This window comes from Propioniciclava sp. (assembly GCF_036744435.1).
Classification (GTDB): domain Bacteria; phylum Actinomycetota; class Actinomycetes; order Propionibacteriales; family Propionibacteriaceae; genus Propioniciclava.
The window spans coordinates 1-53,227 of record NZ_DAIOIA010000006.1; the positions used below are offsets into that span (position 1 = coordinate 1).

Annotated in this window: 48 protein-coding genes; 29 read left to right on the plus strand and 19 right to left on the minus strand. The window is 69.7% G+C overall.

The features are described 5' to 3' along the window. Window positions 1–555: 555 nt before the first annotated feature. From V7E09_RS01495 to V7E09_RS01510, 4 genes are all read left to right on the plus strand, one after another. Window positions 556–1,626 carry a YeeE/YedE family protein gene (locus V7E09_RS01495; RefSeq protein WP_324511051.1) on the plus strand — a complete coding sequence of 357 codons (1,071 nt, stop codon included), beginning with the start codon at window positions 556–558 and terminating at the stop codon, window positions 1,624–1,626. Window positions 1,627–1,695: 69 nt separating this feature from the next. Next, the gene (locus tag V7E09_RS01500; protein WP_324511052.1) at window positions 1,696–2,019 is read left to right on the plus strand and encodes a sulfurtransferase TusA family protein; all 324 of its coding nucleotides are present in this window, start codon (window positions 1,696–1,698) and stop codon (window positions 2,017–2,019) included. Between the two features lie 116 nt (window positions 2,020–2,135). Beyond that, the gene (locus V7E09_RS01505; RefSeq protein WP_324511053.1) at window positions 2,136–2,822 is read left to right on the plus strand and encodes an AzlC family ABC transporter permease; all 687 of its coding nucleotides are present in this window, start codon (window positions 2,136–2,138) and stop codon (window positions 2,820–2,822) included. A 55-nt stretch (window positions 2,823–2,877) separates the two neighbouring features. Further along, a complete protein-coding gene (locus V7E09_RS01510; RefSeq protein ID WP_324511054.1) occupies window positions 2,878–3,189 on the plus strand; it encodes an AzlD domain-containing protein in 312 nt (103 codons plus the stop codon). Between the two features lie 198 nt (window positions 3,190–3,387). Here the strand turns inward: V7E09_RS01510 and V7E09_RS01515 are convergent, their stop codons facing one another. The 3 genes from V7E09_RS01515 to V7E09_RS01525 form a co-directional block, all read right to left on the minus strand. Next, window positions 3,388–4,572 (minus strand): hypothetical protein, encoded by a 1,185-nt coding sequence (locus V7E09_RS01515; protein WP_324511055.1) that lies wholly within the window; start codon window positions 4,570–4,572, stop codon window positions 3,388–3,390. Window positions 4,573–4,582: 10 nt separating this feature from the next. Further along, entirely contained in the window at window positions 4,583–6,313 is a 1,731-nt protein-coding gene (locus V7E09_RS01520; protein WP_324511056.1) for an outer membrane protein assembly factor BamB family protein, read from the minus strand. 357 nt (window positions 6,314–6,670) lie between these two features. Next, window positions 6,671–10,063, minus strand: a complete 3,393-nt coding sequence (locus tag V7E09_RS01525) for a hypothetical protein (RefSeq protein ID WP_324522933.1) — start codon at window positions 10,061–10,063, stop codon at window positions 6,671–6,673. 127 nt (window positions 10,064–10,190) lie between these two features. On the opposite strand from V7E09_RS01525, the gene V7E09_RS01530 reads away from it, so the two are divergent. Beyond that, window positions 10,191–10,472 (plus strand): cell division protein SepF, encoded by a 282-nt coding sequence (locus tag V7E09_RS01530; RefSeq protein WP_324511058.1) that lies wholly within the window; start codon window positions 10,191–10,193, stop codon window positions 10,470–10,472. 45 nt (window positions 10,473–10,517) lie between these two features. Here the strand turns inward: V7E09_RS01530 and V7E09_RS01535 are convergent, their stop codons facing one another. From V7E09_RS01535 to V7E09_RS01565, 7 genes are all read right to left on the minus strand, one after another. Further along, complete coding sequence (locus V7E09_RS01535) at window positions 10,518–11,093, minus strand: FMN-binding protein (RefSeq protein ID WP_324511059.1); 576 nt, start codon at window positions 11,091–11,093, stop codon at window positions 10,518–10,520. Then, window positions 11,090–11,827, minus strand: a complete 738-nt coding sequence (locus tag V7E09_RS01540) for an ABC transporter ATP-binding protein (protein WP_324511060.1) — start codon at window positions 11,825–11,827, stop codon at window positions 11,090–11,092. The genes V7E09_RS01535 and V7E09_RS01540 overlap by 4 nt, the downstream gene beginning before the upstream one ends. 2 nt (window positions 11,828–11,829) lie before the next feature. Further along, complete coding sequence (locus V7E09_RS01545) at window positions 11,830–12,999, minus strand: ABC transporter permease (RefSeq protein ID WP_324511061.1); 1,170 nt, start codon at window positions 12,997–12,999, stop codon at window positions 11,830–11,832. Between the two features lie 7 nt (window positions 13,000–13,006). After that, window positions 13,007–14,308, minus strand: coding sequence for an ABC transporter permease (locus V7E09_RS01550; RefSeq protein WP_324511062.1), 1,302 nt, complete (start codon window positions 14,306–14,308; stop codon window positions 13,007–13,009). A gap of 49 nt (window positions 14,309–14,357) precedes the next feature. Continuing rightward, complete coding sequence (locus V7E09_RS01555) at window positions 14,358–15,671, minus strand: DUF2318 domain-containing protein (RefSeq protein WP_324511063.1); 1,314 nt, start codon at window positions 15,669–15,671, stop codon at window positions 14,358–14,360. Window positions 15,672–15,771: 100 nt separating this feature from the next. Further along, window positions 15,772–16,398, minus strand: a complete 627-nt coding sequence (locus V7E09_RS01560; RefSeq protein ID WP_324511064.1) for an iron transporter — start codon at window positions 16,396–16,398, stop codon at window positions 15,772–15,774. A gap of 75 nt (window positions 16,399–16,473) precedes the next feature. Continuing rightward, window positions 16,474–18,282, minus strand: a complete 1,809-nt coding sequence (locus tag V7E09_RS01565) for an FTR1 family iron permease (protein ID WP_324511065.1) — start codon at window positions 18,280–18,282, stop codon at window positions 16,474–16,476. Window positions 18,283–18,437: 155 nt separating this feature from the next. Between V7E09_RS01565 and V7E09_RS01570 the strand changes: the two genes are divergently transcribed. The 3 genes from V7E09_RS01570 to V7E09_RS01580 all read left to right on the plus strand — a co-directional run bounded on the left by V7E09_RS01570 (window position 18,438) and on the right by V7E09_RS01580 (window position 20,848). Next, window positions 18,438–19,322, plus strand: coding sequence for an FAD:protein FMN transferase (locus V7E09_RS01570; RefSeq protein WP_324522934.1), 885 nt, complete (start codon window positions 18,438–18,440; stop codon window positions 19,320–19,322). Window positions 19,323–19,520: 198 nt separating this feature from the next. Beyond that, window positions 19,521–20,201 (plus strand): transglycosylase family protein, encoded by a 681-nt coding sequence (locus V7E09_RS01575; protein WP_324522935.1) that lies wholly within the window; start codon window positions 19,521–19,523, stop codon window positions 20,199–20,201. An 89-nt stretch (window positions 20,202–20,290) separates the two neighbouring features. Beyond that, window positions 20,291–20,848, plus strand: a complete 558-nt coding sequence (locus tag V7E09_RS01580; RefSeq protein WP_324511068.1) for a DUF4870 domain-containing protein — start codon at window positions 20,291–20,293, stop codon at window positions 20,846–20,848. Window positions 20,849–21,352: 504 nt separating this feature from the next. Here V7E09_RS01580 and V7E09_RS01585 read toward each other — a convergent pair. Together V7E09_RS01585 and V7E09_RS01590 are read right to left on the minus strand one after the other, a co-directional pair. After that, complete coding sequence (locus V7E09_RS01585; RefSeq protein ID WP_324511069.1) at window positions 21,353–22,258, minus strand: DNA-3-methyladenine glycosylase family protein; 906 nt, start codon at window positions 22,256–22,258, stop codon at window positions 21,353–21,355. Between the two features lie 61 nt (window positions 22,259–22,319). After that, window positions 22,320–23,123 carry a sulfite exporter TauE/SafE family protein gene (locus V7E09_RS01590; protein ID WP_324511070.1) on the minus strand — a complete coding sequence of 268 codons (804 nt, stop codon included), beginning with the start codon at window positions 23,121–23,123 and terminating at the stop codon, window positions 22,320–22,322. Window positions 23,124–23,183: 60 nt separating this feature from the next. Between V7E09_RS01590 and V7E09_RS01595 the strand changes: the two genes are divergently transcribed. From V7E09_RS01595 to V7E09_RS01620, 6 genes are all read left to right on the plus strand, one after another. Continuing rightward, window positions 23,184–23,750: a hypothetical protein gene (locus V7E09_RS01595; protein ID WP_324511071.1), complete on the plus strand. Its 567-nt coding sequence runs from the start codon at window positions 23,184–23,186 to the stop codon at window positions 23,748–23,750. A gap of 34 nt (window positions 23,751–23,784) precedes the next feature. Then, a complete protein-coding gene (locus V7E09_RS01600; protein ID WP_324522936.1) occupies window positions 23,785–24,645 on the plus strand; it encodes a sensor histidine kinase in 861 nt (286 codons plus the stop codon). Then, window positions 24,642–25,352: a response regulator transcription factor gene (locus V7E09_RS01605; RefSeq protein ID WP_324511073.1), complete on the plus strand. Its 711-nt coding sequence runs from the start codon at window positions 24,642–24,644 to the stop codon at window positions 25,350–25,352. The genes V7E09_RS01600 and V7E09_RS01605 overlap by 4 nt, the downstream gene beginning before the upstream one ends. A gap of 123 nt (window positions 25,353–25,475) precedes the next feature. Next, window positions 25,476–26,546 carry an ABC transporter substrate-binding protein gene (locus tag V7E09_RS01610; protein WP_324511074.1) on the plus strand — a complete coding sequence of 357 codons (1,071 nt, stop codon included), beginning with the start codon at window positions 25,476–25,478 and terminating at the stop codon, window positions 26,544–26,546. A 4-nt stretch (window positions 26,547–26,550) separates the two neighbouring features. Further along, on the plus strand, window positions 26,551–28,314 hold the full coding sequence (locus tag V7E09_RS01615; protein ID WP_324511075.1) for an ABC transporter permease: 1,764 nt from the start codon (window positions 26,551–26,553) through the stop codon (window positions 28,312–28,314). Then, entirely contained in the window at window positions 28,311–29,432 is a 1,122-nt protein-coding gene (locus V7E09_RS01620) for an ABC transporter ATP-binding protein (RefSeq protein ID WP_324511076.1), read from the plus strand. Before V7E09_RS01615 ends, V7E09_RS01620 begins: the two co-directional genes overlap by 4 nt. Window positions 29,433–29,517: 85 nt before the next feature. Here the strand turns inward: V7E09_RS01620 and V7E09_RS01625 are convergent, their stop codons facing one another. Beyond that, window positions 29,518–30,297, minus strand: coding sequence for a PadR family transcriptional regulator (locus V7E09_RS01625; RefSeq protein WP_324511077.1), 780 nt, complete (start codon window positions 30,295–30,297; stop codon window positions 29,518–29,520). A gap of 194 nt (window positions 30,298–30,491) precedes the next feature. On the opposite strand from V7E09_RS01625, the gene V7E09_RS01630 reads away from it, so the two are divergent. The 3 genes from V7E09_RS01630 (at window position 30,492) to V7E09_RS01640 (ending at window position 34,377) form a co-directional block, all read left to right on the plus strand. Further along, the gene (locus V7E09_RS01630) at window positions 30,492–31,157 is read left to right on the plus strand and encodes a pentapeptide repeat-containing protein (RefSeq protein ID WP_324511078.1); all 666 of its coding nucleotides are present in this window, start codon (window positions 30,492–30,494) and stop codon (window positions 31,155–31,157) included. A 157-nt stretch (window positions 31,158–31,314) separates the two neighbouring features. Next, the gene (locus tag V7E09_RS01635) at window positions 31,315–33,321 is read left to right on the plus strand and encodes a PTS mannitol transporter subunit IICBA (protein ID WP_324511079.1); all 2,007 of its coding nucleotides are present in this window, start codon (window positions 31,315–31,317) and stop codon (window positions 33,319–33,321) included. A 9-nt stretch (window positions 33,322–33,330) separates the two neighbouring features. Beyond that, complete coding sequence (locus V7E09_RS01640) at window positions 33,331–34,377, plus strand: zinc-dependent dehydrogenase (protein WP_324511080.1); 1,047 nt, start codon at window positions 33,331–33,333, stop codon at window positions 34,375–34,377. Between the two features lie 170 nt (window positions 34,378–34,547). On the opposite strand, the gene ptsP is transcribed toward V7E09_RS01640, so the two are convergent. Then, window positions 34,548–36,212, minus strand: a complete 1,665-nt coding sequence (ptsP, locus tag V7E09_RS01645; RefSeq protein WP_324511081.1) for a phosphoenolpyruvate--protein phosphotransferase — start codon at window positions 36,210–36,212, stop codon at window positions 34,548–34,550. 142 nt (window positions 36,213–36,354) lie between these two features. Between ptsP and V7E09_RS01650 the strand changes: the two genes are divergently transcribed. From V7E09_RS01650 to V7E09_RS01665, 4 genes are all read left to right on the plus strand, one after another. After that, the gene (locus V7E09_RS01650) at window positions 36,355–37,122 is read left to right on the plus strand and encodes a DeoR/GlpR family DNA-binding transcription regulator (RefSeq protein ID WP_324511082.1); all 768 of its coding nucleotides are present in this window, start codon (window positions 36,355–36,357) and stop codon (window positions 37,120–37,122) included. A gap of 114 nt (window positions 37,123–37,236) precedes the next feature. Beyond that, window positions 37,237–38,259: a 1-phosphofructokinase family hexose kinase gene (locus V7E09_RS01655; protein ID WP_324511083.1), complete on the plus strand. Its 1,023-nt coding sequence runs from the start codon at window positions 37,237–37,239 to the stop codon at window positions 38,257–38,259. A gap of 103 nt (window positions 38,260–38,362) precedes the next feature. Then, window positions 38,363–40,405: a PTS fructose transporter subunit IIABC gene (locus V7E09_RS01660; protein WP_324511084.1), complete on the plus strand. Its 2,043-nt coding sequence runs from the start codon at window positions 38,363–38,365 to the stop codon at window positions 40,403–40,405. 44 nt (window positions 40,406–40,449) lie between these two features. After that, window positions 40,450–40,716, plus strand: a complete 267-nt coding sequence (locus V7E09_RS01665; RefSeq protein WP_324511085.1) for an HPr family phosphocarrier protein — start codon at window positions 40,450–40,452, stop codon at window positions 40,714–40,716. Window positions 40,717–40,831: 115 nt separating this feature from the next. Here the strand turns inward: V7E09_RS01665 and V7E09_RS01670 are convergent, their stop codons facing one another. From V7E09_RS01670 to V7E09_RS01680, 3 genes are read right to left on the minus strand one after another with little or no spacing between them, the layout of a single operon-like run. Next, complete coding sequence (locus tag V7E09_RS01670; RefSeq protein ID WP_324522937.1) at window positions 40,832–41,719, minus strand: sugar phosphate isomerase/epimerase family protein; 888 nt, start codon at window positions 41,717–41,719, stop codon at window positions 40,832–40,834. 17 nt (window positions 41,720–41,736) lie between these two features. Next, the gene (locus tag V7E09_RS01675) at window positions 41,737–42,855 is read right to left on the minus strand and encodes a Gfo/Idh/MocA family protein (protein WP_324522938.1); all 1,119 of its coding nucleotides are present in this window, start codon (window positions 42,853–42,855) and stop codon (window positions 41,737–41,739) included. After that, on the minus strand, window positions 42,852–43,661 hold the full coding sequence (locus V7E09_RS01680; protein ID WP_324511088.1) for a sugar phosphate isomerase/epimerase family protein: 810 nt from the start codon (window positions 43,659–43,661) through the stop codon (window positions 42,852–42,854). Before V7E09_RS01680 ends, V7E09_RS01675 begins: the two co-directional genes overlap by 4 nt. Window positions 43,662–43,779: 118 nt before the next feature. Between V7E09_RS01680 and V7E09_RS01685 the strand changes: the two genes are divergently transcribed. Continuing rightward, window positions 43,780–44,373: a TetR/AcrR family transcriptional regulator gene (locus tag V7E09_RS01685; protein WP_324511089.1), complete on the plus strand. Its 594-nt coding sequence runs from the start codon at window positions 43,780–43,782 to the stop codon at window positions 44,371–44,373. Window positions 44,374–44,592: 219 nt separating this feature from the next. Then, on the plus strand, window positions 44,593–45,048 hold the full coding sequence (locus V7E09_RS01690; protein ID WP_324511090.1) for a DUF6176 family protein: 456 nt from the start codon (window positions 44,593–44,595) through the stop codon (window positions 45,046–45,048). A gap of 142 nt (window positions 45,049–45,190) precedes the next feature. Here the strand turns inward: V7E09_RS01690 and V7E09_RS01695 are convergent, their stop codons facing one another. Both V7E09_RS01695 and V7E09_RS01700 read right to left on the minus strand, forming a co-directional pair. Beyond that, on the minus strand, window positions 45,191–45,583 hold the full coding sequence (locus tag V7E09_RS01695; protein ID WP_324522939.1) for a DivIVA domain-containing protein: 393 nt from the start codon (window positions 45,581–45,583) through the stop codon (window positions 45,191–45,193). Between the two features lie 41 nt (window positions 45,584–45,624). Next, window positions 45,625–46,617: a LacI family DNA-binding transcriptional regulator gene (locus tag V7E09_RS01700; protein ID WP_324522940.1), complete on the minus strand. Its 993-nt coding sequence runs from the start codon at window positions 46,615–46,617 to the stop codon at window positions 45,625–45,627. A gap of 197 nt (window positions 46,618–46,814) precedes the next feature. Between V7E09_RS01700 and V7E09_RS01705 the strand changes: the two genes are divergently transcribed. The 6 genes from V7E09_RS01705 to V7E09_RS01730 all read left to right on the plus strand — a co-directional run. Then, window positions 46,815–48,698, plus strand: coding sequence for a glycoside hydrolase family 2 protein (locus V7E09_RS01705; RefSeq protein ID WP_324511908.1), 1,884 nt, complete (start codon window positions 46,815–46,817; stop codon window positions 48,696–48,698). Between the two features lie 82 nt (window positions 48,699–48,780). After that, window positions 48,781–50,088, plus strand: coding sequence for an ABC transporter substrate-binding protein (locus tag V7E09_RS01710; RefSeq protein ID WP_324511909.1), 1,308 nt, complete (start codon window positions 48,781–48,783; stop codon window positions 50,086–50,088). 59 nt (window positions 50,089–50,147) lie between these two features. Next, window positions 50,148–51,089, plus strand: coding sequence for a carbohydrate ABC transporter permease (locus tag V7E09_RS01715; RefSeq protein ID WP_324511910.1), 942 nt, complete (start codon window positions 50,148–50,150; stop codon window positions 51,087–51,089). Then, on the plus strand, window positions 51,086–52,012 hold the full coding sequence (locus V7E09_RS01720) for a carbohydrate ABC transporter permease (RefSeq protein ID WP_324511911.1): 927 nt from the start codon (window positions 51,086–51,088) through the stop codon (window positions 52,010–52,012). The genes V7E09_RS01715 and V7E09_RS01720 overlap by 4 nt, the downstream gene beginning before the upstream one ends. Beyond that, window positions 52,009–52,662 (plus strand): hypothetical protein, encoded by a 654-nt coding sequence (locus tag V7E09_RS01725; protein ID WP_324511912.1) that lies wholly within the window; start codon window positions 52,009–52,011, stop codon window positions 52,660–52,662. Before V7E09_RS01720 ends, V7E09_RS01725 begins: the two co-directional genes overlap by 4 nt. 214 nt (window positions 52,663–52,876) lie before the next feature. Then, on the plus strand, window positions 52,877–53,227 hold a 351-nt coding region (locus V7E09_RS01730), incomplete at its 3' end, for an NAD-dependent epimerase/dehydratase family protein (RefSeq protein ID WP_324522941.1).

A 53,227-nucleotide genomic window follows, 5' to 3' on the forward strand; every position in this document is an offset into this window, starting at 1 on the left:
GAGGTCTTCACGTTCGTAGGCCGCAGTCATTCAACCAACCTGCCCGGTCAGTACAACTAGCGCCGCGACCGGGTCGCCTCCCGCGGCGCACCTGCCCCCGCCGGCTGGGCAGGCGTGGTGGAGACCGCGAGCGTTCTGCGCCGAGGGCGACCCGACACGCGGCCTCGGAAAGATCCGGAAGAATCTCCTCGGCCGGGCAGTGGCCAAATCGGCGTCAAGCGTTTATGGTTGAACCCATCGTCCGGTGAAACACCGGCCCCCAAGCGAAGGATTCGCCGTCATGAGCCACATCATGGACGCCCGCCAGCCCCACGCCACCACCGGCGTGAGCATGGCCATGTGTCCTTGTTGTCTGGCCTGACCAGCACTTCTGCGCGACCACCGCGTCGCGTGACGGCGCCCCGGCACACCCCATCACCCGCAATCGGTTCACGGCTGCACCCCGCAACGCCTGATCCGCACCCCAGAGGCACCCCGCTTCTTTTCTGCGCGCCCGCATTCTTTCCTGACCCTGCGCCGCGCATTCCTGAATATTCCTGCCCCTCGAGGAGACCCATGTTGTTTACTGGATTGGCGCTCGGCGTCGCGCTGGGATTCGTGTTCCAGCGCGGCCGCTTCTGTGTGACGGGCGCCTTCCGCGACGTCTGGCTCAGCCGTTCCACCCGGTGGCTCACCGCCTTTGGTTTGGCGATCGCTGTGCAGGCCGTCCTCGTCCAATCGCTGCTCGCCGCAGGGCTCATCAAGGCGGGCGTCCCGCAGATCGCGTGGGTTGGCGTCATCGGCGGCTCGTTCCTCTTCGGCATCGGCATCGTGCTCGCCGGAGGATGCGCCACCGGCACCTACTACCGCTCCGGCGAGGGGCTCATCGGCTCCTGGACCGCGCTCATCTTCTACGCGCTGCTGGCCAGCACCATGAAGTACGGCGCCCTGAAGCCGTTCAACGACGCGGTGCTGGCACAGAAGTCCGAACTCACCACGATCCAGGGTTCGCTGGGGATCAGCGTCTGGTTCCTGGTGGCGGCCTTGGTCGCCGTCGTGGCGTGGGCGCTGGCGCGGCAGCGGAACCGGCACGTCGCCGTCATCGCCCCGACCTCGGACCGGACCGGGCTGGCCCGGTTGCTGTTCGACCGGCCGTGGAGCCCCAACGCCACCGCGGTCGTCGTCGGCGTCCTCGCGGCGGTCGCCTACCCGCTGTCGAACGCCACCGGACGCAACGCCGGGCTCGGCATCACCACCCCGTCGGCGAACATCGTCCAGTTCCTCACCACCGGCGACGCCGCGTCCATCGACTGGGGTGTGCTCTTCGTGCTCGGGCTCATCCCCGGCTCCTACCTCGCGGCCAAGCTGTCGGGGGAGTTCCGGTTGCGCGCACCCGACGCCCGCACCGCCGTCCGTGCCGTGACCGGCGGCACCCTCATGGGCGTCGGTGCGGCCCTGGCAGGCGGCTGCACCATCGGCAACTCGCTCGTCCAGACGGCCCTGTTCAGCTACCAGGGCTGGGTGGCCTTCGCGTTCACTCTCCTGGGGGTCGGGGCGGGCGCCCGGTTCTTCGTCACGACCCATCGGCGAGCGGGTGCCCAGCCGGTCCTGCTGACCCGCGACGACGACCTGGTCGGCGCCCGCTGAGTTGCACCCCTCGCCCGACTCTGCCGGAGCGTCCGCTCCCGCACCGCGCATCACTGCAGAAGGAGAACCATGTCCGTGTTCGACCGTTTCATCAAGCCGCTGATCGACCGCCCCGACCTGCCCAAGCCGCAGGCCTCCGCTCCCGCGGCGGTGGCCACCGCTGAGCCACGCCGCTACCGCCTCGACACCCTGGGGCAGGTCTGCCCGTTCCCGCTGGTGGAGGCCAAGCAGGCCATCACCCAGATCGAGTCGGGCGACGAACTCGTCATCGACTTCGACTGCACCCAGGCCACCGACTCGATCCCGAACTGGGCGGCGGCTGCCGGGCACCAGGTCACGGAGTTCGTCGCCACCGGCGACGCTGCCTGGAGCATCACGGTCCGCAAGGCCTGAGAGACCGGGTCGGGTTCCGAGTGCCTCGGGCCATCGCCGGACGTGACCCAGCGTTCCTCGAGGCCGCCCCCCGGACCCCGTCACGTGTCATCGCGTCCAGCCCCTAGCATCCAGGGGTGCCCACCGTGAACCCACCTGCCTGGTGGACGCCCGCGGTCAAGATGGGGCTGTCGATCGCCGTCGCCGTCGGGCTGTATGGCGTCTCGTTCGGCGCTCTGGCGGTGGCCGCCGGGTTGAGCGTGTGGCAGGCGTGCGCGTTGAGCGTGCTGATGTTCACCGGCGGTTCCCAGTTCGCGTTCATCGGGGTGGTCTCCGGGGGCGGGACGCTGGGCGCGGCCACCATGGCGGCCAGCCTGCTCGGCGTCCGCAACGCTGTCTACGGGGTCCAGCTCAAGGCGCTGCTGCGTCCGCGTCGGGCTGTTCGACCGGTCATGGCCCACCTGACCATCGACGAGTCCACCGCGACCGCCGTCGCCCAGCAGGAGCCCGACGAGCAGGCGCGCGGGTTCTGGACGGCCGGGGTCGGGGTGTGGCTGTTGTGGAACGCGTTCACATTCGTGGGCGCCTCCTTGGGGGAGCGGATCGGCGATCCCGCCGCGTGGGGCCTCGACGGCGCCGCGGTCGCCGCCTTCCTGGGGCTGCTCTGGCCCCGGCTCATCGGGCGGGACGCGCGCGTGATCGCGGTGGCATCCGCTTTTGTGACGCTCATTGCCGTGCCGTTCGTGCCGGCGGGCGTCCCGATCATCGTCGCCGCCGCCGTCTCGGGCGGGTTGGCCATCGTGCAGCACCGGAGGTCGCGATGACCGTCGGCGTCGGAGCGCGACCGGGGCGTGGCCGCCAGGATCGAGGGGTGGTCCGATGACGGCGATGTGGCTCTGGGTGCTGGGCGCCTGCGCCATCGCCTACCTGACGAAGCTGTCCGGCTTCCTGGTCCCGGACTCGCTGCTGGAACGCCCGTGGGTGACGACCGTGAGCGCGGGCATGACCGTGGGCCTGCTGACGTCGCTGGTGCTGGCGAACACCGTGGTGACGGGCACGTCGCTCGTCCTGGACGCCCGCCTGGTCGCCCTGGCCGCGGCAGCGATCGCCCTGTGGCTGAAGGCCCCCTACCTGGTGGTCGTCGTGGTGGGCGCCGCCGCAGCGGCCCTCACCCGCCTGGCTGGCTTCTAGCGCCGAGGACTGAGGCGAGCCCCGCCGAGGACTGAGGTTACGCCCGCCGAGGACTGAGGGTAGACCCGCCGAGGACTGAGGGTAGACCCGCCGAGGACTGAGGGTAGACCCGTCGAGGACTGAGGCTGCGTTCGCCGAGGACTGAGGTTGGGCCCGTCGACGACCTGCATAGTGCGGACGCGTCACGGAGGAGCCCGCTCAGGGAAGCCGAGGCCCGACCCGGACGCCGTCGGCGCCAGGCGCCCGGGACCACACGCCCGCCAAGCCCGCCCAGACGGCCGCCAGCGCGATCAACGGGACGGCCACGGCGACCACCCGCGCGTCCTCCACCCGGGTGAGGAACGCACTCCCCAAGCCGACCGCCGATAGCCCGCACAACCACGCGATCGTCTCCGCGCGACTGAGACCGAGCAAGGCGTGCTGCAGCAGCAGCCAACCGGCGGCCAGGATCCCCATCGCGAGCGCGGCGGGCACCCACGGGACGGCCAACCGCCACGTCACCCACGCCACGACGACCACCGCGACCGTCGCCCCCAGCAGCCAGCCGGACGCCGTCACGCCCGATGTCCGCGACACCACCCGCTGCGCCACCAGGTCGTCGGCGGGCTCGCCCCACGCGTCCACGCCGCGCCACCAACCCCCCGCCGAGGACAGCCGTGCCCGTCCCGACACGGTGACGAGCCGACGGGTCAGCGTCCAGATGACGTCGAGACCGACCACTGCCACCGGCGCCCACACCATCGCCGGGGACGCGTTCGCGATCCACGCGTATACGCCCAGCGCCACCGCGACCGCCCCCAACGCGGGCCCCAGCACCACCTCGTCCCAGGCGCGAGGCGGCCACAGCACCAGCGGCACGATCGCGGCGATCGCCACCACCGACAGGGACGCTAGCCCTGGCGTCGGCAACCCTGCCGCCACCACGAGCAGCCAGACGGCACCCAGCAACCCCAGCGCGGACGGCGTCCGTGGTGCCCCCGACCGCTGCGCGGCCGACGTAGCGAACACGATGACGGCGAACGCCGCCACCGAGGCGGCCGCCGCCAGGACCGCGCCCGACGCGAACAGGTCGCCGCGGCGCCACTCGGCCACCATGGCCGCGCCCAGCACCAGACTGCTCCCGGCCAGCCGCCAGCATCGGTGCAATCCCAGCGCCGCGCCGAGCGCCTCGACCACGCAGGCCACCAGGGTGGCCGCGGGGAGCAGAAGAGCCAGATTGGTCGCCGAACCGGACGCCCACAGCGTCACCAGCCCAGCAGCGAGGCCGACGGGCAACGCCAGCCCGCCGAGGCGTCCTCCGAGCGCCCCGGCGCGCGGCAAGAGGAGGAGGGACGCAGCGCTGACGAGCAGAGCGACCACCGCGGCCAGGAGGGATCCCATCATCGTGTCCGCCTCAGCTCAGCTTGATGCCGTAGATCTTCTGGTTGTACGAGGCGACCACGAGCATGTCGTTGTAGACCGCCACCGACGCCTCGATGTTCTTGCCCAGCGACAGGGTCGAGTAGTCGCGTCCGTCCACGGGGTTGAACAGGTGGAGGACCCCGTCGGAGTCACCGAACACGCCGTACTGGTGGCCGTCGGTCCCCGAGACGAGCACCGGCGAGCTCCACGAGTACTTGCTGAGGCTGCGCGACCACGCCACCTGACCGGTGACCCGGTCCAGCGCGATCAGTGTGCCCTCGGACGGTGACGTGGTGCGTCCGACGTTGTAGAACACCAGGTCGGCCACCTCGCCCTGGCCGAGCAACGACGTGGCGAGCACGCCACCCTTCACGTGGAAGTCGAACATGGTGGGGACGGTGTGATCCCAGACGACATCGCCGGTGAGGCCGTCGACCTTCACCAGATGGGCGAGTTGGCCCTGCCGCTTCACCCCCGACTGCGCCACCGAGGTGCCCGTGTACAGGTAGGGGTGGCCGTTCTCGACACCCAGCACGGGGGTGGTATCGGAGTCGTTGCCGAGCGAGAGTTGCCGCGCCCACACGATCTGCAGCGTGGTCGCGTCCCAGCAGATCAGGTTCCCGTCGTTGTCGCCCGCGTACATCAGGTTCTTCCAGGCGGAGGTGGAGCTCTCGATGCCGTACTGGAAGGCGTAGGGGTGCCGGTACGTCATCTTGGTGATCGTCGGGTCGACCGAGACCGTCTTGGCGGCGGCGTCGAAGGACGAGTTCAGCTTCGCCTGATAGATGACGCCGTTCTCGCCGGGCTCGATCAGGGTGTCGGAGTGCGCGTCGACGAGCGCCGAGGAGTCGAAGGCGCCCCATCCGGTCGGGTTCTTGCGTCCGGACACCTCGTCGGTGCCGCTGATGTGGGCGACCTGCTTGTTCTGGATCAGGTCGAAGATGCGGTACTCGAACGGGCCGCTCCGGTCGCCATCCTCATTGAGGCCCTGACCGGCGTACAGCAGCGGATATCCGCGGGGATCGATCGAGCCGGTGCCCTTGAACCCCCACTGACCCTCCATCGGGGGTTTGGTCTCCTGTCCGGTCGCCAGGTCGAGGCGGTACACGTGCCCGTCGAACACCGGGTAGATCACTTCGGTGAAGTTCGGGTCGGAGACCTGGCTTGCGCTCAGGCTCATCGCGGCCTTCGTGGCCTGTGGCCAGTTCACCAGGAGCGGCTGGCCGGTCCAGCCGGCACCGGGGAAGTAGCTCCCCTCGGCGTTGACGGCGCCGATGTCGTGCGTCCAGGCGATGCTCATCGTCTTGGTGGTGAGATCTGCCTGCCCGTAGGTGGGGGCGGTTCGAGCGTTGTTGCCGCGCCACGCCAGGACGCCGGGAACCGTCGTGTAGTCGGACGGATCGCCCCAGGAGACGGGCTCGGCGGCGGTGTGGTCGGTGAGCGGGGTGGAGTTCTGGTCGAACACCTGCCAGGAGATGTCGCCGTCGGTCCCCAGGAGCGGGCGCGTCGCGCTTCCCTCGGCTGTGCGTCCCGGGGGTGTGTACCCGGGGAGTTGATCCAGGGGGATCGGCGTCCGATCGAACGAGGCGCCGCCGGGGGCGATCCCGGCGTGGGGCCGGGTTCCGGTCGTGATCGGGTCGGTGCCGCATCCGGTCAGCGTCAGGACGCCGAGGACGATCAGACCGGCGAGCGCTCGCGTCGGACGTTTCCCGAACCGTTCCATGCCTGCTTCCTCTCCTGGGACGTCCCCAGGTCGCCGCTGTCACCCTACCCACGCGCGCTGACGCGGCCGGACGGGGTGGGCGTGGGCCGCGCGGCGGCGTGCCGCTCAGTCCTCGACGGCCTAGACCTCAGTCCTCGGCGGAAGAAGCTCAGTCCTCGGCGAGCACAGGCTCAGTCCTCGGCGAGCGGAGGCCCAGTCCTCGGCGAGCGGAGGCTCAGTCCTCGGCGGACGGCGGACGGCGGACGGGGGACGGCGGACGCCCGCGGGCCGGACCGGGGGGATCCGACGCCGCGGGCGTCCGTCATGCGGGGGAGACCGGTTGCGGTGACTGGCCGGGGCCGCACCGCAACCGGGTGGTTACTGCGCCAGCGGCTGGCGTCCGATCGTGCCGACCAGGGACGCCCGGTACTCGGGGGCACCCAGCGCCTCGATGGACGCGTCGATCTCGGCCAGACGCTCGGCCAAGCCGAGACGCGTGGCCGTCTCGCGGTTGGGATCCTGACCCAGGAAGTGCCGCAGATCGTGGGCGCTGCGCTCCTGGTGGGCCAGTTCCTCGTCGCGCTTGGCGTCGAGGCGGGCGGCGTACCAGTCGGAGCCGAGCACGGACTCGCGGCTGAACTGGTCACGGAAGGCGGCGTCGTCGAGGGTGAGCCCCTCAGCCGTCGTCCCCGTCTCCATGATCTCCAGCAGGCCCTTCAGCGGCGGGATGGCCGCCGAGACGGTGCCGTCGTCGAAGTAGGCCTGCGCGACCCGCTGGTGGGTCTTGACGATGATCGCCATCGACTCGGCGAAGGTGTCCATGTCCTGCAGTTCCGGCTTGAGCATCGGCGGCGTGAACACGACGTCCGGGTGCAGGAAGATCCGGCCGAAGAACTGCGTCGTGAACGCCTCGTTCATCCGGTAGCCCAGACGGCTCGCCAGCACCTTCTCACCGTTGTGGTCGAAGTCGGCCATCCGCTCCAGGTAGCCGTTCTCGATCAGCGACCGGGCGTCCCGCTCGGCCGGGGACATCCGGGAGAAGATCTCCGGCACCAGCAGCGAGAAGTCGTGGTCGATCCGCATCTTCGGGCCGATGGTGCCCGCCGAGGAGAGCCAACCGTCGTAACCGGTCAGCGCGAAGCTGAGGAACGCGGCGTTGAGGTCGTAGATGGCGGGCAGGGCGTTGAACGGCCCCTTCGTCATCGCGCCCTCGGACCCGGCACCGGTCGTGGACGGGGACTTGCCCGTCATGGAGCTGATGAACTCCATGAACAGCTCCGGCAGTTCCATGTAGTGCAGCGGGTTGTAGGTGCACAGCGGCGGGACGCCCGGCTCGGCCGCATTGTTGCGGCGGCCCGCGGCCACGATGTCGACCGGTGCCAGGCACTGGTCGCTCAGCGACACCCGGCGCAGCAGGTGCAGCGCCACGTCGGCGGACGCGGTCGCCTCCGGGTTCGACAGGTCGGGACGCACCTGCAGGTACCGCGGGTTCTTCGACCGCTTGCCGTTCACGAGCCGCGGCTCGGCCGAGCACGCGAAGTACTCCGGCGACGTGCCGTCGGGCAGGGACGCCGCCTGCTCGATCAGGTCAGCCATCGGCTCGGTGAACTCCGACTGCGCCTGGACGTCCTCCACCATGGCGCGCGCGTCGGCGTGCGTCAGCGGCTGGAAGTTCGAGATGAACGTGCCCGGACGGGCCATGTCCTTCTCGGTCTGCTTGTCGTAGCCGCGGTGGATGGCGTCGTCGGGACGCTGGAACAGCAGCCGCTCGCAGTTTTGGACGACCTTACGGGACAACTCGGGGGACACCTCCGCCGCGGGCAGCGTCGCACCCGGCACCACCGTGGACGCGGTGATGTCGTCCTCGGACTGCACCTTGGCGGCGGCGGAGAAGTCGGGGCGCAGGCTGAACAGCCGCCACGACCCGTCGGCCTCGAAACCGACGCGCAGGTAGTTGGCGACGATCTCGGCGCCATCCAGGCGGACCTCGTTGCCTTCGCGGCCGTTCAGCATCATGACGCTGAAGTGCTTGCGCCACTCGGTGCCCCACTCGGGCTTGTAGAACCGCTTGACCGTGAACAGCAGTTCCTTGATGTGCTCGGGCAGCGTGGCCAGGTAGGCGTTGTGCCCTGCGGAGAACCGGCTGGACGGCGTGAACAGCTTGATGACCGAGCCCAGCGAACGCTCCGGCGACAGGATGCCGCGGTGATCGACCCCGTTGCGAGCCGGGTTGGCGAACCGGTCGGTGTACTCGCCGTCGATCAGGGCCTGGACCTGGTCCATGTCGGCCTCGAAGTCGGCGGTGTAGACCGTGCCGAACACGAAGGCGTCCAGGATCGACTTGCTGATCTCCGACTTGCCGCCGCCGGACACCGTCGCGGGCTTGTGGCAGTGCGTCGGCGTCGGGACGGTGCCGACCAGGTGCCACTGACGGCGGTCGGTCTCGCGATGCTTGGCGTGCACCCGGTAGCCGTTGGGCAGCATGTAGGTGTGATCGGCGAGCAGCGCGATGCTGCTGGTCCCCTCGGCGGTCGGCCAGCTGATGGTCTGCTCGCGCATCGAGAAGGACGCCCCGCGCGGCACCACGGTGATGTGCGGCCATGCCCGCACGATGGCGTGGCCCTCAGGCTGGACGTCGAACGCCTCGGGATCCCGGGCGACCGCGTCGGCCAACTCGTAGCCCTCGGGCGTCCGGTCGTCGACCCAGTCGGTGCCCAGGTTGTAGGCCGGGAACACCACGGCGCCGCCGGCGTGCTCCTCCTCGGCGTTGCCGTACAGGTTCGCCGCGTAGGAGATCTGGGTCTTGACCTCCTTCTTGCAGTAGCCGAAGTAGTTGTCGGCGATGACGGTCGCGATGACGCCGCGGGCGTCACGCAGGCACAGCTTGAACGCCTGGCCGCCGTTGTAGCGCTCGTCCTCGGTCGTCCAACACTGGCCGTCGCGCTTCTGCCGCTCGGTGGCCTCGCTGACGTGGGGCATGCCCAGCGCCTTCTTGGTGAGCTTGGTCAGGTGCGGGGCGAGCACGACCAGGCCGGTGTGGCCGGTCCAGTGCTCGGGATCCAGCGAGGAGTCGTTCTCGGGCAGGTACGGATCCCCGGCGTTGCCGAAGATGGACTCGACGAAGTCGAGGTTGGCCACCATGCCACCGGGCACGATGAAGCGGACCTCGAGGCTCTTCTCGGTGGTCACCCCGTCGACGTGGGGGACGACGGTGGGACGCAGCAGCAGCGACACGAAGCACTCGGCCGGGCGTTCGGCGTCGGAGGACCACGGCAACTGCAGGGCCTCGGCCGGCGCGTCGAACGCGGCGGCGAAGATACGGGCAGCGACATCGCGATCGACGGCGATCTTCTCGTCGGGGATCGGCAGCCCGCCCTCGGCGAGGTGGAAGACGCCCGCGGTGGTGCGGCGGTCGTTGGCGGGGTTGTGCAGGACGCCGTTGAGGAGCCGGTAGCTCGACAGCAGTTCCGAGCTGAACGCGTCACCGTGAACGGGGAGCGACAGTTCCCGAGCCATGCCGGGCTGGTCCAGGACCAGGGTGCGGCGGGGGAGTTGCGGTGAAGCGGAGGTGCCGCTGAGGAAGTCGTCCAAGAACGACTGGATCCGCTGATCGACGGGGCTCAGGCGCTCCGAGAGGCGGCGAGACATCTCGCGCTGGCGGGCCAGAAGCGGCGCGATGGTGCGGTCATTGGCCAAGTCGTCGGCATCCACGAGGGGCTGCCCGAGCAGGGCGAGTCGAAGGTTGATGGCGGCCGTAGAGGGAGCTTCCATATGACCATTTTCCCCTCTCAGGCCGGGCATGGGCGCATATTTCACAACGTTGGCAACCTCGGCCGCGCGTGGTTGCCCTGGCAAGGCGCGGTGATCTGGAAGACTGACGCAGGAGAGGAGTCCCGTGATGGCGCAGCCCCGCAGCATCGTCGTGTTCCACCCGACGTCCTACCGAGAATCCCGTGCGGTCGGTGAGCACTTCCGGGCAGGCGACGTCGTGGTGCTGGACCTGACGGCGATGGAGGCCGAGCCGATGCACCGGCTGGTCGATTTCGTGTCCGGGCTCGTGTTCGGGTTGCAGGGCAACATCGACCGGGTGAGCGCCTATGTGCTGGTTCTCGCCCCTCCCGGGGTCACGGCGATCGACGATGTCGAACACCTGACGGGCTCCTTCTACAACCAGAGTTGAGCCTGGTGGGGGCCACTCGGGTGACGCCCCGGGCGCCCGAGCGTCTCACCCCTTCGGCGTGGCAGCCTCCGAGGCCTGTCTGCGAATGGCGTCGAGCGCCTTGTTGAACGTGGCGGAGGTCTTGGAGGCACCCGCGACGACGTCGATGTGGGCGTCGTCGATGACCCTGCCCTCCACCACGCCGCGAATCGCCGCAACGAAGTCGCTTTGGAAGCGGGCCGACTGAGGCAGCAGCGCGTCGCCGGTGACGGTCGCGTCGGTGATGACGCCGTCGGCCACGGTGAGCGTGACGTGGACGGCGTCCTCCTTGACCGGGCCGTATCGCTCGCTGGCCGAATAGGTGCCATTCGCGTAGGGGCCGCTGATGCCGTCTCCCGAGTGGTCACCGCTCTCATCGGCGTCGCTGGCCCAGTAGGCCGGGTCCCCGCTGGAGCTGGCCGTGGCACGGGACGCGCGTCCGGCGTACTCATCATCGGCGGGGACGGCGGTCTGCGAGCAGGCGGCCAGGCCCGAGCCCACCAGGGCCGTACCGACCACCGCGATCGCGGCGAGCCTCCCCGCACGGGACGGGGCGGCGTCGGGGGAGGCCGACCGGGTCTGAGGGTTCGGTGTGGCCGTCATCGGGCGCCCGCGCTCAGATCCGAGCCCTGGCCGAGCTGGCTCGCCGCGGCGGCCTCGCGGGGCCGAATCGCGCCGGGCTCGTTGATCTGGTCGCTGACCAGGCGACCGTGGTCCAGGAGAATCTGGCGCTGCCCGCAACTGGCCACGTAGGCGTCGTGGGTCACGACGATCAGTGTCGTCCCCTCGGCGTGCATCTTGCGGAACAGATCCAGGGCCAGCTGCTCGTTCGCCTCATCGAGGTTGCCGGTCGGCTCGTCGGCCAGCACCAGTCGTGGCCGGTTGATCAGCGCGCGCGCGATGCACACCCGCTGCTGCTCGCCGCCGGAGAGCTGGCTGGGGAGGTGGTGGGCACGCTCGGCGAGGCCCACGTCGGCCAGTGCTGCCAAGGCCTCATTCTTGTCGGTCTTGGAGTGGTAGTACTGGGCCACCATCACGTTCTCGAGCGCCGTGAGGTGCGGGACAAGGTGGAACTGCTGGAACACCAGCCCGATCACGTTCGTGCGCACGGTCGTCAGCTGCGAGGCGTCGAGGGCGGCGAGATCGCGGCCCTCCAACAGCACCTTGCCCTCGGAGGGGGAGTCCATGCACCCGATGATGTTCATCGCGGTGGTCTTGCCCGAGCCGGAGGACCCGACGATGGACAGCCACTCACCCTCGGGGACGTCCAGGCAGAAGTCATCGAGCGCGCGCAGCGTCCCGTAGACCTTGGAGACGTGAGACAAGGACAAGAACATGGTCAATCCTCCCTGAGGACAACAGCGGGTTCGAAGCGAGAAGCCCGCCGGACGGGTGAGAAGGCGGCGAGCGCGGCGACCAAGGCGGCCACCAAGACGGAGCCGAGCGCCATCAGCGGCTCGAACCCGACGGCACGATTGAAGACGCCGAGTGAGACGATCTGCGCGAGTCCGTAGCCGATCGCCGTGCCGACGATGCCCCCCAGGAGGCCGTAGGCGATGGCCTCGGTACGGAACTCCCGGGCGATGTGCCGGTTGGAGGCTCCCAGTGCCTTGCGCAGCCCGATCTCTTGGCGACGTTCGGAGACGATGACGGTCATCGTGGTCGAGACTCCGACCAAGGTGAGTGTGAGCACGACGATCGAGACGACCCAGAACAAGGTCGTCAGCATGCTGATGATGCGCGTGTCCGCGGTCGTGATCTTCGAGACGGGACGAGCGGAGACAGTCGCATCGCTGGCCAGTACTTCGGCGATGACCTGATCCATCGACACGGCCGAGGTGTCGACCGAGAACTCCACGACATCCCAGCCACGTTCCTGCTGGGTCAGCGTCGCCACGTCGGCGACGGTGGTGTAGACGATCGCGTCCTCCTCGGCGCCCGTCTGCACGATGCCAGCCACCCGAAGCTGAACCTGGCGGGCGTTTGCGCTGCTGGTGCTGGTTCCGGTGAGCGAGTCCGAGGCGACCTGTTCGATGGTCACCACCGAACCGACCTGAAGTCCGGTGGCCTGGGCGACGTCCACCCCGACCAAGGCCTCGCCCGCCTGCGGCCAGCGCCCGTCCACGTCCCAGTGCCTGTTGAGGGACTCGGCCTGGGAAACCTCGATCCCCGCCAGCAGGTAGGGGGTGCGGTTGATACGTACGTTCTCGTAGCGGTAGCCGGCGGAGCGCGCAGGGACATCTCGGGTGACGACGCCGACGATGGCGTCGCCTTGCTGAGAGGTGATCTCGGCGTGAGCGTCGCCGGCGGCGACGGGGACCACCACCAGGTTCGCCCCGAACTGCCGGATCTCGGCGCTCATCTGGGCCGGCACCGCTAGGCAGACCGCCATGAGGCAGAACATCGTCGCAGCCCCGACCGCGGAGGAGACCACGGCCATGACCGCCCGAGAGCGCCGCCGGATCATCGCCGCGAACAGCATCCGCCAGAACATCATCTGATGCGACACCGTGCCCTCACCTCCGCCGTAACGCGGTCGCGGGCTCCAGGCGGAGGATCGATCGCATCGATTGCGCCGTCGCCGCCAGCAGGACGACTCCGATCAGGATCGCCACCAAGACATAAACCATGGGCCGCATCGCCACCAGGGAGCCGAACACGAGGTACCCGACGAGCTGGGCGAGCCCGGAGCCGATGAGGGCGCCCGCCACCGCCCCCAGCAGGCCGACGGCGCCGGTCTCCAGCAGAATGAGCCGGTTGATCGAGGTGGTGGTGGCGCCGAGCGCCTTGAGCAGGGCGAGTTCACTGGTCCGCTCCACCAGCGAAGCTGCGGTCAGCGACGCGATGGCCAGGGCCGCCGCCACGAGGGACAGCACCGTCATCAAGATCATCAGGGCTTGCGTCTTCTCCAGCACGCTGCCCTCCACGGCCGCCACCTGGCGCACCTGCTTGGCGACGGCACCGGGGACGACCTCCTCGATCTGATAGGTGATCGAGGAGGGGTACGCCGTGCAATACCAGATCTCCCACTCCGACCGGGTGAGGGCAGCGGGGTTGCGGGCCGCCTTCCGGGATAGGTCGTTCTCGGGGGTGGTCAGCGCCTTCACCTCGATGGAGCCGATCCGTCCCGGCTGGCCGACCACCGCCTGGAGGACGTCGAGGGAGACGTACGCGGCGTCGTCGTCATCGTCACCGGAGACGTAGGTGCCGACCACCTCGACGGTCCGGGTCTCGTTGCCGGAGCCGATCGTCATGGTGGCGCCGGTGCTCAGCCCGAGCGCGTGGGCCAGGTTCTGACCCACGACGGCCTGCGCTGCGCCATCGACCGGCCACGTTCCGTTCAGCGTCCACCAGGGGCGCATCGTGCTCACCCCGGCGACCGTCTGCTCGCCGGTGGCCAGGTCGAGTTGCTTGTCGAACCAGGTTCCGACCACGCGGGCCGTCGTGGTGGCGGGATCCGCTGCGGTGCCATCCCCGCTTGTCACCGAGACGTGCTGCGAGAAGGTGGGGGTGAAGTCGACGATGTTGTAGGCCCAGAAGATCGTCTTGATCCGGGGCACGTCGGCCTCGTCCAGTGAGGACGTGACGTCGGGGGCGTCTCCGGTCTGATAGAGGTCGGAGATGATGGCGTCCGCTTTGGGCTGGACGACGATGTTCGAACCGTAGGCGGTCAGCTCGGCGCTCAGCTTGTCCCCGACGTCGAACACGACGCCGAGCATCGCCACGGACACGGAGGTGGCCAGGGCCACAGTGGCGGCGATCAGCCCCCGTCGCCGCACCTGACGCCTCAGCGAGCGGCGCACCATCGTCAGCAACATGGGAACCACGCCCTTCCCGACGTGTCGTGACCTCGGGTGGGGATGGCGCTCATGCGAACACCGACGCGAGGGAGTCCAAGGTGGTGGTCTCGATCTCGATGGCGCCCAGCGACACGACGAAGTCCACCGGGATCGGGTTGCAGCCACCGCGGAAGCCAATCGTCGCCAGGTTGATGGCGACGTCGCAGGCCTTGCAGATGATCTTGCCGTCCCGCTCGAAGTACCCCACCGGCCCGCAGGATTCGCAGGCGTCCAACGCCACGCCGTAGGCGCCGCCGCTCTTGCGGACGATGATGAACCGCATGGCGGTGCCGTCGGCCGCGGTGTAGGCGTACCGGTGGAGGTGTCCGTCCTCGACGCTGGTGACGGGGATGGAGGCGCGGCCCTCGCGCAGGGTGAACGGCTCGGGCTCGGACAGCGTCACCTTCTGATCGAGTTGCTTGGCCCCGACGGTGAGGGTGAGGGTCACCAGGGCAAACCCCGCAGCGGAGGCCAGCACCCATCGACGGGTGTGGGTCGCGCTGGCCTGCGCCAGCCGTTCCTGGGCGGGATTCTCGGCCAGTGGACGCTCGCGCAGCGTGTGGGCCGCCGCGAGGAGCAGGGGGACCAGGAGCAGTGCGGACGCGAGGATCACGGCGAACGACTGCGAGTTCACGGCCCACGCGAGGAACCGGAACGCGGCACCGCTGAGCTGAATCCGGTGCGCGGCGTGCAGGAGTTGGAGCAAGGAGGTCAGGTGGACGAGGGCGGTGAGGGCGGCCAGCGTGACGGCCGTCCAGCCGAAGACGCGCTGGGGCGCCAGGGCACCGGCGCGCCGGAACACGTAGGCGACCAACCAGACGGCGCCCCACCCCAGCAGGAAGCCGAGCACGCGCAGCATCATGGTGGAGCTGGCGACGGTCTCGCCGGGCTCGATGAAACTCGCCAGTTGCAGGATCACATCGGGGCTGGCACGGAAGAACGTCAAGGCGATCGCGACGCACGCCACGTAGTTCGCCACCTCGAGCAGCCGCGGGTGCGCCGTGCTGTCCGGGGCGTCCTGCCAGGGCTGCCTGCGATCAGATCCAGCCCGCGGTGTCGTCCGGGCAACCCGCGCGAGCATGATCACCAGGGCGAGATCGACGGCGACGCAGGCGGTGAGGGTGACCAGGGTGATCGTCGTGCGGGATTCGAGGACGGCGGTCGAGCGGAGGATGGCGAACACGGCACCGGCCACCAGACCGAGCAGCGCGGCCAGGCGGCGATGACGACCGCGACCGGATCGGTCATGGTCGGTGCCCCCGCTGAGCGCGACCGAGCAGGCCGCCATCAGGAGGAATGGCAGTGCCATCCCGGCCACCACCGACACGAAACGCTCCAGCATTGCGCCCTTCCTCAACCTTGCTTGCGGATGCCACTGTCATGCGGGGCGGCGAGTCCCGTCTCGCGCAGCGCGAGAAGGGACTCGACCGCCAATGTCGTCCTCACCACTCCTGGGGCGTGTAGTTCCAGTTCCACGTGGCCTCGATGGGCGTGGTCCAGTAGCGGCCTTCGACGCCGGTCTCCGGATCGACGTGCAGCATCCAGCCGTTTTCCGCGGGGGAGTGGATCGAGAACGTCACCTTGTATTCACCCGCTTCGTCGAGCTTGACGTTCGCGCCGTAGTGCGGGCCGTCGGAGGCGTTCATCGTCATGAACGTGCCGCTGGAGACGACGTCGCCCGAGCTCGCCTGGGTGATCGAGTAGTCGACGGTGAGGCCGGGGATGAAGTCACCGACGCCGTAGCCGAGCTTGTTGTCGGCCATCGCCGCAATGTCGGCTTCCAGGTGGAAGCTCGACTGCGAGGCGGACAGCCCCATCCCGGAGGGCTCCATGTCGATGGGCTGGAAGTACACCCCTGCGACACTGAGCGGGAAGAGCTCCTGGTCGTCGCCGATCGGGAACTCCTCGAATCCGGCCGCGTCGCTGGTAGCGGCCGTGGTGGCCCCGGTGGCGGCGGACGTGCTGGTCGGCGCAGGGGCGGAGGCGCTCGAGCAGCCAGTCAGGGCCAGCGCGAAGGCGAGGGTCAAGGTGCCGGTCGCGGCTGCGATGCGGCGGGTGCTGATTGACATGTCAGGTGTCCATTTCATTCGGTGGGGGCCCGCGAGGGCCGGGCGGTGGGGAAGGACCGGGGGAACCCCCGGGGTCTAGGAGTCGTGTGGGGTGGTGCCGGTGATCGCCCCGGCAGCGGCAGCGCCGTCGGCCGCCGGGCTGGCAGCGGCGTCGGCGGGTTGGGTCGGCATCGGGTCGCCCTCGGACGGGCGTGGAGCGGGGCCGGAGCGTCGCATGCGCAGAATGGAGATCGTGGCCAAGACGGCCAGCGCCACCAGTGCGAGCCCCTGCGCCAGGAGGGTCTCGCGATAGGGATAGAGGCCGATGAAATCGACCGTGGGCATGCCGGGCAGGTAGGTGCCGCTGATGACGTCGCCCTCGATGAAGGAGTGAATACCGCCTCCGGCGAACACCACCACGAGCAGCGCCATGAAGATCGACGTGACCGAGAAGAACTGCCGGACGGGGATCTTCACCGACGTGACGCGGATCAGCACGAACACCAGGAACAGGACGACCGCCGCCGCGGCGAATCCGGCCAGGAATCCCACGCCGCCGTCGGATCTCGATCCGATCAGCGCCTGGTAGAGCATGACCGTCTCGGCCCCTTCGCGGAACACGGCGAGGAAGGCCAGTCCCGTCAGGGCGCCGACTGATCCGCTGGACAGCGACTGGCTGGTCTTGTCCTTGATGTACGCGTTCCAGGACGATGCGGACGACTTGGTCAGCATCCAGTTGCTCGTCAGCAGCAGCATGACCATGGCGATCATCGCCGTGACGCCCTCGAGCATCTCCTGGCGAGCGCCCGCGGCGTCCAGCACCACGTTGAAGACGAACCACACCGCCACCGAGGCGGCCAGCCCTGCCAGCACCCCGAGGTAGATGTAGCGCACCTTGTCGCGCTGTCCTGCCTTGACGAGGTAGGCGATCAGCGCGGCGACCACCAGGATCGCTTCGAGGCCTTCTCGCAGCAGGATGAGGAAGGACTGGCCGAACGCGCTGGTGAAGAACGAGAGGAATGGGCTGACGTTGTCGGCCGCACCCCCGTCGAGGGCGGCGGCGTCCTCCAGCAGCATCGACTGGAGTGCCTCGACGTGCTGCGTGATCTCGGCGAGGGGCGCCTCCGCGATCATCGCTTTGCGGCTCGTCTTGAACTGGTTCTCCACTTGCGAGACGCGGTCCCCGGAGATGGCCGACATCACGGTGCGTTCGAAGCCGAGCTTCTCGTAGTACTGGTAGTAGGCCTGGTTGACGAGCTCGGAACCGCCGCGGGCGTCGCCGTTGGCCACAGCCGTGAGGGCGTTGTCGAGCAGGGCGTTCATCGTGGCGGCGACTTCGCTCCAGGTGGCACTGCCGCGTCCCTGCGAACTGTTCTGCTTCTGAGCGTCCAACTGCTCGCGCTCGGCTTGGGTCTGGGCCTGGAGGGCCGCGGCGTAGTCGCGGGGACTGGCCAGACCGGGGGTGGCGTCGAGCTGAGCCGCCGCCTCGTCGACCGAGGCGGCCAGAGCATCGACCCCGGCGCCGAGCGTGTCGCCGCCGTCAGCCCGCAGGGCGACGCGACGCAGCTCGGCGAACTTCTCGCTGTGAGTCGATTGCACCTCGGCGCCGAGGTTCTCGGAGATCGCGCGGGCCAGATTGGACGCGACGTAGTCGGTGTTGAGCGCCCGGGCGATGGCGGCGGCGGCCCCGGCGGTGTTGCCCGCGGCATGCTGGGTGACGGCGCTCGTCAGATCTGCGCGAGACTGCTGGGCCACCTCCGCCCAGGTGGACTTGTCGCTGAGTCCATCTGCCAGGGCGTGGGTGGGGAGGGAGAGGGCTGCGACGAGGATGCACAGCAACACGGCTAGTGGCAGCGTGATGCGCCGTGGCAAACGCCGGACGACGAGTCGTCGCGTGGCAGTCATGTGTGGTCCCTCCGGCCCAGAGCGGGTCTGCTCGATTCATTGCGTGGGCAGGTAAGGCTTACCTTAGTCCTGGCGGGGGCCGCGCGCGGGTCGTTTGCCAGTTCGATACGGGCAACCGGATCGGCGCCGGGTCACCCAGGGGAGAGGGAGCAGGCATGCGCTGGGAGTTTGAGGCGACGGGGACGCTGTGGGCGATCACCACGGCCCGTCCCTTGCCGCGCTCCCTCCAGCGTGCGGTGACCGAGCACGTCGAGGGTTTCGAGGCGGCGTGGTCGAGGTTTCGCCCCGACTCCTTGGTCTCTCGTGCGGCGAGCGCTCGAAGCGGGGGGACATATCGCCTGCCGGCCGGGTCGGGCCCCATGCTCGATCTCTACGACCGTCTGCACGCCCTCACCGGGGGGCGGCTCGATCCCCTGGTCGGTGGAGATCTGGTGAGGCTGGGCTACGACCCTCAGTACTCGTTCGTGGTGCACGAGGCCCCCGACGATCCCGGCAGTTCCCGCCTGGTGCGGCTGAGTTGGGCGCAGACCGTCACGCACGTCGGCGACGAGATGACCCTGCGGACCCCGGTGCTGGTCGACGTGGGCGCCGTCGGCAAGGGGCTCCTGGTCGACCAGGTGTCCGATCTGCTCCTGGCGGCGGGGTGCCCCACGCACGTGGTCGACGGATCCGGGGATCTCCGCGTCCGCGGCGGTCGCACGGTGTGCGTCGGGCTCGAGGATCCCGACGCGCCCGGCCGCATCGTCGGGTCGGTGGAGGTGCGCGAGGGCGCGATCTGCGCCTCGGCGACGACGCGGCGCGCGTGGGGGGAGGGATGGCACCACATTCTGGTCGGGCTCACCGGTCGGCCCGCCCGAGGGGTGAGCGCCTCCTGGGTCCTGGCCCCGACCTGTGCGAAGGCCGACGGGTTGTCCACGGCACTGTTCCTGGCCGAGCCCGATGCACTCGCGGAAGGCTTCGACTTCGACTTCGCCCTGCTGCGGTCTGACCGTTCCGCGCTCATCTCGCGGACGTTTCCCGGTGAGTTGTACCTCGCCTGACGGTGAGCCCGCATCGCGTCCTGGACCCGTCGCAGACGCCGTGGCAGACGGAAGGGAGGGTTCGCACGGCCGCCACAGCCCGAGCGTGCGGTGGCCAAGACTCTCAACCCAACCCTGAGGATTGATCAGATTTCCTTTGACGTTCTCTCAGGATCGCTGGCAACGTTGCCTCACGTCACCTGAGGAAGGATCCCAGCCATGCTCGGCTCTCGCATCGCGCTACGTACGGCGGTCACCAGCGCGCTGACGGGCGCCGTCATGTTCACCGGCCTGGTCATGTCCGGCCAGGCGCAGGCGTTCGATGAGGCTGTCTGGGATCGGGTGGCGCAATGCGAGTCCAGCGGCAACTGGTCGATCAACACGGGCAACGGCTACTACGGCGGCCTGCAGTTCAGCGCGTCCACGTGGCGCGCGTACGGCGGTGCCACGTACGCCCCCTACGCTCACCAGGCCACCAAGGCTCAGCAGATCGCCATTGCGCGCCGGACCCTGAACTCTCAGGGTCCGGGCGCCTGGCCGGTGTGCTCCAAGCGCGCCGGGCTCACCAAGACCAACGGCGGGGCGGACGCCAACGCCCAGCCCACCGGCGCGTCGGCCGGGTCCGGCTCGTCTTCGTCGTCGGGCACGGTGCAGGCCAGCGGCACCTTGGATCGCAGCACCATCGTCGCCATGCAGAAGTGGGTCGGTACGACCGCCGACGGCGTCTGGGGGCGCAAGACCACCCAGGCCCTGCAGGCGAAGGTCGGGGCCCGCGTGGACGGCGTCCGCGGTCCGGAGACCACCCGCAAGACCCAGGCCGTGGTGGGGGCGACCACCGACGGTATCTGGGGTTCCAAGACCACCCGGGCCCTGCAGGAGTACCTGGCCAAGCGGGGCTGACGCGTGGGCGGCGGGGATCGCCCGGAACGTTCCCTGACGTCGCCCCGAACCCCCTAGTCGTGCGACGATCGACCGCGCATGCTTGAGGCATGACCGATCCGAACGCCCAGAATCAGCAGAACAGCCCCCAGGGCAGCAACCCGTGGGCGAACCCGATGGACGCGCCCCCGCCGTTCCCCGACGCCGGGGTCGGTTCCCGCTCCGACAACCCCTACACCGCCAACCCGTACGCCGCCGCGCCGATCAACCAGTACTCGTCCGGCTCCGGCCGCAGCCCCTATCAGCGCCGCCCCGATGGCGATGATCGCGTCTGGGCCATGCTGGCCCACTTGTCCGCCCCGATCGCGGCGATCGTGTCGGCCGGGTGGCTGACGTTCCTGGGACCGCTCATCGTGTGGTTCGTGAAGCGGGACTCGTCGCCCTTCGTCCGCAACGCGGCAGCCGGTGCGTTCAACTTCTCGTTGACGATGGCGCTGTTCAGCATCGTCGGCTGGATCCTGAACTTCACCGTCGTCCTGTCCATCATCGGCATCCCGATGGTGATTATCGGCGCTCTCGGTGCCATCATCCTGGGCGTGTACGGCGCCCTGAAGGCCTGGAACGGCGTCCCCTACACCTACCCCTGGCAGTTGCGCATCCTCAGCTGAGGAACGCAGACCCACCAGGGACAGCGGGGGCCGAACGCAAGCGTTCGGCCCCCGCTCTGCGTCCCCCACCTCCGCCGAGGACTAAGGCTGCATGCGCCGAGGACTGGGGCTGCACCCGCCGAGGACTGAACCTCACCCCGGCGAGGACCGAGGTTGCACCCGCCGAGGACTGAGCCTCACCCCGCCGAGGACTGAGGTTTCCCTGGTCGAGGGCCTCAGTTCACCTCCCGGTACAGAGGAAGACGGGGCGAGCGCCGTGAGTGGCGGTCCTGGGCGGCATCATCCTCAGTCCTCGACGTCCCCAACCGCAGTCCTCGGCGGGTTCGAGGTCTGCGGCACGGTGAACCCGAGTCCTCGGCGCCCGGAGGTTCAGTCCTCGGCTCCCTGGGGTTCAGTCCTCGATGCACGCAAGCTCAGTCCTCGGCGTCGTGAGGTTCAGTCCTCGGCGTGGTGAGGCTGAGTCCTCGGCGCCCGGAGGTTCAGTCCTCGGCGGGTGAGGCTGAGTCAGGCGGGGAGGTGGCGGCGGGGGGCCATCCGGGCACCCCGTCTAGGGTGTCCCGCCCGGGCCAGTTCGAGGAGCCGCTGGACGCGGTAGCGATGGCCTGCGTACGGGGCCAGCACCTCCAGCATCGCGGCGTCGTCGCGTTCCTCCCCGAGCAAGGCGTAGGTGATCGAGCGGGCGACGTGGAAATCGCCGACGCTCACCGCGTCCGCGTCGCCGTGGGCGCGCTGCCGGATCTCCGCGGACGTCCAGGCGCCGACACCCGGGACGCTGCGCAGTCTGCCGCCGGCCGCTGCGGGATCCGTCAGCGTGCGTTCCAGGGCGGGGGCGACCCGCGCGAGCCGCTGCAGCGTGTCGGAGCGGGCGCCGTCCACGGGTAACCGCAGCCACTCCCAGGAGGCGACGCCGCGCAGGCGCTGCGGCGACGGCGGGACGCGCAACTCGAGGTCGGCCCCCGGCCCCGGGGCCACCTCCCCGAATCGACGAAGCAGCCGCCGGTAGCCGGTGAACGCCTCCTGACCGGTCACCTTCTGCTCCAGGACGGCGGGCACCGCCGCGGCCCAGACGATCCCGCCGCGCCCGACCCGCAGGTGGCGATGGGACCGCCAGGCGGACGCCAGCACCGGATGCTGGGGCTCGAACCCGGCCACGTCGTCGTCAGCGCCGAGCATCCGGGGCAGTTCCTCCAGCACCCACGCTGCGCCCTCGCCCCAGGCGGACGCCTCCACAGCCTCCCCGGCGACGCGGACCCGCAGCGTCGCCGCCCCCGCGGGGGTGGCCAGCGCGCGCCAGTGCGCCCCGGTGACGATGCGGTACGACGGGTCGCCAGTACCGCGTCGCCACGCGGACCACGACTCGGTGAGATTCACGGGCCACGGCGGACGCCAGATGCGCTGCTCGGCCGTCACGCGGTGGCTCCACTTGGTGTGCCAGCGCCCGTGGCGTGCGGCCCGACGCGCTGCTCGGCGGTCATAGGGACGCTCCTCCGAGGGTGTTGATCAGGGTCACCGCGGCCACCGCCGCCAGGAGGGCGGCGAAGGCGAAGGTCAGCGTCGAGGGGCGTGCCCGGACGGCCAGCGGTCCGCCGGCGAGACCTCCTAGGGCGCTGCCCGCGGTGAACAGCAGGGTCAGGGGCCAGTCGAGGGTGACGTCGGTGCCGAGGCGTCCGGCGAGCCCGGCCAGGGACGCGAGCACCATCGCCACCAGCGACATCGCCGTCGCCCGACGCATCGGGACGCGCAGCACCAGCACCAGCAGCGGCACCATCAGGAAGCCGCCGCCGACGCCGAAGAACCCGGTGAGCAGGCCGGTCAGCAGCCCGACGCCGACCGTGCTCACCCACAGCCGGGTCGAGGGAGGGGGCAGGGTCAGGTCGGCGTCCTTCTCGTCGCCGCGCGCTTCGGCACGCCGATCCGCGATCCCCTGGGCCAACATGGCGACGGCGACCGCCGCGAGCAGGACGCCGAAGAGCAGCATCAGCGAAGAGCCGTCGACCAGCAGCGACAGGCGCGAGCCGACCAGCGAACCGGCGACGGTGACGCCGCCGAAGGCGAGCGCTCTGCCCCAGGGCACCAGGCGCTCGCGGACGGGGAAGATCAGCCCGGTCATGGCGGTGAACCCGACGATGACGAGCGAGCTTGCGGCGGCGCTGTGCGGAGGCTGCTGGAGCGCATACACGAGGATGGGCACCGACAAGATGCCGCCGCCGGCCCCTAGCGCGCCCACCACGAGACCGACGAGCAGGCCGATCAGGATCGGCTCCAGGAGGCTCACGGTTTCCCATCCTAGGCCGGTCGTTCGACCGGGCCCGCGACCATGTGGTCGGATGGGGGCATGGCGGAACAGGGGTTGCCGGTCACGGTGCGGATCCAGGCGCGGTTGCAGGATGACCAGCGGGCCGAGGTGATCGACGCGTTGTTCGAGGCGCTGCTGGCCCGGGTCTCGCCGCCGTCGCGAGTGACGGGCTCGGAGTTGGTCGTCGGCGTCCATGGGGAGCCGCGGGCCGTGCTGGCGCACCTGGAGGTCGCGCCCGTCGACGCCGAGCGTGTCGTCGCCGCGATCCTCGACCTGGAGGACGGCCTGCCCCAGGGGTCCCGCGTCGAGATCAACGGGGCCAGCGCCCCGTTCGGGCGGCTGCAAGGCCTGGCCGTCTACCTCAACGGCACCCAGTTGGACGCCGACGCGTACACCCAGGGCGATCTGCAGGCCACCGTGGACGCGTTGACGCTGGCCGCGGGGGACGCCGGGACGCTGTGGTCGCACTGGATGGGGCCCGCCGAGACCGCGCTGTACTTCTACGGCGGCGACGCCGCCCTGCTGCGGACGCGTCTGGAGGCGGCCGCACCGGGCCTGCCGCTGCTGGAACGCTGCCGCTTCGTGGCGGTGGCCGCGCAGGACTGAGCCGGACGCCCACAGCTCGCGCTACCCTCGCGGCATGGCTGAGTCGCTCGGGGGCGCGGCGGTCGGGGAATCGCTGCTGTGCGCGGCGGTCGTCGTCCTGCTGATCGTGCTGGCCGGGGTTGCGGAGGCGCTGCGCCGCGCCCGTCGCCGGGCGGCCGAACTGGCTGCTGAGAACCGCCGTTGGCGGGCCCTGGCGATGGACCGCGCCGATCGGGTCGCCATCGTCAGCCACGAGTTGCGGACCCCCATCGCCCTCATCAGCGGGGCAGCCGAGTTGCTGCTGGACGGCACCGCGGGTGCGTTGAGCACGACGCAGCACGGCCTGGTCGACACCATCGACGTCAAGGCGTCGGAGGTACTGGCGCTGGCCGCCGATCTGCTCACCGACGCGAAGATCGACGCGGCGCTGTTCCAGTTCCGGGCGACCACCGTCGACGTCCGCCGGGTCACCACCGGCATCGTGCGCGATCTGCGCCACCTGTACCCCAACCGGATCACCTTGTCGGCGCGCGGGGCGTCGCCTCGGATCATGGGCGATCCGGATCTGATCCGGCAGGCGCTGACGAACCTGATCACCAACGCCGCCCGGCACGCCGGTGAGGAGGCGAGGATCGGGGTCACCGTCCGGCCGAACGAGGACGGCGTGCTCATCATCGTCTCCGACGACGGGACGGGGATGAGCCCGGAGCAGACCTCGGAGCTGTTCCGGCGGGGACTTGCGGGCAAGAGCGAAACCGGAAATGGTCTGGGCATGCTGATCACGCGGCGCATCGTCGAGCTCCATGGCGGCAGGTGCCTGGTGGATTCCGCGGTCAACGTCGGCACGACGATCCTGTGCAGCCTTCCGCGGCGCACCCCGGAGCGGGACGAACTCAGCGCGGACCCGGTCGCATGAGCGCCCCGCAGGCCGTGCTGGTCGTCGACGATGAGCCCCGCATGCGAACCATGCTTGAGCTGGCCCTCGGGGCTGCCGGCTATGCGGTGCGGACGGCCGCGGACGCGTCCTCGGCCTGGCGGGTGCTGCAGGAGGAGAGCATCGCGCTGGTGGTGCTGGACGTGATGATGCCCGGGGTGAGCGGGCTGGAGCTGTGTCAGCGGATCCGCGAGCAGGCGGCCGTCCCGGTGATCCTGCTCACCGCGCGCGACGCCGCCGCCGACCGCGTCGAAGGGCTGGAGGCGGGGGCGGATGACTATCTGGCCAAGCCGTTCAGCCCGCGTGAGCTGGTGTTGCGCGTCGGGGCGATCCTGCGGCGCACCTCGGGTCGGCAGCCGCAGCGCGTCGTCGGGACGCGGCGGGCGGTGGGGGATCTCAACCTGGACGCCGCGTTGTCCCTGGCCCGGCGTGGCTCCCGCGATCTTCACCTCACGCCGTCGGAGTTCCGGCTGCTGTGGCTGCTCACCGACGAGGTGGGTACGTTGGTCAGCACCGACCACCTGTTGGAGGCCATCGGGCACGACAGCGACCGGTGGGGCGGGCGGGCGGCGCTGCGCACGGCCATCTACCGGTTGCGCGGCAAGATCGAGGACGGCCCCGCCGAGCCTGCCATCGTGACCGAACACGGCCGCGGTTATCGTTTCGTCACCCCGCGGCGCGGAGCGTGACGAACATCACACAACCGTGACGTTCCCCCTAATCATCGCCATGGTCGACCCCGGGAGCCCGTTTCTACACTGAGGCCGCAGGGGGCCCAGTGTCGGGCCCCGATCGTCAAGGGAGTCGAACACATGATCAAGCGTGCATGGGGCGTTGTCGCGGGTACCGCGGCGTTGGCCCTCAGTCTCGGCGGCTGTGTCGTCAGCACCAGTGCCACCACCAGCCCGTCGGCCGGCGGGGAGAGCACCGCCCTGAGCGGCAAGCTCACCGTCGCCTGTGGCGCCATGGAGGAGGTGTGTGACGCCTGGACGAAGGCGTTCACCGCCAAGACCGGCGTGCAGACCTCGTTCGTCCGGCTGAGCTCCGGTGAGACCGTCGCCCGGCTTGCGGCGTCCAAGGCCGCCCCCGAGTTCGATGTGTGGCACGGCGGCCCGGCCGACGGCTATGGCGCGGCTGCGGGCCAGGACCTGCTGGAGAAGTACACCCCCGAGAACGCCGCCCAGATCCCTGAGAAGTACAAGGACGCGAACGGCTACTGGAACGGCGTCTACGTCGGCGCGCTGGGCTTCTGCTCCAACGCCAAGGTGCTCGCCGAGAAGGGCGTCGCCGTTCCCACCTCCTGGGATGCGTTGCTCGATCCGACGCTGAAGTCGCAGATCTCGACGGCCCACCCGTCGACGTCGGGCACCGCGTTCACGACGTTGTGGACGCAGGTCGTGCTGCGCGGCGGGGAGGACCAGGCCCTCGACTTCATGAAGAAGATGCACGCGAACGTGCTGCAGTACACCAAGTCGGGCACGGCCCCGGGCCAGATCGCCGGTCGCGGTGAGGTGGCCGTCGGCCTGGTCTTCAGCCACGACTGCGTCCTGTACAAGGAGCGGGGCATGACCGACCTGGAGGTCTCCTTCCCGGCCGAGGGCACCGGCTATGAGGTCGGCGGTGTCGCCGTCGTCAAGGGTGGTCCGAACGCGGCAGCCGCGAAGGCGTACGCCAACTGGGCGCTGTCGGCCGAGGCGCAGGAGATCGGCCCGACGGTCGGCTCCTACCAGCTGCCCACCAACCCTGACGCCAAGAGCGACCCTCGCATGGTCGACCTGAGCACCATCAAGCTGGTCGACTACGACTTCGAGAAGGCGGCCGCGGCCAAGAAGGAGCTCACCGCTCGCTTCGACGCCGAGGTTGCGGCGCAGCCGAAGTCATAACCCGATGACCACGAGCAACCCGGCGGCCGAGGCCGCCTTGGTACCTTCCGCCCGGACGCCGCGCGCCCGCGGGCGCCGCAAGGCCCTGGACGTGTCCACGGTCGTCGTGGTTGCCGTGGTCGTGGTGCTGCTGGCGATCCTGATCCTGTATCCGCTGGCGGCGATCTTCACCCAGGCGTTCAGCCCTGAGGGGCTGAAGGTGATCACGACCGTCATCACGTCGGCGGTCAACCGGCAGATCGTGTGGAACACCTTCGTCCTGGGGGTCCTGGTCGGCGTCCTGGGAACGCTGTTGGGGTTCCTGCTGGCGTACGTCCAGGTGAAGGTGGCGTTCAAGAACAAGCGGCTGTTCCACATCCTGTGCCTGCTGCCGGTCGTCTCCCCGCCGTTCGCGGTGGCGACCGCCATCATCACCTTGCTGGGGCGCCGCGGCATCATCACCCACGGCCTGCTGGGGCTGGAGACCAGCATCTACGGGCTGCCCGGCCTGACGCTGGTGCTGGTGCTGTCGTTCTTCCCCGTGGCCTACATGAACTTCAAGGGCATGCTGGAGAACCTCGACCCGGCCCTGGACGACGCGTCCTCCAACCTGGGCGCCTCGGGGTGGCAGACCTTCTGGCGGGTGACCCTGCCCATGCTGGTGCCGGGCTTCGCGGCGTCGTTTTTGCTGTTGTTCGTCGAGGCGATCGCCGATCTGGCGAACCCGCTGGTCATCGGTGGCGATTACACCGTGCTCGCCTCGCGCGCCTACATCGCCATCACGGGCGAGTACGACGTGTCGGCGGGCGCCGCCTACTCGATCGTGCTGCTGATGCCTGCCGTGCTCGTGTTCGTCGTCCAGCAGTACTGGGTCAGCCGGACCAGCACCGTCACCGTCACCGGGAAGCCCGCGGGCAAGCCGCGCCTCATCCACGACCCTCGCGGACGCATCCCGCTGCTCGTCGTCGGGGTGGCGATCCTCGCGGTGGTCGTCAGCATCTATCTGACGGTCGTCGTCGGCGCTTTCACGAAGATCCTGGGAGTCAACAACGAGTTCACGCTCGACAACTTCCGCTACGTGCTCAGCGGCATCGGCAACGAGTCGATCCTGGACACGACGCTGCTGGCGATCATCGCCACCCCGATCGCGGGGGTGCTCGGCATGGTGATGGCCTGGCTGATCGTCCGCAAGGTCAAGCGGGGGTCCGGGCTGCTGGACTTCCTCGGCATGCTCGGGCTGGCCGTGCCCGGCACCGTGGTCGGTATCGGCTACGCGATCGCCTTCAACACGCCGCTTCAGTTCACCGTCGGCGGCACGACCATCCAGGTGCTGCCCGCGCTCGGCGGCGGTGCGGCGATCTTCGGCGGCGCGATGGCGATCGTGATGGTCTACATCATCCGGTCGCTGCCGTCGGGGCAGCGCTCCGGGATCGCGGCCTTGCAGCAGATCGATCCGTCCATCGATGAGGCGGCCGCCTCGCTGGGCGCTGAGAGCTTCACGACGTTTCGCACCATCACGTTGCCGTTGATCCGGCCCGCCTTCCTGGCCGGCCTGATCTACGCGTTCGCCCGGTCGATGACGACCTTGTCGCCGATCATCTTCATCACGACGCCCTCCACCAAGATCATGACCAAGCAGATCCTCGCCGAGGTGGACGCCGGCCGCTTCGGCAACGCGTTCGCGTTCTGCGTCCTGCTGCTGCTGATCGTCGTCTCGGTCATGGGCGCCATGAGCTTGCTGTTGCGGGGACGCAACGACGTCCGCACCCAGATTGGAGCTGGAGCATGACCACCACCGACCGCCACCACGATTCCGGGCGGATCGTCCTGACCGACCTGGTCAAGGAGTTCTCCGGCCGCGACGGCGCCACCCGCGCCGTCGACGGCATCGACCTGGAGACCCAGCCCGGTGAGTTCGTCACGTTGCTGGGGCCGTCGGGCTGCGGCAAGACCACGACGCTGCGGATGGTCGCCGGGTTCGAGACGCCGACGTCGGGGGACATCCTGCTCGACGGGGCCGACATGACCCGGCTCACCCCCGACAAGCGCCCGATGTCGATGGTGTTCCAAAGCTACGCGCTGTTCCCGCACCTGTCGGTGCGCGACAACGTCGCCTACGGGCTGAAGCTGCAAAAGCTCGGCAAGGAGGCGATCACGGACGCCGTCGACAGCGCCCTGACCTCGATGGATCTCGTCAAGCTCGCCAACCGGGCGCCCAATCAGCTTTCCGGCGGGCAGCAGCAGCGCGTCGCCCTGGCCCGGGCGATGGTGATGCGACCGAAGGTGCTGCTGTTCGATGAGCCGCTGTCGAACCTGGACGCGAAGCTGCGCGTCCAGATGCGCACCGAGATCCGCAACCTGCAGCAGAAGCTGGGCATCACCGCCCTCTACGTCACCCACGACCAGGACGAGGCGATGTCGCTGTCGGACCGGATCGTCGTGATGAACAAGGGCCGGATCGAACAGGTGGGGACCCCGGAGGAGATCTACCGGCGTCCGGCGACGGTGTTCGTGGCCGACTTCATCGGCTCGGCGAACTTCCTCGACCCGGTCGGAGTAACCGTGCTCGGAGACCGCGCCCGCGTTGATGTCCTGGGTAGCCAGCGCGAGCTCCACGCCGCGCCGGGGGCGGCGGAGGCGGCCGCGCACGTGGTGCTGGTGCGTCCCGAGTCGGTGCAGTTGCGGCGCAGTTCGGCCGAGGCCGCCGACGGGGAGTCGGTGCTGGGGGGACGCGGGCGTGTGCTTCGAGCCGTGTTCTACGGTTCGATGGTGGAGTACGAGATCGACACCGACGCGGGCACCATCATCGCCGTCGTGTCCGATCCGGATCCTGAGGAGATTCTCGCCGAGGACGATCTGGTGGAGGTGGACTTCCCGCGCGATCGCGGGTGGTTGCTTCCTGCCTGAGCGTTCCGGGTGACTGAAGCCTGCACGGGGGAGACGAGCCCGGCTCGACGTGAGACGTCGAGCCGGGCATCTGTCTGGGTGGAACTCACTCCGTGGTGGTCTCGGGCTCTTGCCCGGCCAGCGCCGAGTAGAGGTCGCTGCGGGCCTGCGTGAGGATCGCGGCGATGCGCTGCAACTGCGCGGGGGAGGCTGCGCGGGCGGCGTGCCGGACAGCGCCGTTGAGTTCGTGCATCAGGGCCGGGAGCTCGATGCCGGATGCGTCGGCGTCGGCGAACGGGTCGCTCCAGGAGGCCTGGTGCTCGGTCACGTAGGCGGTACCTGCCTCGGTGAGCGTGGCGAGCTTGCGGCCGTCGGCCTGCCCCAGGGTGATGAGGCCCTCATCGACGAGCGCTGACAGCGTGGGGTAGATCGCCCCCGGGCTGGGGGTCCAGCGGCCGCCTGAGCGTTCGGTGATGGTCTGCATGAGCTGGTAGCCGTGCATCGGCTCTTCGTTCAGCAGACGCAGGATGGTGGTGCGGACATCGCCGCGTGCGGCGCGACCGCCTCGAGGGCCGCGGCGTCCACCGCGATGCGGGCCGCGGGGGCCGTCCTCGTCGCGTCCGCCGCGGGGGTCGGAGCCTGAGGGGCCGCGGAACGGCCCGCCGAATCCGGGGCGGCCGTCGAAGCCACCGCGGTCGAAGCCGGGTCGGGTGTCGAAGCCGTCGAAGCCGGGATGACCCTCGAATGTCTCGGGGTCGGGGCGTCCCATGGTCGGATCGAACCGGGGTCCGTCGAACCGGGGGCCGCGGCGGCCTCGCGGGCCGCGCTGGGAGCGCGGGTCGTTGTCGTCGCCGCGTGCTGCGTAGTGATCGTGGTTGTGCGTCATGGTGGTTCCTTTCGTGTGTCGTTCACCATGACAGTAACGATATATCGCAATGTGTCGCAATGCAACCCCCTGTGGTGCCCGAGGAGGTGGATGGCCGCCGATGCCCGGCCATGCCCGCCGGGCCGCTGTCTGGAGGAGCCGTTACCGTGAGCCCCGGGGCGTGCGCATGGGCGGGCCCGTGGAAAGGGGCGGGGATGGCTGCGAGAAGGGCTGCGGTGGCGGAGCCGGTGATCGAGGAACTGCGTCTGGGCGTCCTGGAGGACGCGACGCCCGACGAGATCGAGGCGCACCTGGACCACCGCGGGTTGCGCTTCGTGGGTGCCGATCTCGGCGGCCGCGCCCTGGCAGGCGTGGAGTTCCACGAGTGCGAGTTCGTCGGGCTCGCCGCCGGGGACGCCGACCTGCGAGGCTCGCGATTCGTCGAAGTGCGGCTGGAACGCCTCGACGCCCCCGTCCTGCGGGCCGCCCGCTCCACCTGGCGTGATGTGGTGATCGAGGGATCGCGGCTGGGCGCAGTGGAGGCCTACGAATCCGAGGTCAGGTCGGTGCGGATCACGGGGAGCAAGCTCGACTTCGTCAATCTGCGCTCGGCCACGATCAGCGACGTCGCGTTCGAGAACTGCGTCATCGGTGAGATCGATCTCGGGCAGTCCCGGGTCGAGCGGGTCAGCTTTGCGGGGTGCGCCCTGGGTGACATCCGGTTCGACGGGGCGCGGCTGCGGGCGGTGGATCTGCGTGGCGCGCAACTGGCCGTGGTCGGCGGCATCGCCTCCATGTCGGGGGTGGTGGTCAGCCCGCAGCAGGCCGCGGATCTCGCTCCCGTCTTCGCTGCGCACCTCGGGATCCTGCTGCGGGAGTGACGCCCCTCGAGAAAAGCAACACGTTCCAACACTGAACGCGTCCGATTGTGCCCATAACCCTTGACTTCGCCTGTGGTTTGCGGCGAGCATACGGGTGTGGGCGTGACCGCCCGCCCGACTCGCACAGCCGCGATCGGTCACCACATGGAGGTCACCGATGACTCTTCCTGACGCACGCGTCAACAAAAACCTGCAGGGCCCCGGACTCCGGGCCCAGGTCCAGCGAATCGGTGGGTACCTGGCCGGCATGATCATGCCGAACATCGGTGCCTTCATCGCCTGGGGCCTGATCACCGCCCTCTTCATCAAGACCGGCTGGCTCCCGAACGCGACGTTCGCCCAGCTCGTCGACCCAATGCTCTACTACCTTCTGCCCCTGCTGATCGGCTACACCGGCGGCCGCATGGTGCACGCTCAGCGCGGTGCCGTCATCGGCGCCATCGCCAGCGCGGGCGTCATCATCGGCGGACTGCCGAACGTCCCCGAGTTCACCGGCGGCACCCCGATGTTCCTCGGCGCCATGATCATGGGCCCGCTCGCCGCCTTCATCCTGAAGCTGTTCGACAAGGCGGTCGACGGGAAGATCCCCTCCGGCTTCGAGATGCTGGTCGACAACTTCTCCCTCGGCATCATCGGCCTGCTGCTCGTCCTCGTCGGCGTCGTGGGCGTCGGACCGATCCTCGCCGTGATCGTCGGCTTCCTGGGTGCGGGCGTGCAGATCCTCGTCAACGCCGGACTGCTGCCGCTGGCGTCCATCTTCGTGGAACCCGCGAAGGTCTTGTTCCTCAACAACGCCATCAACCACGGCATCTTCACGCCGCTGGCCGCGATCGACGTCCAGACCGCCGGCAAGTCGATCCTGTTCATGGTCGAGTCGAACCCCGGGGCCGGCCTGGGCCTGCTGCTCGCCTTCATGTTCTTCGGACCGAAGTCGCTGCGTCCCGCCACCCCGGGCGCCATCATCATCCACTTCTTCGGTGGCATCCACGAGATCTACTTCCCGTACGTGCTCATGAAGCCGATCATGATCCTGGCCACCATCGCCGGCTCCATGTCGGGCCTGTTCGTCGCCACCTGGCTCAACGCAGGGCTCGTCGCCGCCGCTTCGCCCGGCTCGATCATCGCCTACTTCCTGGTGACGCCCCCGAACGGCTACGTCGCCATGATCGCGACGGTCGCCACCGCCACCATCGTCTCCTTCGTGGTCGCCTCCGCCCTGCTGAAGTTCGGCCGCGGCCAAGACGACACCGACTCCGCCGTCGCCGACGACACCGTCACCACGATGGGTCACGACCTGCTGGCCACCCCCGGCGCGAGCGCGGTCGCCGGACCGGGCACCATCAACGGTGCCGACATCAAGCGCGTCGTCATCGCCTGCGACGCAGGCATGGGCTCCTCGGTCATGGTGGCGTCCCAGATGAAGAAGCGGCTCTCCCCCTACGGCGTCCAGGTGACCCACACGCCGGTCGACTCGATCCCCGCCGACGCCCAGGTGGTCCTCACCCAGGACGGCCTGGTGAACCGGGCCACGGCGACAGCACCGCACGCGGTGGTCGTCCCGTTCGCCAACTACATGGGCGACCCCTCGTTCGAACGCGTCGAGACGGCCGTCAAGGAACACCGGCTGCTGTCGGCGACCGGGCTCGGCGCCCCGACCGGCGACGCCCCCCAGACCTCCGCGGCCCCGGAGGCGTCCGCCGCCCCGAAGAAGCGCAAGAAGACCCTGGACGCGGGCGTTCTGCCGCGCGGCAACGTCCGGCTGGGTCTGCAGGCGCGCGACAAGGAGGACGCGATCCGGCAGGCCGGTGCGGTGCTGGTCTCCGGCGGGGCGGCGGATCCGGGCTACATCGACGGCATGCTCGCCCGCGAGCTCCAGACGTCGACGTTCCTGGGGGCCGGTGTCTCGATCCCGCATGGCACCAACGAGGCCCGCGCCCACATCAAGGCGGCGGCGCTCGGTTTCCTGCAGTTCCCCGGCGGCATCGACTGGGACGGCCAGACCGCGTACGTCGTCATCCCGATCGCCTCCAACAGCGACGAGCACATCGGCATCCTGTCCGCGCTCGCCTCTACCCTGGCCGACAAGACCAAGTCCGAGAAGTTGCGCACGGTGACGAGCGTGGACGAGGTCCTCGACCTGCTGACACCCGAAGAAGAGGAGTGATGCATCACCATGAAGGCACTGAGGTTCTACGCACCCGGTGACGTACGGCTCGAGGACGTCCCCGAACCCGTTGCCGGCCCCGACGAGGTGAAGATCCGCGTCCGGAACTGCTCCACCTGCGGCACCGACGTCAAGATCCGCAACAACGGCCACCCGAACATCACCCGGGTGACCACGATGGGGCACGAGATCGCCGGTGAGGTCGTCGAGGTGGGCGCGGAGGCGCTGGGCGGCTTCCAGGTGGGCGACCGCGTCCAGGTCATCGCGGCCGTCCCGTGCGGCGAATGCCACGAGTGTCGCAAGGGCTGGATGGCGGTCTGCGAGAACCAGACGTCCATCGGGTACCAGTACGACGGTGGCTTCGCCGAGTACATGATCGTCCCGGCGGCGGTCCTCAAAGTCGACGGGCTCAACCACATCCCCGAGGGCGTCGGTTTCGACGAGGCGTCGGCCGCGGAGCCGTTCGCCTGCGCGATCAACGCCCAAGAGCAGATCGGCATCGAGGAGGGCGACTTCGTCGTCGTGTTCGGGGCGGGGCCCATCGGGGCGATGCACGTGCGGATCGCCCGCGGCGTGCACAAGGCGGGCACCATCGTGCTGGTCGACATCAACGCCGAACGGCTGAAGATGACGGCGGACGCGGTGCATCCCGACCTGACCATCGACGGGTCCCGCGTCAACGTGGTGGACGAGGTGCTCCGACTCACGGGCGGGCGCGGCGCCGATGTCGTCATCACCGCCACCCCGGCGAACATCACCCAGGAGCAGGCCGTCGCCATGGCGGCCCGCAACGGCCGGATCTCGTTCTTCGGCGGACTGCCCAAGAACAACCCGACCATCGCCCTGGACAGCAATCTGGTCCACTACCGCCAGCTCCACATCCACGGGGCGAACGGGTCGGCCCCCGAGCACCACAAGCGCGCGCTGGCCTACATCGCGAGCGGTCAGATCCCGGTCAAGGACCTGATCACGCGGCACCTGCCGCTGGAGGACGTCCTGGAGGCGTTCGACATCGTCGCCCGCGGTGAAGCCATCAAGGTCACCGTCGAGCCGTAACCCATCCCCCAGACGCGTGAAGCGGGCGCCCGCAGCCAAGGGCTCCCGCTTCCGTGGTCTCTGACACCGCGCGGCGGGGAAGCCTCTCCAATGGCCCACATCGTCGCGGCGGCGTCAGACGCCGAACGGCCCCTCCGCGCGGTGCGGAGGGGCCGTCCGAGGTGGTGTGCTCAGCCCAGGAGCTTGGCGGCCAGTTCCTTGGCGTCACGGGAGTTGCGGGAGGCCACCACCTGCGCCGCCACCTCCTGGCAGGTCTCCAAGGTCACTTTGCCGAGTTGGACGCCGACCGCCGGGATGGCGTTGACGGCCATCGACAGGGACGTGATGCCCAGCCCGATCAGGACGCAGGCCAGCAGCGGATCGGCGGCGGCCTCGCCGCAGACCCCGACCGGCTTGTTGACGCGCTGCCCGGCCGCCGCGGCGTTCTGCACCAGCCGGAGCACCGCGGGCTGCCACGGGTCGGTCAGCATTGCGAGGCTGCTGGCCATCCGGTCGGACGCCATCGTGTACTGCGTCAGGTCGTTGGTGCCGATCGAGAAGAAGTCGACTTCCTTGAGGAAGGCGTCCGGCATGATGCCCACCGCCGGAACCTCGACCATGATGCCGGGGGTCAGATCGCGCTCGCGGCACTTCTGGGCGAACTCGAACGCCTCGTCGACGGTGGCGACCATCGGCGCCATGACCCAGGGCTTCTCGATGCCGTTGTCCTCGGCGGCGTGAGCGATCGCGTCAAGCTGCCGCTCCACCAGACCGGGGTTCGTCCAGCCGAGGCGGATGCCGCGGACGCCGAGGGCCGGGTTCTCCTCGTTCTCGTGGTTCGCGAACGGAACCGGCTTGTCCGAGCCCGCGTCGAGGGTGCGAACGACGACCTTCTGGCCGGGGAACGCCGCGAACACCTCGCCGTAGATCTTCGCCTGCTCGGCGACCGAGGGCTCCGTTTGGGCCGTCAGGAAGCTCAGCTCGGTCCGGTACAGGCCCACGCCTTCGGCCTGTGACGCGCTGGCCTTGCGGGCAGCGGCGCCGTCGGAGACGTTGGCGAGCAACTGCACGTGGACGCCGTCGGCGGTCTGAGCGGGCCCGCTCCAGCTGCGGATCTCCTCGCGCAGGGCGGCGTCCTGCCGTACGAGTTCCTCGGCCTCGGCCGCGTCGGGGGACAAGGTGATGATGCCGCTGGTGCCGTCCACCAGGATCGGCAGGCCCTCCACGACCGTCTCCAGGTCGGACGCCGCCACGATGCAGGGGATGCCGAGCTGGCGGGCGATGATCGCGGTGTGACTGGTGGGGCCGCCGAAGCGGGTCACGAGCGCCTTGATCATGGTGGGGTCGAGGCCCGCCGTGTCGGCGGGGGCCAGGTCCTGGGCGCAGAGCACGACGGGGCTGGTGGGCTTCGGGACGCCCGGCTCGGGCAGCCCCATCAGTTCGGCGACGACCCGGTCGCGGATGTCCTTCAGATCGGTGGTGCGCTCAGCCATGAGCCCCCCGACCTTCTCGAACTGGACGACGAACTGGTCGATGGCCTTCGCCGTGGCCTGCTCGGCCTGCTCGCCGCCGTTGATGAGCTTGGTCGCCGCGCGGATCCAGCCGCGGTCGCGGGCCAGGGCCGCCGTGGCACCCAGCACCTCGGTGGCGACGCCGGTGGCCGAACTGGCGCGGTCGGTGAACCGAGCCGCGACCGTCTCGGCGGCGGCCTTGAAGCGATCCACCTCGGCTGCCCGGGCGTCCTCGGCGACGTGAGTCCCGCTCGCAGGCGGAACGTACGCCGGGCGAGTCCAGGCGGCGGGTGCGTAGGCGTAACCGCCGACCACTCCGGTGCCACGCACAGTCTTTTTCTCCATTGTCTTTTCCTCTGCGTTGCGGGGCGTTAACTCTCAGATCATCCCGCCACGGGCTTGCCGGGTCAACATAAAGTCGGTATACCGGGACCGTCCATCATTTCCGATCGAGTCCGCTCTTGGATGGTTGACGAAGGGGTCGCCGATGTACGCAGAGGAACGCCAGCACGAGATCGTGACGCGCGCGCGTGGGCTGGGCCGCGTGTCCGTCGCCGAGTTGGCCACGCGCTTCGACGTCACCCCGGAGACGATCCGCCGCGACCTGGATGCGCTGTCGGGGCGGGGCCTGCTCAGTCGCGTGCATGGGGGTGCCGTCCCGGCGGAGAAGCTCCGGCTCGCGGAGGCGTCCGTCGACAGCCGCGAGACGAGCTTCCCTGAGGAGAAGCTGGCCATCGCGCGCCGCGCGATCAGCATGCTGCCGCGCCGCGAGGGTCTGACCGTGATCGTCGACGCAGGCACGACGACCGGGCGCCTGTGCTCCCTGCTGCCGGCCTGGGTGTCGTTGGCGGTGACCAACTCGGTGTCGGCCGCCGAGGTGCTGGCGGCCCGGGGGGATCTGGAGGTGATGATGCTGGGCGGGCAGGTCCGCAACCTCACCCAGGCGACCGTCGGCGAGCCGGCCCTGGGCGTCCTGCGGCAGTTGCGGGTGGACGTGGCCTTCCTGGGTACCAACGGCATCTCCGCCGAGCACGGGTTCTCCACCCCCGACCCGCACGAGGGCGCCGTCAAGCGGGCGATGGCCCGGTGCACGGCACAGGTCTTCGTCCTGGGGGACGCGTCCAAGATGGACAACGAGTACCTCGTCCGGTTCGCTGAGATCGACGAGGTGGACGCCTTCGTCACCGATGGCCGCCTCCCGTCGAACCGGGCCGCGGAGCTGCGCTCCGCGGGGCTGCAGGTCGAGCTCGCCTAGGGACGCACACCCAAAGTCCACGCGTTCCCACATAGATTTCTTGGCTTAGGTCTTGCCAACGGAGGTAAACCAAGATAGAAACAGACATACCAACATTGCCCCAAGGGAGTGGACATGGGTCACAGCAGCCCCGCGCGGGCGGGCAAGACGCCCGCCGTCGTCACCTTCACCGCCAACCCCAGCATCGACCGGACGATCGTGCTCGGCCAGGCACTGGAGCGTGGCGAGGTCCAGCGCGCCCGCGGCGTCTTCGAGCAGGCGGCGGGCAAAGGCGTCAACGTCGCCCAGGTGCTGTTCAACGCGGGCATCGACGTGGCCGTCGTGACCGCAGCGATCGACGCCCCCTATCGCGCGCTCAGTGATCGCGCCCAGACCCCACTCGCCGTCGTCGGTGTCCCCCTCAGCGGCGCCCAGCGCGTCCGCGTCAACACCACCATCACCGAACCCGACGGAACCACCACCAAGATCAATGAGGCAGGCCCGGAGTTGACGTCGGCGCAGGTGGCGCTGGCGGCGGAGGCGCTCACGGATGTCGCGCGTGGCGCCGCCTGGGTGGCGCTGTCCGGTTCGCTGCCGCCCGGGGCTCCCGAGGATTGGTACGCCACGCTGGCCATCGCGGTGCGCCGCGGCGGCACCAAAGTGGCGATCGACACCTCCGGGGTCGCCCTGGATGCCGTCCTGGCGGCCCTGCCGAGCGCGGCATTCGACCTGATCAAACCCAATTCCGAGGAGTTGGCCCAGCTCACGGGCGGGGATGCCGCCGCCTTTGAGCGAGCCGCCGCGGACGGTGACCTGACGGCGATCGTCGAGGCGGCAGCAACCCTCCGCGATCGTGGGATCGCCAACGTTCTGGTCACCCTCGGCGGCTCGGGCGCCGTGCTGGTCAACGCCGAGGGAGCCTGGTACGGCACCGCCCCGCGCATCGACGTCGCCAGCACCGTCGGCGCGGGGGACTCCTCCGTCGCCGGATTCCTCCTCGCGGAGGTGTCCGGGGATCCCGCCCCCACCTGCCTGGCCGCCGCCATCGCCTACGGAACCGCGGCGGCGTCCCTGCCCGGAACCACCCTCCCCACGCGAGCGGACCTGCCCGCGGACCCTGTCGTCACCACCCCCATCCCGGTGTCGCGCCGGGCCTGACCCGGCGCGACACACCCCCGGGGCCGGCTGGCTTCCGGAGGGCACAAGGTCTGCCTGCGCAGATCCCTCACTATCCGCACCCACCTGTTGGAAGGGACTTGCTGTGCCCCTCATCACTGAATCGCTCGTCGCCCTCGACACCGACTTGGGCGACACCAAACAAGACGTCATCGCGTCCTTGGCCGGGCTCGTCCAGGCCGCAGGCCGCGCCGACGCCGACGGCCTGACCGCCGACGCCCTGGAGCGTGAGTCCAAGGCAGCCACCGGCCTGCCCGGCGGGTTCGCCATTCCTCACTGCCGTTCCGCCGCGGTCACCGAGGCGTCCCTGGCCTTCGCCCGGCTGGCGCGTCCGGTCGACTTCGGAGCCAAGGACGGCCCCGCAGACCTGGTCTTCCTCATCGCGGCGGCCGCCGACGGGGACGCCGACCACCTGAAGTTGCTGACCAAGCTGGCCCGCGCGCTCGTCAAGAAGGACTTCCTCGCCGCGCTCCGCGCCGCAGCGACACCCGCGGAGATCGTGGCTCTCGTCGACGGCGTCGTGAACCCGCCCGAGTCGCCAACGGCTGCCCCGGTGCCTGCCGCTGCCGCGCCTGCGGCCGCCGCGCAGGTGCCGACCGACCGCCCGCTCATCGTGGCGGTGACCGCGTGCCCGACCGGAATCGCGCACACGTACATGGCCGCCGATTCCCTCGTGGCCGCGGGCCAGGAGGCCGGGGTCGACGTCCACGTCGAGACCCAGGGCTCCGGCGGGGTGACGCCGCTGCCCGCCGCCACCATCGCTCGCGCATCCGCGGCCATCTTCGCCACCGACGTCGGGGTGAAGGACATGGCCCGGTTCGCAGGCCTCCCCGTCATCGAGTCGGGGGTCAAACGCGCCATCAGCGAGCCGGGCGTCATGATCACCGAGGCGCTGGCCGCCGCGAAGAACCCGCAGGCACGCAAGGTCGCCGCCGGCGGCGGCTCCGGCGAGGAAGCCGCCGGAGAGGGGTCGCAGCTCAGCGTCGGCAAGAAGGTCATGCAGGCCCTGATGACCGGCGTCTCCTACATGCTGCCGTTCGTGGCCGCCGGCGGTCTGCTGATCGCCCTAGGGTTCCTGTTCGGCGGCTTCGACATCTCCCTGGCGCCGGGTTCGAGCTCCGCGGCCCGCACCTGCGCGGCCCTGACCTGGGCCGACCCGAGCGCCTGCGCCAGCGCCTCCAGCATCGCCGATCTGGCGATCGCGACGGGCTGGGGCGCAGGCGTCGACTACCTGGGCGCGGTGCTGTTCACCATCGGCGCCGCGGCGTTCGGGTTCCTCGTCCCCGCGTTGTCGGGCTACATCGCCTACGGCATCGCGGGCCGTCCGGGCATCGCTCCCGGATTCGTCGGCGGCGCCATCTCGGCGACCCTGGGCGCAGGCTTCCTCGGCGGCATCCTCACGGGTCTGCTGGCAGGCGTCGTCGCCTTGTGGCTCGCGAATCGCAAGGTCCCCCGATGGCTGGCGGGCCTGATGCCGGTGGTGGTGATCCCGCTGGTCACCACGCTGATCGTCGGCGGTCTGATGTACTTCCTCCTCGGGGCCCCGCTCGCCTCGCTCACCGTGGCCATGCAGGCCGCACTGACGGGAATGTCGGGCGGCTCGAAGATCGCGCTGGGCGTCATTCTCGGCCTGATGATGTGCTTCGATCTGGGCGGGCCGGTCAACAAGGCGGCCTATCTGTTCGCCACCGCGGGCCTGTCGCCCGACAACCCGGCCTCACTGCAGATCATGGCTGCCGTCATGGCCGCGGGCATGGTGCCGCCGATCGCGATGTCGGTCGCCACCTTCGTCCGCAAGGCCGTCTTCAACAAGGCCGAACGTGAGAACGGTCAGTCCGCGTGGCTGCTCGGACTCGCCTTCATCTCCGAGGGCGCCATCCCGTTCGCGGCGGCCGACCCGCTGCGCGTCATCCCCTCGATGATGGCGGGCGGGGCCGTCACGGGCGCCCTGACGATGGCGCTCGGCGTCGGCAGCTACGCCCCCCACGGCGGTGTCTTCGTGTTCTTCGCCATTCAGAACTTCGTGGGATTCCTGATCGCCATCGCGGTCGGGGTGTTGGTCAGCGCCGCGCTGGTCATCGCACTGAAGCAGTTCACCCGGAAGAAGACCCCCGTCCAGGCCGCTTGATCAGTAGCCTGAACCCAACCACCTTGTGAGTTAAGGAGAAACACATGGCAAGCAAGACCGTCACCGTCGGGTCCTCCGTCGGCCTCCACGCCCGCCCCGCAGCCATCATCGCCGAAGCCGCCGACGGCTACGACGACGAGATCACCCTGACCCTGGTGGGCGGCGACGACGAGGAGGGCGTCGACGCAGCGTCCAGCCTCATGATCATGACGCTCGGCGCCGAGAAGGGCGCCGAGGTCGTCGTGACCTCCGACAACGCCGAGGCCGTCGAGGCCATCGCCGCGCTCATCGAGAAGGATCTCGACGCCTGATCGCAGCGCGTCGTGCGGCCCGTCCCGGTTGGGGGCGGGCCGCATGCGTCTCCGGTACCAGGACCAGGATCACGGGCCGACGTCCTTCCCGTGACGTCGGACTGTGACCTGACCCTCACCCCGCGAGCGCGTCGGCAACGTCGAAGAGGCGGTCGATTCCCGTGCGGACGGCGCGGAGGCCCACGTCGAGGGGGAGAACGCGCAGGTCATCGGAGATGATCTCCACACCCCAATAGCCGTCCCACCCGGCCGTTCGCATGGCGGCGATGAACCCCGGGATGTCGAGGTCGCCCTCGCCCGGCAGGCACCTGGGCCCGACGCCGTGGTCGAGCGCCACAGTGGGGTCCACCGGGGCGTCGCCGAGTTCGACGACGAAGACGGGGACTCCCGCGAGCCGACCGGGAAGCCGGGTCCAGTCGCCGTCGCCGCATTTGACGAGTTGGTCCACGTCCAAGGCGAGTCCCGCTCGTGGGTGGGATGCCTGGCGGACGAGGTCGATCGCGGCGGACAGGGTGGGCAGATTGGTGTGGCTCATCCCCTCCAGGGCGATGTTGACGCCGAACCCGTCGGCGCGCTCCGCCAGGGCGCCGAACTCCTGGACGAAGCGATCCCACGGAGGGAGCAGGTGCGGGGGGACGCCGCGCGCCTGCGGGGCACCGACCTTGATGACGTCGACGCCCAGCACCGTCGCGGCGTCGAGCAGTTCGTCCCGGGTGCGATCGGAGCGACGTCGTTCCTCGCCCGTCGCCCACCAGCCCCGCAGCATCTCCAGCTCGACGCGTGGGATCCCGACGCTGTGGAGTCGGTCGCGCAGAACGGTCAGGCCCGGCGCGCGCGAGTAGTCGGCCACGTCTGTGTGCGACAGGCCGACCCCCTCCCAGCCGGTGGCGCCGACGGCAGCGACGCGCTGCTCCCAGGGGACGGGGGAGGAAAGGGGGCCGCCGGGCCCGGCGTCGCCAGCCCACGTCCAGCACGAGGCCAGCAGCCGCCGGTTCCTCGCCACGAGCTGCGTCCCCGGGCTTATGGGTGGAGTCCGGCCTGCGGCTGGGTGGGGTCGAACTGCTCCGGCAGCGGCGGGATGCGGTCGACGGTGGAGTCGATGCTGACGGGGATCCCGCGGTCGGCGGCGTCGCGGATGTCGAGGAGAATGTCCAGCACGTGGGCGGCGAGCGTGCCCGACGCGCGTTCCGGGACGCCTGCATCGATCGCCCGGATCATCTCGACCAGCCCGGTGCCGCGGCCCTCGGCGGCGCCCACGGCCCGAAGCGTTTCCGGCTGGTCGCTGCCGGATCGCCACAGCTGGCTGTCGCCATCGAAGAGGTTCGGATCGGGGAGGCTGAGAGTGCCCTCGGTGCCGTTGATCTCGACGAACCCAGCACGGGGTAAGGCGTGCTGGAACGAGAAGGTCGTCTGCGCGGAGGTCCCCCCGCCGAACTCGATGAGCGCGGCGTGATGGGTCGGTACGGCCACCGGGAAGGACTGGCCCGCTCGGGGTCCCGCAGCGATGGTGCGTCGCTCGCGCGACCGGGAGGCGACAGCGTGCACGCGGGTGGCGGAGCCGAACACGTGGACGAGGGTGGTGACGTAGTAAGGCCCCATATCGAACAGCGGCCCAGCCCCCGTGGCGAACAAGAACTCCGGGTCCGGGTGCCACGCATCGAGACCGGGCACCTGAAAGATGGTGGTCGCGGTCAACGGCTCGCCGATGTCGCCGCGGGCGATCGAGCGCAATGCGGTCTGGATCCCGGCACCGAGCACGGTGTCGGGAGCGCAGGCGACCCGCAGCCCGCTGGCTGCGGCCGCCGCGAGCAAGGACGCGGCGGACTCCCGGTCCATCGCGACGGGCTTCTCGCTCCACACGTGCTTGCCCGCGGCGATGCAGTGCTGATCGATCTCGGCATGCGCGGCAGGGATGGTGAGGTTCGCCACCACCGATACGTCCTCGTGGGCCAGCAGTGCGTCGACGCTGCCGGATGCGGGGACGCCGTACTTCTGCGCTTGGGCGGCCGCCCGCTCGGGGATCGCGTCGGCGATGAACCGGACCTCGACGTCGGGGAACCGGGTGAGGTTGTCCAGGTACTGAGTCGAGATGTTCCCCGCGCCGATGATGCCGACGCCGGTCGGTTGGCGCCCGGTCATGCCCCGGCCCGATCGTGCCGGCGGAGCCACGCGAAGGACGCGGCGATGCCCGCGAACACGTCGCCGGAGTAGGCGTCGAACTCGATGACGCGCAGGGCGTCTGGTGCGGCAGCGAGGATCGCCGGCACGTCGATGTCTCCCTGCCCTGCCGGGGTCTGGTTCTCAAACGCCGCCCGCAGCGCCTCGGGGACGACCAGGGCGCTCTCGTTGGAAGGCAGCACGTCGCGGATGTCGGCGGTGATCGTGCCGTCCTTGACGTGGATCGCGCGCACGCGCGGTGCCAGGGATCGCAGCAGCGCGGGGACGTCGGCGCCACCGACCTGCGCCCAGAAGGTGTCGACCTCCAAGACGACGCCGGGAGACAGCCGTTCGACGAACAGGCCGAAGGCCGTCCTGCCCTCGATCGTCGTCGTGAACTCCCACTGATGGTTGTGGTAGCCGAACTCGAGCCCGCGGGCGTTGGCCCGCTCGGAGAGTGCGTTCACCCGCTCGGCCAGGTGGGCGACCTGGTCGGCAGTCTGCCAGCGATCGGTGGGGATGAAGGGATCGATCACGGTGGTCATGCCGAGTTCGGCCGCGGCGTCGAAGATGCTCTCCGGCTGTTCGGCGTCAATCACGGCGGCGTGGCCAGACGGTGCGGTGAGGCCGTTCGCGAGCAGCGCCCGCTTGAGTTCGGGGGCGCGGACGTGGAAGGCGTACGGTTCGACCTGGGTGAGGCCGATCTCTGCGATGCGGGCCACGGCAGCGGGGAGGTCGGCGTCGATCGCCTCGCGGATTGAGTAGAGTTGCACGGACGGTTGGGACATGGTTTCTCCTGTTCCTCGTGGATGTTTCGTGTTCTCGAAGAGGTGGTCTCCTGCTACGTCACTGTGGGCAAATCCCCGCCGGGGGCATCCGACGGCTTGACCCGGAACGCGGGCTCTGATGGCGACGAAGGAGCCTCCCGCTCGGGGGCCTTACGCCAAGGGTGTGGCGCGGCGTCAGCAGATCGTCGATACCGCTCTCGATCAGTTCGCGGAGCACGGCGTCGACGGTGCGTCGCTGCGTGTCCTGGGTGAGGCGATCGGGGTATCCACCGCGACGTTGGGCCACTACTTCGCCTCCCGGGACGAGCTCTTGGTGGAGGTCTATCGGGCCCACGAGCAGCGTCGAACCGGCTGGGATCAGCCCGGGAGTCTGCTGGAGGCCATCGCCGAGACCGCGGAGAAGAACGTGTCCGTCCCGGGGCTCGTCCGCCTGTACGCGACGTTGGTGGCTGATGCCCTCCAGGAGTCGCACCCCGCCACCACCGACTTTGTGCGCGACCGGTTCCGGGAACTCCGGGGGCTGCTGGAGGGGCGCATCCGCGACGCTCAGCAGAGGGGTGCGATGACGGATGCCGTTGAGCCTGCCGATGCGGCAGCCCTGGTGATCGCGGCATCCGATGGCCTCCAGCTGCAATGGCTGCTGGACCCCGAAGAGATCGATATGCCACGCGTGCTGGGCTTGCTGGAACGGATCCTCCCGGCGGCCGACTGAGCGTCCGCGGATGGCGCACGGCCGTGATCGGTGGGCAGTCACGGGCTCTCCCTTCGTCGGGTTCCGGGGTGCCCCTTGTGCCGGGCGCCGGTGCCATGAGCAGCATACACAAAAACCGTACAGTGTCCGGTTTCTGGTGAGAGGGGGGCTTCTCCTAGGTCGCTGACTCTGTGCTGCAATCCCCGCGGCGCCGTTGGGGAAGTCCAGCGGAGGAGTGGCATGAGCGCCATGGACCCGATCCCGTTCGAGCCGGTGGGGGCAGACTTTGCCGGCTGGCCGATGCCCGTCTCGGTCCCGTCGGGGCTGGCGCTGGAGTTGTCGCGTGCCCGCCTGCTTGATGGGCGCGAGGCGTCGTTCGATGCCTGGATGGAGACGCTTCACGAGCGCTACGACGAGTGCCTCGCCACGCTGCCAGGGGAGCAGATGGCCTTCGAGGCGACGTTCCTGAACCGGGAGGCCGACGGAAGCTGGTGGATGTACCACCTGCAGGTCCGCGGCGTGGATTCGCCGGGCCTCCAGCTCGACAACGACCTCGACCGCACCCATCAGGCGTTCGCGATCGCGACGAAGCATCGCGGCTGGGAAGAACTGCAGCCCCGGCTGTTCCTCGCATCCGCGCAGGTGAGGGACGCGATGATCGCCGCCGCGCGGCCCCCGTCGCAACCCGAGGGGTGACCGGTTCGCTCGCAGGGTAGAACGCCAGCCAGGCGCATCGGGTCTCGTCAGTGACCCGAACACGTCCCACGCCGCTGCCGCAATCTCCACAGCAGCAGCACCCGCCCACCACCGGTGTGGCCGACACCCAGTGGTCGACCAATCAGTCCTGTGTCGGCTGGGGCGGCGAGAAGCGCGCGATCAGGGCGTCCAGGTGGGTGTCGACCGCGCGGGGGTCGTAGCCGGAGCGGGCGACGGCGAACCGCACGTTCGTCACGGTGTTCAGGGCGGTGGCCCGGTCGGCGTCGGCGAGGGTGGGTGTCAGCCATGCCTGCACCTGGTCGAGGAATCGGTCGACGTCGCGCAGCTTGTAGCCCGGCTTGGCGATGGGGAACGTCGCCGTCGCGAGGTCGCCTGCCTCGGGTGCCGACGGCGTCGCGTGAATGCGTGTGCGAAGCCACCCCCGGACCACCCAGAACACCAGCCAGCACGCCGCCGCGATGGCGAGGTACAGCAGCACGGTGCCGAAGTCGATGGGCGCGGCCTGGGTGTCCATGCGCACCATTGTGCCGGGCACCTGCCGGGAGAATCCCCGGGTCAGGCCGAGATGATGGTGTACGGGACGTTGTGGTGCGCGCCCGGATGGGTCTGCGGCGCGGCGATGATGTCGAGGATGATGTCGGCTGCCTCGTCGACGCCGGGGTTGACGGTGGCGAAGCCCGGGACGTGGAAGCGTCCCTCTTCGATGCCGTCGAACCCCATCACCTCGACCTGGTCAGGTACGGGGATGCGGTTGCTGCCCAGGGTGTAGAGGGCGCCGAGCGCGAGGGTGTCGCTGAAGCACAGCAGGCCGTCGAAGGCGACGCCGCGATCGAGCAGCTCCTGGACGGCGCGGGATCCGGCCGCGCGGTTGAAGTCGTCGACGACGCCGATCAGGGCCGGGTCGACGGCGAGCCCGGCACGGGCGAGGGCTTCTTCGTAGCCTTGGTAGCGCAACTGCGAGGTGGCGGAGGCGCCGTCGTCTTGGCGCCCGACCGCGGCGATGCGGCGTCGCCCGCGCGCGAGCAGGTAGTCCGTCGCGGCGGCCGCGGAGGAGACGTTGTCGATGCCGACGTGGTGGATGCTCGGCCCCACCAGCGCCTCGGCCTCCTCTCCGATGAGGATCAGCGGGGGCGTCTGCGGGCGTCCCTCCAGGTCGGCGGCGGTGAGCCGCAGCGGGCTCATGACGAGCCCGTCGAGGGCGGGGAAACCCTCGCCGGAGGCCATCGCGACCTCGGTGGCGTGGTCGCCTCCGGTCTGGGCGATCAGGACGGTGAGCGCGCGACGCTGGGCGCGGGTGACGAAGCGCGACGCGAACTCGGCGAAGTAGGGCTCGCGGAGGTCGGGCAGCACGAGGGCGATGAGGCCGCTGTGTCCGCCGCGCAGCGTGCGGGCGGCGAGGTTGGGGCGGTAGCCGAGGTCGGCGATGGCGTCGAGGATGCGCGCCCGAACCTCATCGCTCACCCAGCCGGTGCCGTTGACGACGTTGGAGACCGACTTGGCACTGACCCCGACCCGGGCGGCCACGTCCGCCAGCGTTACCCGTGCCATCTGTCCCCTTCCCTCGGCCGAATCTTTGCAGGTTGCCTTCCTTCTGCCACCCCTTGACCGTAGTTCAGCGTGGAACTATTGTGCAGTTCAACGTGGAACTACGTAGTCGTAGATCGACGAGTTCATGCCGGAGGCGGCATAGTTCAACGCTGAACTGCGGTCGTGCGGCGATCGCTAGAAGAGAAGGTGAGTGCCAGGTGTCCCACGAGTCTCGCGAAACTGCGGTCGAGGCGCTGCGCGCCAGCAGGATGGACCAGGCGCGACCGCGCCCCCACCTGGTGCGTGACTCCTACCTCGACCTCGGCGGCGCCTGGGGCTTCGCCCACGACGACGACAACCTCGGCGTCCGAGAGGGATGGCAGGACGGTCGGCCGCTCGCCGGAGCGATCACGGTGCCGTTCCCGCCCGAATCCGCCGACTCGGGCGTGGGGGAGACCGGCTACCACCCGGTCGTCTGGTACCGGCGCGAACTCGACGAGGGCGACCTCGCCCGGCTCGGGCACGCCCCGGGGAATCGGCTCATCCTCCACTTCGGTGCCGTCGACTATCGGGCCAGGGTGTGGCTGAACGGGCAGGCGGTCGGCGATCACGTGGGCGGGCACACCCCCTTCGCGGTCGACCTCACCGACGCGCTCGGACGCGAAGCGAACACGCTCGTGGTCCGCGCCGAGGACGACCCCCACGACGTCTCCCAGCCCCGCGGCAAGCAGGACTGGATGCGCGAGCCGCACACCATCTGGTACCACCGCACCACGGGGATCTGGCAGCCCGTGTGGCTGGAGTCCGTTCCCGCCCAGCACGTCACCGACCTGTGCTGGACCGCCGACCTGACCGCCGGAACGGTCAGCGTCGAACTCGACCTGAGCCTGCGGCGTGCCTGCCGCGTCCACGTCACGGTGGCGCACGACGGCGTCCCCCTGGGCGCAGCACAGGTGTCCACCAGCGACACCACGACGACGCTGACGTTCCCGTTGGACGGGCAGCGCAACGGCCAGGCCAGCGAGCGGCTGCAGTGGCGGCCCGACTCGCCGACCCTGCTGGACGCCTGGGTCCGCGTCGACGTCGACGGGCAACCCTCCGACGTGGTGGCGACCTATCTGGGCCTGCGCACGGTGGGCTGGGACGACGGCGCCTTCCTCGTGAACAACCGGCCGGTCACGCTGCGCTCGGTGCTCAGCCAGGGGTACTGGCCCGGCTCGCACCTGGCCGCCCCCTCCGGGGACGCCCTGCGCCGCGAGGCCGAACTCATCGTGGAACTCGGGTTCAACGCCGTCCGGGTGCACCAGAAGATCGAGGACGACCGGTTCTTGTACTGGGCCGACCGGCTCGGGCTGCTCGTGTGGGCGGAGATGCCCGCCACCTACGCGTTCGACCAGCGGGCGATCCGCCGCACCCTCACCGAGTGGAGCGCCGCCGTCGTCCGGGACCGCAGCCACCCCAGCGTCGTGACATGGGTGCCGCTGAACGAGAGCTGGGGCGTCCAGCACATCGCGTCCCGCCCCGACCAGCGTGCCCTTGCCGACGCCCTGTACTTCCTGACCAAGGCGCTCGATCCGACCCGGCCGGTCATCTCCAACGACGGCTGGGAACAGTCGACCTCGGACCTGTGGACGCTGCACGACTACGAGGCCGACGGTGCGGTGCTCGCGGCCCGCTACGGCGTCGAGGAGTCCGCGCTGCGGGCCATGCTCGGCGGCATCGGCCCCGCGGGACGCGTCGTCCGGCTGCCCGGCACCGTCGACACCCGCCAGCCGATCATGCTGACCGAGTTCGGGGGGGTCAGCTGGTCTCCCGGGGAGGTGCCGCGGGACGCCTGGGGCTACTCCGAAGCCGACAGCGCCGACGACTTCGCACGGCGAATCGGGGCGATCTTCGCTGCCGTCCAAGCCGGCACCCGCGACGGACGGGGACGCTCCCACGGCCTGGCCGGATGGTGCTGGACGCAGCTCACCGACACCCTGCAGGAGAGCAACGGCCTGCTGACGCACGACCGGGAACCCAAACTGCCGATGCCCGTGCTGCGGGCGATCGTCCAGGGGACGGCTCAGCCCCCCGCCGACGAGACGACGGCAGACGCATGATCGCCGGACCAGACAGCCGGGGACTCCCCGGAATCCACACCAACCGCGGGCGATGAAGCCCGCACCAAGGAGGAGGAATCACATGTTTCGACGTATTCGAGGGTGGCTCGTCGCTGGCGTCGCCACGGCCCTCGTACTCACGGGCTGTTCGGCGGGAGGATCGGCCCCCGCCCCCGCCGAGACGGCATTCAACAAGGACACCGCCGCAGAGATCACGTTCTCCTGGTGGGGCAACGAGGACCGCGCCAAGCGGTTCGAACAGGTCATCGGGATGTTCAACGAGGAGTACCCCAATGTGAAGGTGGTGCGGAACTTCAACTCGTGGGGCGACTACTGGACGGCCCGCAACACCGAAGCCGCAGGCCGGGCGCTCCCCGACGCGGTCATGATGGACGCCAGCTACCTGGGTGAGTACGCCAACAAGGGGCTGCTGAAGGATCTCGGCCCGTTCCGCCAGAACACCCTCACGCTGGAGGGGGTCTCCGACAGCGTCCTGGGGTCGGGCACCATCGGCGACAAGCTGGTCGCGGTGCCGCTGGGCACCAACGCCTACTCGATGATGTACAACAAGAAGGTTCTGGACGCCTACGGCATCGAGTACCCGACCAGCGACATGGACTGGAACCAGCTCAACGCCTTCCTGATGAAGGTGAACCAGGCGGGTGCGGGCGCGGACCCGCGCATCTACGGGGCCGAGGACTACACCGGCGGCTTCCCGGGCTTCATCTACCACCTGATGCAGTCGGGCAACGAGGTCTTCACCGCCGACGGCAAGCCGACCTTCACCGAAGCCGATGTCGTCTCCTACCTGGACTCCACGGCGTCCATGCGTGACGCGGGCGACTTCTACCCGATCGCGCGCAGTATCGCGCTGTCACCCAAGGGCGGCTTCCTGGCCGGCGAGACGGCCGTGTGGTTCAACTTCTCCACCACCGTCCAGCAGGCGATGAGCGACATCGGCACCGAGGAGATCGGCATGGTGGCCCCGCCGCGGGCCAACGGTTCGAGCGAGCGGATCCTGGCCTCGCACCCGAGCATGTTGTTGGCGATCGCCGAGAACTCCAAGCAGCCGCAGGCCGCCGCCGCGTTCGTGAACTTCCTGGCCACCTCGCCGAAGGTCGCCGAGGTGTTCGGGACGTCCCTGGGCACCCCTCCCACCCAGGAAGGCCGCGACGCCATCAACCAGACCGCTGCCGACAAGGTAAACCTCGGCTACCTGGACGCGGTCAAGAGCGACATGACGGCGGGCTACCCGATCCTCCCCGCGGGCTACGGGACGATCGAGGCCAAGTGGACCGAACTGCATGAGCGCCTGCGCTACGGCGAGCTGACCACCCAGCAGTTCGGGCAGGAGCTCTTCTCCGAGATCTCCCTGGTGCTCGGACGCTGATTCCTCGTGATCTGGTGCCGGTCGTCCGCGGCCGGCACCAGGCAGAAAGGAGCCCACGCATGACTGCGACAACAACGACCCAGCCCGCGGCCCGCGACAACCGGCCGCGACGGAGGCGGGAGGCGCGCGCGGGCTACGCGTTCCTCAGCCCCTGGCTTCTTGGGTTCTTCGTCCTCACGGTGGGGCCGATGATCGCCTCCCTGTACCTGTCGTTCACCGACTACAACCTGTTCAGCGCGCCCCGCATCGTCGGCGTCGACAACTACGTGCGCCTGTTCAGCGACCCCAACTTCCTGCAGGCGGTCAAGGTCACCGGAACCTACGTGCTGGTGGGAACCCCGTTGAAGCTGCTCGCCGCCCTCGCGGTCGCCATGCTCTTGAACATGCCGCGACGCGGTCAGGGTTTCTACCGCTCGGCCTTCTACCTTCCCTCCCTGATCGGCGGCAGCGTCTCGATCGCCATCGTCTGGAAGGCGATGTTCCTCGACGGAGGCATCGTCGCGCAGGTGGGTTCGGTCCTGGGCGGGCCGCCCGCCAGCGAGGGCGGCTGGGTCGGCGACCCGTCGCGCACGCTGCCGCTGCTGATCTTGTTGACCGTGTGGCAGTTCGGCGCCCCGATGGTGATCTTCCTCGCCGGGCTGAAGCAGGTGCCGGTCGAGCTGTACGAGGCGGCCGCCGTCGACGGCGCCGGCCCGATCCGGAGGTTCTTCGCGGTCACGTTGCCGATGCTGTCGCCGGTGCTGTTCTTCAACCTGCTGCTGGAGACGATCCACGCCTTCCAGATCTTCAACTCGGCCTACATCATCTCCAACGGCACCGGCGGCCCCGCGGGGTCGACCCTCTTCTACACGCTGTACCTGTATCTGCGCGGATTCCGCGACTTCCAGATGGGGTACGCCTCGGCGATGGCCTGGGTGCTCGTCGTGGCCGTCGGCCTCGTCACCATCATGATGTTCCGTACCTCGACGGCATGGGTCCACTACGCGGGAGATGAGCGATGAGCGCACCGGATAACTTCGTCGAGACAGTGCCGGACGCGACGCCCGGCTCCCCGGCCCCGGCTCAGCCGCGACGCTCCCGGGCCCGGACGCGCAGCAGGATCGGCGGCCTCGTGTTTCACGTCTTCTCGCTGGCCGTGGTCGTCGTGATCCTGTACCCGGCCGCCTGGATGCTGATGTCGTCGTTCAAGCCGAGCAACCAGATCATCGGCTCGGTCAGCCTGATCCCCGAGGGGGGCGGCTTCCAGAACTATGCGACCGCTCTGGAGGGCATCGGCGGGGTGTCGTTTTGGACCTTCGTGGTGAACTCGCTGGTCCTGGCGGTGGCCTCCGTCGTCGGGATCACCCTGTCGTGCTCGGTGTCGGCCTACGCGTTCGCGCGGATCACCTTCCCGGGGCGGGGGATCTTCTTCGGCTGCATGATCGCGACGATGCTGCTGCCGTTCCACGTCGTGATCATCCCCCAGTACATCGTGTTCAACCAGTTGGGCATGATCAACACGTACTGGCCGCTCCTGCTGGGCAAGTTCCTCGCGGCGGACGCCTTCTTCGTGTTCTTGATGATCCAGTTCATGCGCGGGCTGCCCCGCGAGCTGGATGAGGCGGCCCGCATCGACGGTGCGGGGCACGTCCGCACGTTCGGCTGGGTGATCCTCCCGCTGATGAAGCCCGCCCTGGTGACGAGCTCGATCTTCGCCTTCATCTGGTCCTGGAACGACTTCTTCGGACCGCTGCTGTACCTGAAGGCGCCCGGCATGTACACGATGCCGCTGGCGTTGCGGCTCTACGTCGATCAGACCTCCACCAGCGACTACGGGGCGCAGATGGCGATGGCCATCCTGGCGCTGCTGCCGGTGGTGCTCTTCTTCATGGCCTTCCAGCGTCACCTGGTGCAGGGGGTCGCGACCCAGGGCCTGAAGGGATGAGCAGGGTCAGTGGTGCGGCGGCGCGTCGCCGGGAGCCGGAGGTCTTCGGCGGGCGACGCGTCGCGGCCTTCGGCGAAACTCTCGTCGTCGGCCTCGCGGTCACCGCCCTCGCGCTACCGCTCGTCACGGCCGCCCCCGCCCTGGCGGCAGGCGCCCGCCACCTGACCAACCACGTCGAGGGACGCAGCGACACGGTGGGGTCGCTGTTCCGCGACGGGTGGCGGGCGATCCGCACGGGCTGGCTGTTCGGGCTGGCGTCCGCCGCCGTGGTGGGCGTCCTGCTCCTCAACGTGGCACTCGGACTGGCGGGGCTGGTGCCAGGCGGTCAGGCGCTGGCGATCGTCAGCGCGCTGCTCGCCGCCGGGGTGGCGGTGTGCGTGTGCCGTACGGCGGCCCTGTGGTCGCCGGGGGCCGACTGGCGTGCGCTGTGGCATCAGGGACGCACCCTGGTGATCACCGACCCCGTCGGGAGCGCCTACGTCCTGTCCGGATTGCTGGTCGCCGCCGTCGTCGTGTGGATGCTGCCGCCGCTGGTGGTGATCAGCCCGGGCGTCCTCGTCGTGGCGATGGTCTCCGCCGAGCGGCGCCGGGCCGAACCGACGCAGCGCGCGTCTCGGCCCTCGGCGGGAGGCTCGTCCTCCGGCCGCTGACGGCGCTCGACCCTGGCCGCCGGACCCGGGACCCGGACGGCGCTCTCAGGGGACCGTACTCCCGATGGAGTACGCGACGGCGGTGCGCGCGGACGATGTGAGCCGAAGCCCGGCTCGGGAGGATCGATGTGTCGCGAACACCCGGGAGCGGCGAGGCCGGTGCAGGTGCCGGAGCCACCCCGGGACGCGGCCTCCGCCGACCGAAGGAACCACCATGACCGACCCTTCCAGCCAAGCCCCGCTCCACCTCGTGACGGGGGTGGCGGGCAACCTTGGAAGCTCCGTCGCCGCCCGGCTGCTCGCCGATGGGGCCGACGTCCGCGGCCTCGTGCTGCCCGGCGACCCGGCCGCCGCCCGCGTCCCCGCGGAGGTCGACCTGCGCACCGGCGACGTCACCGACCCGGCGAGCATCGAGCGCTTCTTCGACGCCGAACCCGGACGCCCGCTCGTCGTGATCCACTGCGCCGCGATCGTCACCGTCGAGGCGGGCTTCAGCCAACTCGTCCACGACGTCAACATCACCGGCACCCGCACCATCGTGGACGCCTGCCTGGCCCACGGCGTC

Coding starts and splice junctions, on each gene's coding strand:
- V7E09_RS01500 (WP_324511052.1), top strand. CDS start 1,696: ATGTCCGTGTTCGACCGTTTCATCAAGCCGCTGATCGACCGCCCCGAC.
- V7E09_RS01600 (WP_324522936.1), top strand. CDS start 23,785: ATGGCTGAGTCGCTCGGGGGCGCGGCGGTCGGGGAATCGCTGCTGTGC.
- V7E09_RS01555 (WP_324511063.1), bottom strand. CDS start 15,671: ATGCTGGAGCGTTTCGTGTCGGTGGTGGCCGGGATGGCACTGCCATTC.
- V7E09_RS01635 (WP_324511079.1), top strand. CDS start 31,315: ATGACTCTTCCTGACGCACGCGTCAACAAAAACCTGCAGGGCCCCGGA.
- V7E09_RS01710 (WP_324511909.1), top strand. CDS start 48,781: ATGTTTCGACGTATTCGAGGGTGGCTCGTCGCTGGCGTCGCCACGGCC.
- V7E09_RS01520 (WP_324511056.1), bottom strand. CDS start 6,313: ATGGAACGGTTCGGGAAACGTCCGACGCGAGCGCTCGCCGGTCTGATC.
- V7E09_RS01725 (WP_324511912.1), top strand. CDS start 52,009: ATGAGCAGGGTCAGTGGTGCGGCGGCGCGTCGCCGGGAGCCGGAGGTC.
- V7E09_RS01565 (WP_324511065.1), bottom strand. CDS start 18,282: ATGACTGCCACGCGACGACTCGTCGTCCGGCGTTTGCCACGGCGCATC.
- V7E09_RS01540 (WP_324511060.1), bottom strand. CDS start 11,827: ATGTTCTTGTCCTTGTCTCACGTCTCCAAGGTCTACGGGACGCTGCGC.
- V7E09_RS01615 (WP_324511075.1), top strand. CDS start 26,551: ATGACCACGAGCAACCCGGCGGCCGAGGCCGCCTTGGTACCTTCCGCC.
- V7E09_RS01665 (WP_324511085.1), top strand. CDS start 40,450: ATGGCAAGCAAGACCGTCACCGTCGGGTCCTCCGTCGGCCTCCACGCC.
- V7E09_RS01690 (WP_324511090.1), top strand. CDS start 44,593: ATGAGCGCCATGGACCCGATCCCGTTCGAGCCGGTGGGGGCAGACTTT.
- V7E09_RS01680 (WP_324511088.1), bottom strand. CDS start 43,661: ATGTCCCAACCGTCCGTGCAACTCTACTCAATCCGCGAGGCGATCGAC.
- V7E09_RS01640 (WP_324511080.1), top strand. CDS start 33,331: ATGAAGGCACTGAGGTTCTACGCACCCGGTGACGTACGGCTCGAGGAC.
- V7E09_RS01700 (WP_324522940.1), bottom strand. CDS start 46,617: ATGGCACGGGTAACGCTGGCGGACGTGGCCGCCCGGGTCGGGGTCAGT.
- V7E09_RS01525 (WP_324522933.1), bottom strand. CDS start 10,063: ATGGAAGCTCCCTCTACGGCCGCCATCAACCTTCGACTCGCCCTGCTC.
- V7E09_RS01625 (WP_324511077.1), bottom strand. CDS start 30,297: ATGACGCACAACCACGATCACTACGCAGCACGCGGCGACGACAACGAC.
- V7E09_RS01515 (WP_324511055.1), bottom strand. CDS start 4,572: ATGATGGGATCCCTCCTGGCCGCGGTGGTCGCTCTGCTCGTCAGCGCT.
- V7E09_RS01685 (WP_324511089.1), top strand. CDS start 43,780: ATGGCGACGAAGGAGCCTCCCGCTCGGGGGCCTTACGCCAAGGGTGTG.
- V7E09_RS01630 (WP_324511078.1), top strand. CDS start 30,492: ATGGCTGCGAGAAGGGCTGCGGTGGCGGAGCCGGTGATCGAGGAACTG.
- V7E09_RS01535 (WP_324511059.1), bottom strand. CDS start 11,093: ATGACGGCCACACCGAACCCTCAGACCCGGTCGGCCTCCCCCGACGCC.
- V7E09_RS01715 (WP_324511910.1), top strand. CDS start 50,148: ATGACTGCGACAACAACGACCCAGCCCGCGGCCCGCGACAACCGGCCG.
- V7E09_RS01610 (WP_324511074.1), top strand. CDS start 25,476: ATGATCAAGCGTGCATGGGGCGTTGTCGCGGGTACCGCGGCGTTGGCC.
- V7E09_RS01655 (WP_324511083.1), top strand. CDS start 37,237: ATGGGTCACAGCAGCCCCGCGCGGGCGGGCAAGACGCCCGCCGTCGTC.
- V7E09_RS01580 (WP_324511068.1), top strand. CDS start 20,291: ATGACCGATCCGAACGCCCAGAATCAGCAGAACAGCCCCCAGGGCAGC.
- V7E09_RS01605 (WP_324511073.1), top strand. CDS start 24,642: ATGAGCGCCCCGCAGGCCGTGCTGGTCGTCGACGATGAGCCCCGCATG.
- V7E09_RS01560 (WP_324511064.1), bottom strand. CDS start 16,398: ATGTCAATCAGCACCCGCCGCATCGCAGCCGCGACCGGCACCTTGACC.
- V7E09_RS01575 (WP_324522935.1), top strand. CDS start 19,521: ATGCTCGGCTCTCGCATCGCGCTACGTACGGCGGTCACCAGCGCGCTG.
- V7E09_RS01675 (WP_324522938.1), bottom strand. CDS start 42,855: ATGACCGGGCGCCAACCGACCGGCGTCGGCATCATCGGCGCGGGGAAC.
- V7E09_RS01720 (WP_324511911.1), top strand. CDS start 51,086: ATGAGCGCACCGGATAACTTCGTCGAGACAGTGCCGGACGCGACGCCC.
- V7E09_RS01695 (WP_324522939.1), bottom strand. CDS start 45,583: ATGGACACCCAGGCCGCGCCCATCGACTTCGGCACCGTGCTGCTGTAC.
- V7E09_RS01570 (WP_324522934.1), top strand. CDS start 18,438: ATGCGCTGGGAGTTTGAGGCGACGGGGACGCTGTGGGCGATCACCACG.
- V7E09_RS01530 (WP_324511058.1), top strand. CDS start 10,191: ATGGCGCAGCCCCGCAGCATCGTCGTGTTCCACCCGACGTCCTACCGA.
- V7E09_RS01595 (WP_324511071.1), top strand. CDS start 23,184: ATGGCGGAACAGGGGTTGCCGGTCACGGTGCGGATCCAGGCGCGGTTG.
- V7E09_RS01620 (WP_324511076.1), top strand. CDS start 28,311: ATGACCACCACCGACCGCCACCACGATTCCGGGCGGATCGTCCTGACC.
- V7E09_RS01650 (WP_324511082.1), top strand. CDS start 36,355: ATGTACGCAGAGGAACGCCAGCACGAGATCGTGACGCGCGCGCGTGGG.
- ptsP (WP_324511081.1), bottom strand. CDS start 36,212: ATGGAGAAAAAGACTGTGCGTGGCACCGGAGTGGTCGGCGGTTACGCC.
- V7E09_RS01550 (WP_324511062.1), bottom strand. CDS start 14,308: ATGTTGCTGACGATGGTGCGCCGCTCGCTGAGGCGTCAGGTGCGGCGA.
- V7E09_RS01510 (WP_324511054.1), top strand. CDS start 2,878: ATGACGGCGATGTGGCTCTGGGTGCTGGGCGCCTGCGCCATCGCCTAC.
- V7E09_RS01495 (WP_324511051.1), top strand. CDS start 556: ATGTTGTTTACTGGATTGGCGCTCGGCGTCGCGCTGGGATTCGTGTTC.